The organism is Saccharothrix stipae (assembly GCF_054781895.1).
The window spans coordinates 57,672-114,944 of sequence record NZ_BAAGTN010000027.1 but is presented as its reverse complement, the minus strand read 5'-3'; the positions used below and the strand labels follow the sequence as shown (position 1 = coordinate 114,944).

Annotated in this window: 52 protein-coding genes (2 of these 52 running past the window's edge); 26 read left to right on the top strand and 26 right to left on the bottom strand. The window is 70.5% G+C overall.

The window, feature by feature from the left end; genetic code table 11:
• The 3 genes from ACYVLT_RS37985 to ACYVLT_RS37975 form a co-directional block, all read right to left on the bottom strand.
• On the bottom strand, window positions 1–297 hold the 5' end (the start) of the coding sequence (locus tag ACYVLT_RS37985) for a glycosyltransferase (protein ID WP_461124996.1). It extends 609 nt beyond the left edge of the window; only the first 297 of its 906 coding nucleotides appear in the window; its start codon is at window positions 295–297; its stop codon lies beyond the left edge, outside the window.
• Window positions 298–498: 201 nt separating this feature from the next.
• Complete coding sequence (locus ACYVLT_RS37980; RefSeq protein ID WP_461124995.1) at window positions 499–1,155, bottom strand: NADPH-dependent F420 reductase; 657 nt, start codon at window positions 1,153–1,155, stop codon at window positions 499–501.
• A 50-nt stretch (window positions 1,156–1,205) separates the two neighbouring features.
• Complete coding sequence (locus ACYVLT_RS37975; protein ID WP_461124994.1) at window positions 1,206–1,541, bottom strand: winged helix-turn-helix transcriptional regulator; 336 nt, start codon at window positions 1,539–1,541, stop codon at window positions 1,206–1,208.
• Window positions 1,542–1,747: 206 nt separating this feature from the next.
• On the opposite strand from ACYVLT_RS37975, the gene ACYVLT_RS37970 reads away from it, so the two are divergent.
• Both ACYVLT_RS37970 and ACYVLT_RS37965 read left to right on the top strand, forming a co-directional pair.
• Window positions 1,748–4,342, top strand: coding sequence for an MFS transporter (locus ACYVLT_RS37970; RefSeq protein WP_461124993.1), 2,595 nt, complete (start codon window positions 1,748–1,750; stop codon window positions 4,340–4,342).
• Window positions 4,343–4,349: 7 nt separating this feature from the next.
• On the top strand, window positions 4,350–4,709 hold the full coding sequence (locus tag ACYVLT_RS37965) for a GntR family transcriptional regulator (protein WP_360463118.1): 360 nt from the start codon (window positions 4,350–4,352) through the stop codon (window positions 4,707–4,709).
• A gap of 34 nt (window positions 4,710–4,743) precedes the next feature.
• On the opposite strand, the gene ACYVLT_RS37960 is transcribed toward ACYVLT_RS37965, so the two are convergent.
• On the bottom strand, window positions 4,744–5,433 hold the full coding sequence (locus ACYVLT_RS37960; protein ID WP_461124992.1) for a GNAT family N-acetyltransferase: 690 nt from the start codon (window positions 5,431–5,433) through the stop codon (window positions 4,744–4,746).
• A gap of 66 nt (window positions 5,434–5,499) precedes the next feature.
• Between ACYVLT_RS37960 and ACYVLT_RS37955 the strand changes: the two genes are divergently transcribed.
• The gene (locus ACYVLT_RS37955; RefSeq protein ID WP_461124991.1) at window positions 5,500–7,482 is read left to right on the top strand and encodes an amino acid transporter; all 1,983 of its coding nucleotides are present in this window, start codon (window positions 5,500–5,502) and stop codon (window positions 7,480–7,482) included.
• Between the two features lie 34 nt (window positions 7,483–7,516).
• On the opposite strand, the gene ACYVLT_RS37950 is transcribed toward ACYVLT_RS37955, so the two are convergent.
• The 3 genes from ACYVLT_RS37950 to ACYVLT_RS37940 are packed head-to-tail and all read right to left on the bottom strand — an operon-like array spanning window position 7,517 to window position 10,307.
• On the bottom strand, window positions 7,517–8,278 hold the full coding sequence (locus ACYVLT_RS37950; RefSeq protein ID WP_461124990.1) for an ABC transporter permease: 762 nt from the start codon (window positions 8,276–8,278) through the stop codon (window positions 7,517–7,519).
• Between the two features lie 11 nt (window positions 8,279–8,289).
• Entirely contained in the window at window positions 8,290–9,060 is a 771-nt protein-coding gene (locus tag ACYVLT_RS37945) for an ABC transporter ATP-binding protein (RefSeq protein WP_461124989.1), read from the bottom strand.
• Window positions 9,057–10,307: a serine hydrolase domain-containing protein gene (locus ACYVLT_RS37940; RefSeq protein WP_461124988.1), complete on the bottom strand. Its 1,251-nt coding sequence runs from the start codon at window positions 10,305–10,307 to the stop codon at window positions 9,057–9,059. Before ACYVLT_RS37940 ends, ACYVLT_RS37945 begins: the two co-directional genes overlap by 4 nt.
• Window positions 10,308–10,527: 220 nt before the next feature.
• Between ACYVLT_RS37940 and ACYVLT_RS37935 the strand changes: the two genes are divergently transcribed.
• Genes ACYVLT_RS37935 through ACYVLT_RS37925 form a run of 3 tightly spaced genes read left to right on the top strand, consistent with a single transcriptional unit; the run spans window position 10,528 to window position 11,535 of the window.
• Complete coding sequence (locus ACYVLT_RS37935) at window positions 10,528–10,854, top strand: PadR family transcriptional regulator (protein WP_461124987.1); 327 nt, start codon at window positions 10,528–10,530, stop codon at window positions 10,852–10,854.
• Complete coding sequence (locus ACYVLT_RS37930) at window positions 10,851–11,207, top strand: DUF1048 domain-containing protein (protein WP_461124986.1); 357 nt, start codon at window positions 10,851–10,853, stop codon at window positions 11,205–11,207. The genes ACYVLT_RS37935 and ACYVLT_RS37930 overlap by 4 nt, the downstream gene beginning before the upstream one ends.
• 1 nt (window position 11,208) lies before the next feature.
• On the top strand, window positions 11,209–11,535 hold the full coding sequence (locus tag ACYVLT_RS37925) for a DUF1048 domain-containing protein (RefSeq protein WP_461124985.1): 327 nt from the start codon (window positions 11,209–11,211) through the stop codon (window positions 11,533–11,535).
• Window positions 11,536–11,596: 61 nt separating this feature from the next.
• Here the strand turns inward: ACYVLT_RS37925 and ACYVLT_RS37920 are convergent, their stop codons facing one another.
• On the bottom strand, window positions 11,597–12,262 hold the full coding sequence (locus ACYVLT_RS37920) for a phosphotransferase family protein (RefSeq protein ID WP_461124984.1): 666 nt from the start codon (window positions 12,260–12,262) through the stop codon (window positions 11,597–11,599).
• 66 nt (window positions 12,263–12,328) lie between these two features.
• On the bottom strand, window positions 12,329–12,895 hold the full coding sequence (locus ACYVLT_RS37915; protein ID WP_461124983.1) for a hypothetical protein: 567 nt from the start codon (window positions 12,893–12,895) through the stop codon (window positions 12,329–12,331).
• 220 nt (window positions 12,896–13,115) lie between these two features.
• On the opposite strand from ACYVLT_RS37915, the gene ACYVLT_RS37910 reads away from it, so the two are divergent.
• Window positions 13,116–13,706 carry a VOC family protein gene (locus tag ACYVLT_RS37910; protein WP_461124982.1) on the top strand — a complete coding sequence of 197 codons (591 nt, stop codon included), beginning with the start codon at window positions 13,116–13,118 and terminating at the stop codon, window positions 13,704–13,706.
• An 82-nt stretch (window positions 13,707–13,788) separates the two neighbouring features.
• On the opposite strand, the gene ACYVLT_RS37905 is transcribed toward ACYVLT_RS37910, so the two are convergent.
• Window positions 13,789–14,658: an AraC family transcriptional regulator gene (locus ACYVLT_RS37905; protein WP_461124981.1), complete on the bottom strand. Its 870-nt coding sequence runs from the start codon at window positions 14,656–14,658 to the stop codon at window positions 13,789–13,791.
• 224 nt (window positions 14,659–14,882) lie between these two features.
• On the opposite strand from ACYVLT_RS37905, the gene ACYVLT_RS37900 reads away from it, so the two are divergent.
• The 3 genes from ACYVLT_RS37900 to ACYVLT_RS37890 all read left to right on the top strand — a co-directional run bounded on the left by ACYVLT_RS37900 (window position 14,883) and on the right by ACYVLT_RS37890 (window position 19,213).
• On the top strand, window positions 14,883–15,374 hold the full coding sequence (locus ACYVLT_RS37900; RefSeq protein ID WP_461124980.1) for a DUF5662 family protein: 492 nt from the start codon (window positions 14,883–14,885) through the stop codon (window positions 15,372–15,374).
• Between the two features lie 210 nt (window positions 15,375–15,584).
• Window positions 15,585–18,188: an ATP-binding protein gene (locus ACYVLT_RS37895; protein ID WP_461124979.1), complete on the top strand. Its 2,604-nt coding sequence runs from the start codon at window positions 15,585–15,587 to the stop codon at window positions 18,186–18,188.
• A gap of 140 nt (window positions 18,189–18,328) precedes the next feature.
• Window positions 18,329–19,213, top strand: coding sequence for a DUF4253 domain-containing protein (locus tag ACYVLT_RS37890; RefSeq protein WP_461124978.1), 885 nt, complete (start codon window positions 18,329–18,331; stop codon window positions 19,211–19,213).
• Window positions 19,214–19,253: 40 nt separating this feature from the next.
• On the opposite strand, the gene ACYVLT_RS37885 is transcribed toward ACYVLT_RS37890, so the two are convergent.
• Window positions 19,254–19,895 (bottom strand): response regulator, encoded by a 642-nt coding sequence (locus ACYVLT_RS37885; RefSeq protein WP_461124977.1) that lies wholly within the window; start codon window positions 19,893–19,895, stop codon window positions 19,254–19,256.
• A gap of 116 nt (window positions 19,896–20,011) precedes the next feature.
• Between ACYVLT_RS37885 and ACYVLT_RS37880 the strand changes: the two genes are divergently transcribed.
• On the top strand, window positions 20,012–22,939 hold the full coding sequence (locus tag ACYVLT_RS37880; protein WP_461124976.1) for an AfsR/SARP family transcriptional regulator: 2,928 nt from the start codon (window positions 20,012–20,014) through the stop codon (window positions 22,937–22,939).
• 46 nt (window positions 22,940–22,985) lie between these two features.
• On the opposite strand, the gene ACYVLT_RS37875 is transcribed toward ACYVLT_RS37880, so the two are convergent.
• The 3 genes from ACYVLT_RS37875 to ACYVLT_RS37865 form a co-directional block, all read right to left on the bottom strand.
• On the bottom strand, window positions 22,986–23,180 hold the full coding sequence (locus ACYVLT_RS37875; protein ID WP_461124975.1) for a hypothetical protein: 195 nt from the start codon (window positions 23,178–23,180) through the stop codon (window positions 22,986–22,988).
• A 161-nt stretch (window positions 23,181–23,341) separates the two neighbouring features.
• Window positions 23,342–24,490 (bottom strand): BMP family lipoprotein, encoded by a 1,149-nt coding sequence (locus ACYVLT_RS37870; protein WP_461125048.1) that lies wholly within the window; start codon window positions 24,488–24,490, stop codon window positions 23,342–23,344.
• Between the two features lie 142 nt (window positions 24,491–24,632).
• Window positions 24,633–25,781, bottom strand: coding sequence for an acyl-CoA dehydrogenase family protein (locus tag ACYVLT_RS37865; RefSeq protein WP_461124974.1), 1,149 nt, complete (start codon window positions 25,779–25,781; stop codon window positions 24,633–24,635).
• Between the two features lie 204 nt (window positions 25,782–25,985).
• On the opposite strand from ACYVLT_RS37865, the gene ACYVLT_RS37860 reads away from it, so the two are divergent.
• Genes ACYVLT_RS37860 through ACYVLT_RS37845 form a run of 4 tightly spaced genes read left to right on the top strand, consistent with a single transcriptional unit; the run spans window position 25,986 to window position 29,007 of the window.
• Entirely contained in the window at window positions 25,986–26,426 is a 441-nt protein-coding gene (locus ACYVLT_RS37860; protein WP_461124973.1) for an ArsR/SmtB family transcription factor, read from the top strand.
• Complete coding sequence (locus tag ACYVLT_RS37855; RefSeq protein WP_461124972.1) at window positions 26,426–26,641, top strand: hypothetical protein; 216 nt, start codon at window positions 26,426–26,428, stop codon at window positions 26,639–26,641. Before ACYVLT_RS37860 ends, ACYVLT_RS37855 begins: the two co-directional genes overlap by 1 nt.
• Before the next feature lie 41 nt (window positions 26,642–26,682).
• Window positions 26,683–28,878 carry a peptidase domain-containing ABC transporter gene (locus ACYVLT_RS37850; protein ID WP_461124971.1) on the top strand — a complete coding sequence of 732 codons (2,196 nt, stop codon included), beginning with the start codon at window positions 26,683–26,685 and terminating at the stop codon, window positions 28,876–28,878.
• Between the two features lie 6 nt (window positions 28,879–28,884).
• Window positions 28,885–29,007, top strand: coding sequence for a hypothetical protein (locus ACYVLT_RS37845; protein ID WP_461124970.1), 123 nt, complete (start codon window positions 28,885–28,887; stop codon window positions 29,005–29,007).
• A gap of 141 nt (window positions 29,008–29,148) precedes the next feature.
• Here ACYVLT_RS37845 and ACYVLT_RS37840 read toward each other — a convergent pair whose 3' ends face one another.
• Together ACYVLT_RS37840 and ACYVLT_RS37835 are read right to left on the bottom strand one after the other, a co-directional pair.
• Window positions 29,149–30,156, bottom strand: coding sequence for an alpha/beta hydrolase (locus ACYVLT_RS37840; RefSeq protein WP_461124969.1), 1,008 nt, complete (start codon window positions 30,154–30,156; stop codon window positions 29,149–29,151).
• A 17-nt stretch (window positions 30,157–30,173) separates the two neighbouring features.
• Window positions 30,174–31,496, bottom strand: coding sequence for a cytochrome P450 (locus tag ACYVLT_RS37835; RefSeq protein WP_461124968.1), 1,323 nt, complete (start codon window positions 31,494–31,496; stop codon window positions 30,174–30,176).
• A 129-nt stretch (window positions 31,497–31,625) separates the two neighbouring features.
• On the opposite strand from ACYVLT_RS37835, the gene ACYVLT_RS37830 reads away from it, so the two are divergent.
• Window positions 31,626–32,468 (top strand): SAM-dependent methyltransferase, encoded by an 843-nt coding sequence (locus ACYVLT_RS37830; RefSeq protein WP_461124967.1) that lies wholly within the window; start codon window positions 31,626–31,628, stop codon window positions 32,466–32,468.
• Between the two features lie 101 nt (window positions 32,469–32,569).
• Window positions 32,570–34,666, top strand: a complete 2,097-nt coding sequence (locus ACYVLT_RS37825; RefSeq protein WP_461124966.1) for a putative bifunctional diguanylate cyclase/phosphodiesterase — start codon at window positions 32,570–32,572, stop codon at window positions 34,664–34,666.
• 40 nt (window positions 34,667–34,706) lie between these two features.
• Here the strand turns inward: ACYVLT_RS37825 and ACYVLT_RS37820 are convergent, their stop codons facing one another.
• Window positions 34,707–35,075: an SCO4402 family protein gene (locus ACYVLT_RS37820; RefSeq protein WP_461124965.1), complete on the bottom strand. Its 369-nt coding sequence runs from the start codon at window positions 35,073–35,075 to the stop codon at window positions 34,707–34,709.
• Window positions 35,076–35,450: 375 nt separating this feature from the next.
• On the opposite strand from ACYVLT_RS37820, the gene ACYVLT_RS37815 reads away from it, so the two are divergent.
• Window positions 35,451–35,606: a hypothetical protein gene (locus ACYVLT_RS37815; RefSeq protein WP_461124964.1), complete on the top strand. Its 156-nt coding sequence runs from the start codon at window positions 35,451–35,453 to the stop codon at window positions 35,604–35,606.
• 148 nt (window positions 35,607–35,754) lie between these two features.
• On the opposite strand, the gene ACYVLT_RS37810 is transcribed toward ACYVLT_RS37815, so the two are convergent.
• Both ACYVLT_RS37810 and ACYVLT_RS37805 read right to left on the bottom strand, forming a co-directional pair.
• Entirely contained in the window at window positions 35,755–36,636 is an 882-nt protein-coding gene (locus ACYVLT_RS37810) for a hypothetical protein (protein ID WP_461124963.1), read from the bottom strand.
• A 119-nt stretch (window positions 36,637–36,755) separates the two neighbouring features.
• Window positions 36,756–37,703: a helix-turn-helix transcriptional regulator gene (locus ACYVLT_RS37805; RefSeq protein ID WP_461124962.1), complete on the bottom strand. Its 948-nt coding sequence runs from the start codon at window positions 37,701–37,703 to the stop codon at window positions 36,756–36,758.
• 131 nt (window positions 37,704–37,834) lie between these two features.
• Here ACYVLT_RS37805 and ACYVLT_RS37800 point away from each other — a divergent pair, with 131 nt between their 5' ends.
• Complete coding sequence (locus tag ACYVLT_RS37800) at window positions 37,835–38,740, top strand: oxidoreductase (protein ID WP_461124961.1); 906 nt, start codon at window positions 37,835–37,837, stop codon at window positions 38,738–38,740.
• A 96-nt stretch (window positions 38,741–38,836) separates the two neighbouring features.
• Here the strand turns inward: ACYVLT_RS37800 and ACYVLT_RS37795 are convergent, their stop codons facing one another.
• Window positions 38,837–40,303, bottom strand: coding sequence for a non-reducing end alpha-L-arabinofuranosidase family hydrolase (locus ACYVLT_RS37795; RefSeq protein ID WP_461124960.1), 1,467 nt, complete (start codon window positions 40,301–40,303; stop codon window positions 38,837–38,839).
• Between the two features lie 756 nt (window positions 40,304–41,059).
• On the opposite strand from ACYVLT_RS37795, the gene ACYVLT_RS37790 reads away from it, so the two are divergent.
• Window positions 41,060–41,392, top strand: a complete 333-nt coding sequence (locus ACYVLT_RS37790; protein WP_461124959.1) for a hypothetical protein — start codon at window positions 41,060–41,062, stop codon at window positions 41,390–41,392.
• 297 nt (window positions 41,393–41,689) lie between these two features.
• On the opposite strand, the gene ACYVLT_RS37785 is transcribed toward ACYVLT_RS37790, so the two are convergent.
• Complete coding sequence (locus ACYVLT_RS37785) at window positions 41,690–42,637, bottom strand: helix-turn-helix transcriptional regulator (RefSeq protein WP_461124958.1); 948 nt, start codon at window positions 42,635–42,637, stop codon at window positions 41,690–41,692.
• Between the two features lie 60 nt (window positions 42,638–42,697).
• Here ACYVLT_RS37785 and ACYVLT_RS37780 point away from each other — a divergent pair, with 60 nt between their 5' ends.
• Together ACYVLT_RS37780 and ACYVLT_RS37775 are read left to right on the top strand one after the other, a co-directional pair.
• Entirely contained in the window at window positions 42,698–43,831 is a 1,134-nt protein-coding gene (locus ACYVLT_RS37780; RefSeq protein ID WP_461124957.1) for an epoxide hydrolase family protein, read from the top strand.
• A gap of 166 nt (window positions 43,832–43,997) precedes the next feature.
• The gene (locus ACYVLT_RS37775) at window positions 43,998–44,837 is read left to right on the top strand and encodes a DUF5131 family protein (protein ID WP_461124956.1); all 840 of its coding nucleotides are present in this window, start codon (window positions 43,998–44,000) and stop codon (window positions 44,835–44,837) included.
• On the opposite strand, the gene tcmP is transcribed toward ACYVLT_RS37775, so the two are convergent.
• The 4 genes from tcmP to ACYVLT_RS37755 form a co-directional block, all read right to left on the bottom strand.
• Entirely contained in the window at window positions 44,797–46,023 is a 1,227-nt protein-coding gene (tcmP, locus tag ACYVLT_RS37770; RefSeq protein ID WP_461124955.1) for a three-Cys-motif partner protein TcmP, read from the bottom strand. The genes ACYVLT_RS37775 and tcmP overlap by 41 nt on opposite strands.
• A 176-nt stretch (window positions 46,024–46,199) precedes the next feature.
• A complete protein-coding gene (locus ACYVLT_RS37765; protein WP_461124954.1) occupies window positions 46,200–46,718 on the bottom strand; it encodes a hypothetical protein in 519 nt (172 codons plus the stop codon).
• Between the two features lie 98 nt (window positions 46,719–46,816).
• Window positions 46,817–47,089 carry an Lsr2 family DNA-binding protein gene (locus tag ACYVLT_RS37760; RefSeq protein WP_461124953.1) on the bottom strand — a complete coding sequence of 91 codons (273 nt, stop codon included), beginning with the start codon at window positions 47,087–47,089 and terminating at the stop codon, window positions 46,817–46,819.
• Entirely contained in the window at window positions 47,059–47,601 is a 543-nt protein-coding gene (locus ACYVLT_RS37755; RefSeq protein WP_461124952.1) for a metallophosphoesterase family protein, read from the bottom strand. The genes ACYVLT_RS37760 and ACYVLT_RS37755 overlap by 31 nt, the downstream gene beginning before the upstream one ends.
• A gap of 476 nt (window positions 47,602–48,077) precedes the next feature.
• Between ACYVLT_RS37755 and ACYVLT_RS37750 the strand changes: the two genes are divergently transcribed.
• The 4 genes from ACYVLT_RS37750 to ACYVLT_RS37735 are packed head-to-tail and all read left to right on the top strand — an operon-like array spanning window position 48,078 to window position 54,289.
• Window positions 48,078–49,433, top strand: a complete 1,356-nt coding sequence (locus ACYVLT_RS37750; RefSeq protein WP_461124951.1) for a TerB N-terminal domain-containing protein — start codon at window positions 48,078–48,080, stop codon at window positions 49,431–49,433.
• Window positions 49,352–50,167 (top strand): tellurite resistance TerB family protein, encoded by an 816-nt coding sequence (locus ACYVLT_RS37745; protein WP_461124950.1) that lies wholly within the window; start codon window positions 49,352–49,354, stop codon window positions 50,165–50,167. The genes ACYVLT_RS37750 and ACYVLT_RS37745 overlap by 82 nt, the downstream gene beginning before the upstream one ends.
• Window positions 50,164–51,486 carry an ATP-binding protein gene (locus ACYVLT_RS37740; RefSeq protein WP_461124949.1) on the top strand — a complete coding sequence of 441 codons (1,323 nt, stop codon included), beginning with the start codon at window positions 50,164–50,166 and terminating at the stop codon, window positions 51,484–51,486. The genes ACYVLT_RS37745 and ACYVLT_RS37740 overlap by 4 nt, the downstream gene beginning before the upstream one ends.
• Window positions 51,461–54,289, top strand: a complete 2,829-nt coding sequence (locus ACYVLT_RS37735) for a DEAD/DEAH box helicase (protein WP_461124948.1) — start codon at window positions 51,461–51,463, stop codon at window positions 54,287–54,289. Before ACYVLT_RS37740 ends, ACYVLT_RS37735 begins: the two co-directional genes overlap by 26 nt.
• Before the next feature lie 564 nt (window positions 54,290–54,853).
• Here the strand turns inward: ACYVLT_RS37735 and ACYVLT_RS37730 are convergent.
• Window positions 54,854–57,273: the 3' portion of a type I restriction-modification system subunit M gene (locus tag ACYVLT_RS37730; RefSeq protein WP_461124947.1), read on the bottom strand. The gene runs 850 nt beyond the window's last position; only the last 2,420 of its 3,270 coding nucleotides appear in the window; the start codon falls outside the window, past its right edge — the gene reads right to left on this strand; the stop codon is at window positions 54,854–54,856.

The window sequence follows — 57,273 nt, the reverse complement described above, 5'->3', positions numbered from 1 at the left end:
CAGCACGCCGGAGTCGACGAAGACGCAGACCTCGCCGCCGGCGTGCCGCAGACCCACGTTCCGCGCCCGGGCGACCTGGTAGCCCTCGTCGGGCTGGTAGAAGTACCGCAGGTCCAACCGGTCCTCGAACCCCCGCACCACGGCCGCCGTGTCGTCGCTGGAGCCGTCGTCGACGACCAGCACCTCGAACCGATCACGGGGGAGGTCCTGCTGGTCGAGCGAGTCGAGCGTGAGCTCCAGCAACCGTTCCCTGTTGTAGGTCGGGACGATGACCGTGCAACGCAATGAGCTACCCACGAGAGGCTCTCCTTCAGAGATCCCGCCAAGGCCGTCAGTGATTGGTCCGCGGTCGCACGCGGTCAGCGCGCCGCCCGCCTTCCGGAACCGGTGTGACGAGGTCGGAGAACCCGGTGGGGCCTCGACAAAGATCCACTCTTCCGGGTGATCCCCCGCCGACCACCGCGCAAGTCTGCCGAGCTTCGTGAGGGTTGGTCAACACTACGGGCGAAGTCCTCGCACGAGGTCGGTCGGGCCCGCGTCCACGAGGTTGAAGACCGTGTGCGGATCACGCCCGCCGAACAGCAGCGAGATCACGATCGCGGCCATCGCTTCGAGGTGATGGGCGTGCCGGAGATCGCCGACCGGCAGCGGTTCACCGCCGAGGTCGGCGATGAGCCGCCGCGTCAGGTCCAGCGCGGTGGCGTGGTCACCGCAGTAGGGGACCACCAGGGGACGGCCGTCGAACACCGGCGGCTCCATCCGCCACACCCGCGCCTCGCAGAGGTTGAACGCCTTCACGACGTGCCCGCCGGTCGCCGACGCGATGTCCCGCGCCATCGACCGACCGGGTGCGGTGACCAGGGTGAAGTGCTCGACCTCGACCGGGTTGTTGCAGTCGACGACCGGCTTGCCGCGCAGCGCGTCGCCGATCTCGGCCAGGGTGGCGGCCATGCCCTGGTAGAGGACCGCGATCAGGGCGATGTCGCCGAACTCGGCCACCTCCCGGAAACTCCCGGCGCGACCACCCCACTTCCGGGCCAACGCCTCGGCCTTGTCCGCGCTGCGACCCGCGACCATCAGCTCGTGGCCGGCGGCGGCCCACCGCGTGCCGAGCGCGTCGGCCATCACCCCGGCACCCAGAACACCGATTCTCATGGCGGCGACGGTAGGCCGACGTGGGGCACCACCCGGTGCCCTGTCACCTGTCACCTGTCGCCGAGGTCGTCCGCGTGCTCCTCCGCCCACCTGGCGAGCACCGACACCGGCCCGAGCAGGCTCTCCCCGAGCCGCGTCAACCGGTACTCGACGCCGGCGGGCGCGGTGGCCAGGACACGTCGCTCCACGAGGTTGTTGCGCTCCAGCTTGCGCAGCGTCTGGGTGAGCATCTTCTTGCTGATCCCGCCGATCCGGTCGCGCAGGTCGCTGTAGCGCCGCGGACCGCGCCCCAACCCGTACACCACGACGACCGACCACGTGTCCGCCACCAGGTCCAGCGTCGTGCGGGCCGGGCAGTCGGCGAGGAACACGTCGTGGTCACTCACCGGCCGCCACCCCCTGCGCGGTCGACAACTCCTGATCCACACCAACCAGCATCCACCAACTCACAAGCCGCACTCCCTGTCATCGCCCATCACCCCCGAGTGACCGATGGGACTTTCTTCGACTTCTTCCGTCCCGCGATGTCGATCTGAGCCGTCCCCGTTCGACGCAAGGGTGACAGGAGACGGTCGAGACCCGGGAGACGACGATGAGGGCAGGACGACGCGAGTGGTGGGGGCTGGCGGTGCTGGCGTTGCCGACGCTGCTGTTGTCGCTGGACATGAGCGTGCTGCACCTGGCGGTCCCGCACCTGGCCGCCGACCTGCGGCCGAGCAGCTCGCAACTGCTGTGGATCATCGACGTCTACGGCTTCATGATCGCGGGTTTCCTGGTCACGATGGGCACCCTGGGTGACCGGATCGGGCGGCGGAAGCTGCTGATGGTCGGCGGTGCCGCGTTCGGTGCGGCGTCGGTGGTGGCGGCGTTCACCACCAGTCCGGAGATGCTGATCGGGGCACGGGCCGTGCTCGGGGTCGCCGGGGCCACGCTGATGCCGTCCACGCTGGCGCTGATCAGCAACATGTTCCAGGACCCCGGGCAGCGCGGGACCGCGATCGCGGTGTGGATGAGCTGCTTCATGGGCGGCATGGTGATCGGGCCGGTGGTCGGCGGAGTGCTGCTGGAGCACTTCTGGTGGGGCTCGGTGTTCCTGATGGCCGTGCCGGTCATGGCGCTGTTGCTGGCCACCGCGCCGAAGCTGCTGCCGGAGTACCGCGACACCGCCGCCGGGCGGCTCGACCTGGCGAGCGTGGCACTGTCGCTGGGCGCGATCCTGCCGATCGTCTACGCGCTCAAGGAGACCGCCAAGGACGGTGTGTCCTCGGTCAAGGTCGTCGTGCTCGCGGTGGGCGTGGCGGTGGGCGTGGCGTTCGTCCGCCGGCAACGCGGCCTGGCCGACCCGATGCTGGACCTGAAGCTGTTCCGGGTGCGGGCGTTCAGCGCGGCGGTGAGCATCATGCTGGTCGGCGCGCTCACCATGGGTGGTGTGTTCCTGCTGGTCAGCCAGTACCTGCAAATGGTCGCCGGGTTGACCGCCGTGGAAGCCGGCCTCCTGCTGGTGCCCCAGGCCGGTGCGGTCGTGGTCGGATCGCTCATCGCGCCGCGGCTGGCGCGCCGGTTCCGGCCGGAGTTCGTGCTCGGTTTCGGCATGCTCGTCGCCGCGGCCGGGATCGTGCTGTTCACCCAGGCCACCGGTGCGGGCGGGGTGGCGTTCGTCGTGGTGGGCATGTCGATCGCCGGCTTCGGCATGGGCCCGCAAGGCGTGCTGTGCACCGAGATGGTGGTGAGCTCGGTGCCGCCGCAGAAGGCCGGCGCCGCCTCGGCGATGTCGGAGACCAGCGCCGAATTCGGCATCGCCATGGGAATCGCCGTGTTCGGCAGCATCGGCACCGCCGTCTACCGCGACCAGGTCACCGTCCCCACCCCGATGCCCGCCGACACCGCCACCCTGGCAACGGACAGCATGTCCGGCGCCCTCCAGGCCGCGAGCACGCTCCCCCACCACTGGCCGACGACCTCCTCACCACCGCCCGCGACGCCTTCTCCTCGGGCCTGCACACCGTCGCCACCATCGGCGCCACCATCGTCGTCGCCTTCGCCATCATCGGCATGCTCACCCTCCGCCGAACCAACCCCGCTACCACCCCCACCCCACTCCCCGTCCCGGAAACCCACTGAAGCTCGCGGACTCGGGCCCAGTGGTGGCACTTGTTACGCTACTTTAGTAACAAGGAGGTGGGTAGTGGCGGGCTTCCGGGACGAGGTGGGCGGCGGTTGGTCGAGGCGGTTGCTGTTGGCGGTGGTTCCGTTGACGGTGGCGGCCGGTGTGCCGTGGTTGTTGGTGGTGGTCTACGGCGACCGGCTGCCGGATCGCGCGTACGTCTACGGCTGGTCACGGGTGGGACCGGAGTACGCCCACCTCGCGCCCAGTTGGGCGTCGTGGAGCGCCGGTTGGTCGTACTGCCTGCTGTACGCGGTGTTGCTCGGGGTGGTGTGCCGGCGGGTTCGGCGGTGGCCTCGGCTGCAACGGATGGTGGTCGCCGGTGGCTGGGCGGTCGGCACGATGGCGGCCACCCAGGCGGTCTGCGGTGTGCTGGCCGTGCTCGACGTGCCCGGCTACCCGCCGCACCCCATGGCGAGGTGGTACGACGCGGTGCCGGCGGCGGTCGGGCTGGTCGGTGGCGCCGCGGGCCTGCTGCTGGCGGGGTCCGGACCGGCGTCGCCGGAAACCGCGGACGCTCCGCCGGCCGGACTGCCCGCCAGGCGGCTCGGTCGGACCGAACGGGCACTGCTGAGCGAAGTGGTGTGGTCCACCAAGGCCCGGGTGGTCGGCGTCCTGTGCCTGGTGTGCGCGCCGGTGGCATTGGTGGCCCTGCAATCGTTCACCGCCGTGGTGCTGCTGGCGGTGGGACTGTTCGCGGTGCTGCAGTCCACGGCGAGGATCCAGATCGACGGCGCCGGGGTGTCGCTGACGTTGCCCCTGCTCGGCCGCGCACGACGCCGGGTGCCCTACCGGCAGGTGCGGTACGCCGAGACCGCCGAGCGCGCCCCGACCGCCGGCTGGGGCCTCGCGGAGAACAAGCGGTACTGGGGTTATGCCTCCGGACGCGGGCCGGTCATGGTCCTCAGGCTGACCGACGACCGGCCTTTCGTCGCCGCCCTCCGGGACCCCGAGGCGGCCGTCGCACTGGTCAACGGACACCTGGCCCGCGCCCGGACCAGCGGCACGACCACGGGAGACTGACCCGCCGATGCTGATCTCCGTCGACCCGTCCTCCCCGGTGGGGCTCGCCGACCAGGTCGCCCGGTCGGTGCGCGCGGGCATCGCCGACGGCTCGGTCCGGCCGGGCGACCGCCTGCCCCCCGCTCGCGAAGCCGCCGCGGCCCTCTCCGTCGGCCTGCACACGATCCTGCGCGGTTACCAACAACTCCGTGACGAGGGGTTGGTCGAGCTGCGCCGAGGCCGCGGAGCCGTCGTCACGGACGCCGGCAACTCACTGCGGGCCCGCACGGACCAACTCGCCCGCGACTTCACCTCCGCCTGCCGCCACCTGGGCCTGACCGCCGACCAGACCCTCGCCCTGGTCCGCGACGCCCTGCAACACCCCTGAACAGGTCACGTCCGCACACCGCGCACGGCAACCGCTAGTCAAGACGCAGGACGGTCTCCTCGATCTCGGCGTCCCGGGCGGATGCGTAGGACACCTCGGTGCCGATGACCGTGAAACCCGCCTTCCGCAGGACTCTGAGCGATCCGACGTTGTCACTGGCGGCACGGGCGTGCAGAGGCCGGTCCCGGACCGTGTCGAGGAACAGCTCCAGGGCACGGCCGGCGACCCCCTGGCCCCAGACCGAACGGTCGATCCAGTAGGTGATCTCGGTGTCACCCTCCATGACGAAGCTGGAGATGCTGCCGACGAACCGCCCATCGAGGGTCACCGCACGCAGCGTGGTGCCGGGCGAGGCCCTGATCTTCGCCATGTGGACGTCGAACGCCTCGCGGTCGTCGGGATCCTTGGCGGTGAAGGCGGCCATCCGCACCGACTCCGGGTCACGCATCTGCTCGAACAGCGCGTCGAGATCGGCATCCTCGATCGCCCGCAACGCCACCTCTACCACCGGTGCCCCCTTCATCCTGCTCCGTCTGAACCTGCCGGGGAACGTATCAGCGGCCTCTGACAATTCCGGCGCCGTCGCCGACCGGGGGACCGCCCTGGCGGCCGACCACGCCTTGAAGAGGCCCGCCCGGGCACCCTCCACTGTGGGCGTCTTAGCGAAATCCTTACGCCTGACGGCCACGTTTTCGCCGCCGGAGGACCGGTTCGCGAGGTTCACTCCCCGGTGTGAGGGGGCGGACCCCTCGCCCGAACCGGACACCTGATCGTCAACGGGAGAACTGGCATGACCGACACGCCGCAGTCCGCGGTTCCGGCACGGGTGGACAGCCCGGTTCGCCCGGCTGCCCCGTCGTCGCGGTTGGGGCGGTGGTTGTTGGAGCACCGGGTGCAGCCGGTGGGGCCCGCGGGCGCCGAGCAGCACGCCAAGCCGACGGCGTGGTGGAAGGTCATGTGCCTGACCGGGGTGGACTACTTCTCCACACTGTCCTACTTGCCCGGTATCGCGGCGTTGGCGGCCGGTGCGATCTCGCCGTTGGCGACGTTGCTGATCGTGGCGCTGACGCTGTTCGGGATGCTGCCGATGTACCGCCGGGTGGCCGGGGAGAGCCCGCACGGCCAGGGTTCGGTGGCGATGTTGGAGGACCTGCTGCCGTTCTGGCGGGGCAAGTTGTTCGTGCTGGTGCTCCTGGGGTTCGTGGCCACGTCGTGGATCATCACGATCACGCTGTCGGCCGCCGACGCGTCGGTGCACGCGCTGGAGAACCCGCGGGCGCCCGACTTCCTGCACGGCCAGGAGGTCCTGGTCACGGTCGTGCTGCTGCTCGTGCTGGGCGGGGTGTTCCTGCTCGGGTTCAGCGAGGCGGTCGGCGTGGCCATCCCGCTGGTCGCGGTGTTCCTGCTGCTCAACGCGGTGGTCGTGGTGGCCGGGGTGCTGGAGGTGCTGTCCGGACCGGTGGTGCCGGACCGGTGGCTGGACGCGTTGACCTCCGGCGGGGGAGGACTGGCCGGTGTCGTCGGTCCGGCGGTCCTGGCGTTCCCCTTGCTGGTGCTGGGCCTGTCCGGGTTCGAGACGGGCGTGAGCATGATGCCTCTGGTGGCGGCCGACGGTCGCACGGAGGCCGAGCGGCTGGAAAGCCGGATCCGCAACACGCGCAAGTTGCTCACGGCCGCCGCGCTGATCATGTCGGTCTACCTGGTCGCGACCAGCTTCGTGACCACGGTCCTGGTGCCGGTGGAGCAGTTCCAGCCCGGCGGTGAGGCCAACGGCCGCGCCCTGGCCTACCTCGCCCACGAGCTGCTCGGCGAGTGGGTCGGCACCGCCTACGACATCAGCAGCATCCTGATCCTGTGGTTCGCGGGCGCGTCCGCGATGGCCGGTCTGATCAACATCGTGCCGCGCTACCTGCCGTCCTACGGCATGGCGCCGGAGTGGGCCCGCGCCGTGCGGCCGGTCGTGCTGGTCTACACCGCGGTCTGCATCCTGATCACGATCGTCTTCCGCGCCGACGTCAACGCCCAGGCGGGCGCCTACGCCACCGGCATCCTGGCCATGATGGTGTCGGCCTCGGTCGCGGTGACGATCTCCGCCGTGCGCCGGCGGCAGCGCGGCGCGGCGACCGCCTTCACCCTGCTGACGCTGATCATGCTGTACGCGCTGGTGGAGAACGTGATCGAGAAGCCCGACGGCATCACGATCTCGGCCTTCTTCATCATCGGCATCATCGCCGTCTCCCTGGTCTCCCGCGTCACCCGCACCACCGAGCTGCGCGCCGACCACATCGAGTTCGACGACGAGGCCCGTCGGTTCATCGCCGACTCCATCGCCCACGACGGCGCCCTCACCCTCATCGCCAACCGCCGCCAGGCGGGTGACGCGGCGGAGTACGCGGAGAAGGAGGCCGAGCAGCGGGGCGCGAACCCGGTGCCCGGCCGGGCCGACGTGCTGTTCCTGGAGATCGACGTGGTGGACCCGTCGGCCTTCAGCGACGTGCTCAAGGTCCGCGGCGTCGAGGTCGACGGCCACCGGATCCTGCGCGCCGAGAGCCCCGCGGCGCCCAACGCGATCGCCGCGATCCTGCTGACCTTGCGCGACACCACCGGCGTCCTGCCGCACTGCCACTTCGCGTGGAGCGAGGGCAACCCGCTGGGGCACCTGTTCCGCTACCTCCTCCTGGGCCGCGGCGACACGGCCCCGGTGGTCCGCGAGATCATCCGCACCAACGAGCCCGACCCGGGTCGACGTCCCGGCATCCACGTCGGAGGCTGACCCCGCCCGGTCGAGACCCGCGGCCGGGACGCGGCTAGGAGATCCTGCGGCGGTAGGTGATCGTGGCGAGGACGTAGGCGGCGACGAGGAGGCCGACGCACCAGGCGAGGGCGATCCAGATGTCCGTGCCGATCGGCTGCCGGGTGAACAGGGCGCGGATGGTGTTGACGATGGAGGTCACCGGCTGGTGCTCGGCGAAGGCGCGCACCGGACCGGGCATGGTGCGGGTGGGCACGAACGCCGAGCTGAGGAACGGCAGGAAGATCAGCGGGTAGGAGAACGCGCTCGCGCCGTCCACGGACTTCGCGGTGAGGCCGGGGATGACGGCGAGCCACGTCAACGCCAGGGTGAACAGGAACAGGATGCCCGCGACCGCGAGCCACCCGGCCACCCCCGCGCTCGTGCGGAACCCCATCAGCAGCGCGACGAGCAGCACGACCACGAGCGAGATCAGGTTGGCGACCAGTGAGGTCACCACGTGCGCCCACAGCACGGACGACCGCGCGATCGGCATGGACTGGAACCGCTCGAAGATGCCGCCCTTCAGGTCGAGGAAGAGCCGGAACGCGGTGTAGGAGATGCCCGAGGCGACCGTGATGAGCAGGATGCCGGGCAGCATGTACTGCACGTACGAGTCCGAGCCGGTGTCGATCGCACCGCCGAAGACGTAGACGAACATCAGCATCATGGCGATCGGCATGATCGCGGTGGTGATGATGGTGTCCGGGCTGCGGGTGATGTGGCGCAGGGAGCGTCCCAGCAGGACACCCGTGTCGCCGAGGAAGTGCTTGGCCATGGTGTCGTCCCCTACTTCCGGTCGCCGACGAGCGCGAGGAAGACGTCCTCCAGTGTCGGCTGCTTCTCGACGTACTCGACCTCGGCGGGCGGGAGCAGCTGCTTGAGCTCGGCGAGGGTGCCGTTCACGATGATCCGACCCTCGTGCAGGATCGCGATCCGGTCGGCGAGTTGTTCGGCTTCGTCCAGGTACTGCGTCGTCAGCAGCACCGTCGTGCCCTGGGCGGCGAGTTCCCTGACCGCCTGCCACACCTCGATGCGCCCCTGCGGGTCGAGGCCGGTCGTCGGTTCGTCCAGGAAGATGATCGGCGGGTTCCCGACCAGGCTCATCGCGATGTCGAGGCGGCGGCGCATGCCACCCGAGTACGTCGACACCCGGCGCGCGCCCGCGTCGGTCAGCGAGAACCGGGCGAGCAGGTCGTCCGCGATCCGGCCGGGGTTCTCGCGGTGCCGCAGCCGGGCGACCAGCACGAGGTTCTCGCGCCCGGTGAGGATCTCGTCCACGGCGGCGAACTGCCCGGTGAGGCTGATGGACTCCCGCACGTCCGCGGCCTGCGTGGCGACGTCGAAGCCGTTGACGCCGACCGTCCCGGCGTCGGCCTTGAGCAACGTGGACAGGATCTTCACGGCCGTGGTCTTGCCCGCGCCGTTCGAGCCGAGCAGGGCGAAGATGCTGCCGCGCGCCACCTCGAAGTCCACGCCGCGCAACACCTTCAGCGCCTTGTACGATTTTTCCAGACCCTGCACGCGAATCGCGGGTCCTGCGGTGGCTCGGGTCGTCATGATCGGGTCTCTCCGGTTTCTTCTTCTTGGGCGTGCTCGCCACAGAACACCACGTCGAGCAGTCGCCGCAGTGCCGTGGGGAACTCGTTCGCCGGGTTGGTCGCGGCGTCCCCGGTGGTCAGCGAGGCGGTCAGGGTCTTGCTGCCGTCGGGCGTGCTGTACATGAGCGCCCCGTAGCCGTTGACGCTGCCGTTGTGGTTGAGCAGGGTGCCGGCGCAGTCCGGGCCCGTGTCCTGCACGTACAGCCCGAGGCCGTAGCGGCCGAAGAGGCCCTCGCTCTGAGGGTGCGGCGTGCGCATCTCGGCCAGCAGCGGTGCGGGCAGGAGCTTGCCGCCTTGCAGCGCGGAGAAGAACGTGTGCAGGTCCTCGGTGGTCGAGATCATGTCGCCGGCGCTGGAGATCCAGGTCGGGTTCTGCCGGGTGACGTCGACCGTCTTCCACTGGCCGCCGTCCTCGTACCGGTGGTAGCCGTGGGCGTGCGGCCCGGGGATCTCCGTCGAGGCGCCCGGCACCACGGTGCCGCGCAGCCCGAGCGGCCGCAGGATCATCCGCCGCATCTCCTCGGCGTAGGAACGGCCGGTCACCTGCTCGACGAGCAACCTGGCCAGCACGTAGTTGGTGTTGGAGTAGTTCCAGCCCGTCCCCGGCTCGAACCGCGCCGGCTTGGCCAACGCCAGGCGCACCAGCTCGTCCGGCTGGTAGGTGTGGAACCGCAGGTCCACCCACTCCTTGCCCTGCCAGGGAATTCCCGGCACGACCGTCCCGTCGGGGAAGTACTCGCCGGTGAAGTTGAACACCCCGCTGGTGTGCTGCAACAACATCCGCGCGGTGATCCGCCGGTCCAACCCGAACCGCGGCAGGTGGTCGGCCACCGGGGCGTCCAACCCGATCCTGCCCTCGGCCACCAACCGCAACAGCAGGGTCGCGGTGAAGGTCTTCGTGGCGCTGCCGATCCGGAACCGGCCGTTCGTCGGCGGCTTCGCCGTCTTGCCCAGTTCGCGCACGCCGGCACTGCCGACCCAAGCGCCCCGCTGGTCGTGCACGCGCACCTGCACCCCGGCGAAACCGGCGTCGACGAACGCCTGGACGGCCTGCCGCAACTCCGGCCGGTCCGGCGTGGCAGCGGCCTCTCGCGCGGCGCCGGCCGTGGTCACCGCGGCCAACAGTGCGGCCGCCAGCGCCACGGCCCCCGTCAGCTGGACTATGCGCGGCAAGCGGAACCTGCCGCTCCTGCTGTCCCTGGTCATTCCCGAAACCCCCGGTGCTGTCGCGGAACGGTTCTCGTGGTCCCGCGATCGGTGAACTGATGACGGGGTCCACGTTCACCGACCGTCCTGACACCGGGCAGTCACGGCGCTGACACGACGTCACCGGCACCTCCGGAGCGCTGGCATCGTCCACTACTCGGTGATACGTTGTAATGGTACTCGGTGTCACGGAGTACCGGAGGACTGAAGAGGGCCGACGTTGGAAGACCTGACGGAGATGCTGAAGGGCACGCTTGAGGGCTGTGTGCTCGAAATCATCGGCAGCGAGGAGACCTACGGGTACGCCATCACGCGCCGGTTGAACGAACTCGGCTTCACCGAGGTCGTCGAGGGGACGGTGTACACGATCCTGCTGCGACTGGAGCGCAACGGGCTCGTCCAGGTGACGAAACGACCGTCCGGGCTGGGCCCGCCGCGGAAGTTCTACGCGCTCAACGAAGCCGGGCGTGCGCAACTCGCGACGTTCTGGGCGAAGTGGGAGTACGTCACATCGCGGATCGACAAGCTCAAGGAGGGTGGGAGATGAATTTCTGGGAGACGATCACGGGTAGCGATCTCACCAGGGAGTGGAAGGCGTTCGCAGCCCGGGCCGAGGCGCTGCCGGCCGACTACCGGGCGGCGTGGGGTGAGGTCGTGGGGCATCTCTTCCCTTACGGGAGTTTCACCGGTCGGAACCTGATGCCGATCCTCGACGGCGTCCTGGGGCTGCTCGAAGAGACGGCGGCCGATGGGCAGGGAATCCACGAGGTGCTGGGTGACGACATCAAGGGCTTCTGCGCGGCGCTGGCCGGCGGGGCGGGGGCCCGGACCTACCGCGACCGGTGGCGCGAGCAGTTGAACAGCAACGTCGCGCGAAAACTAGCCCGGCTGGGAGGCTGACGTGGGCATCCAGGACATCATCGAGGGCAAGAAGCAGTGGCGGGCGCACATGGCGCGGGTCAAGGCGCTCCGGCCGGACTACCGGATCGTCTACCAGGAGATCCAGCGGTACCTCATCAAGGTCGGACCGGTCGATCTGCACGACGGCACCCTGCTCTCCGGGATCCTCGACTTCTTCGAGCAGGGTGCCGCGGCCGGCAAGGGAGTGCTGGAACTGATCGGCGACGACGTCGCCGCCTTCTGCGACGACCTGGTCAAGGACTCGCGCACCTACGCGGACCTGTACCAGGAGTCCGTCAGAGGGGACGCCGGCCCGGCCGGGAAGTGACACCCGGAGATCACCCGAACCAGTCGTGCGGCTGATCGACGGACGGCTCGTCGACGGTGGTCTACTCCTCCCAGTCCGAGGTCGTGGCGATGCGTTGTCGCCATTGCCGAACACCGTCCCCGTCGGGAGCCCAACGTCGGGTGAAGTCCTCCAGCTCGCGGCACCTGGCGAGCATGACCGCCTTCCTCACCGGCCAGGGCGGGGCCGGACCGCCGTAGCCGGCGTAGAAGCGCTCCAGCCCCGCGACGTGGTGGGGGTGGTGCATCCGGATGATCCACTCGCACCACGCGAGGTCTTCGACGGCTTCGCCGAGGTGGGCGAACTCCCAGTCCAGGACCGCGGTGACCTGGAAGGTGGCCGGGTCGAGCAGCACGTTGTTCGGGCCGTAGTCGCCGTGGACGAGCACCTTTCCCCGCTCGGCCCGGGCGCCGGCGTTCAGGTCGAGGGTGTGGATCCGGCGGAGCGTGGCCCCGCACGCGCTCAACACGGCATCGGCGTGGCCCGCGTCGATGAGGTCTTGACCGTGTGCGCCGGCGACGAACCCCAGCCTCAGGCCGTGGTCCTCGGCGCCGTGGATCGGCGGCACCGGAACCCGTCCCCGAAGTCGGCCGAGGATCAGCCGCTCCCGCGCGCGCCGCTGCCGGGCGTCCGGGCCCGCATAGGTCTTGTGGACCACGGTTCCGTCACCGACGGTGTGATTGGTGTAGCCGTGCGACAGCGGTTGCATCGGTGCATCCTGGCCGTTCGGGGGCGGGGCACGCCACCGCATCGGGGTTCCGGCGGATCCCCCGCGTCAGGCCGCTTGCGTGATGACGATGCCTGCGGGCCCGCTGGAACTCGTGACGCCTTCCGGTGTGAAGCACCGCTGCGGTGTGGTGTTGAGCACGGCCGCGGTCATGACGACCGCGGCTCCGGTGAACCTGCCGGCGGTCACCCTGCCCTGGTAGACGACCACGGTCTCGTTGGCCGGCCGCAGCACCACCACCCCTGCCGCGGCCACGGTGGTGGTCTCTCCGGTGTTCCAGGTGATGGTCACCATGATGGAGACGCTCCCGGCCAGGCAGGAGATCAGCCCCGTCACGACGATCTCGTACCCGCCCGAGGTGATCGCCGGCGACCCGCTGGACACGCACGGGCCGTAGTCCGCGCGGGAGGTGATGGTGACGGGCCTGATCTGTGCGGTCACACCGGGCTGGAAGGTGTTGGCGCCGCTGCCCACGCACGACAGCAACTCGGTGTCCGCGGCCTGGGCCGTGGGCGCGGTGGCCACCAGTCCGGCCGCGGCCGTCGCCGCGACGAGGACGCTCGCGACGGATCGCCGCAGGCGCGATAACGAATCCCTGATTTCACCGGTAACCACTGAAGCGCCTCCGTGAACCCGGAACGGCAAATGAATCGCCACTGTAACCCCGTGCCCACGCGCCGAAAAGGTGAAGTGTCGTGACACTCTGCGTGGATGTTTCGGGCGGTGGAGCCGCAGTTTTCGCCGCTCATCCACCCGATCCGGTTAGATCGGGTGGATGAGCGAACGGATCTCACCGCGGCGGTTTCACGAGTCCGAGGGCGTTGAGGATTGGCGGGTGCTGTTCTCCGGGGCGTGCGCCCACTTCCGCACCGAGTCGTTCACCGCGGGCGTCGCCCTGGTGGAGGAGATCGGCAAGCTGGCCGGTGCTGCGGGCCGTCAGCCGGACGTCGACCTGCGGCCGTCAGGTGTGACGGTGTGCCTGCCACCGGTGGGTTTCGGCGCCCAGCACCGGGATGACGTCGACCTGGCCCGACGGATCTCGGCCGCGGCACGCGAGTCGGGCCTGCCTGCCGACCCGGGCGCCGTGCAGACCGTCCAGGTCTCCATCGACGCGCTCGTCCCCGGCGAGGTGATGCCGTTCTGGCGCGCCGTGCTCGGGTACGAGCAGGTCGGTGACGAGGACCTGCTCGATCCGCATCGCCGGGGGCCGTCGCTGTGGTTCCAGCGGATGGATGCGCCGCGCCCGCAGCGCAACCGGATCCACGTCGACATCTCCGTGCCGCACGACCAGGCCGAGGCGCGGGTGGCGGCGGCGATCGCCGCCGGCGGGCGTCTCGTGAACGACCGGCACGCTCCCGAGTGGTGGACACTGGCCGACGCCGAGGGCAACGAGGTCGACGTGGCCACCTGGGTGGGCCGCGACTAACCGACGGCGGTGCCCTCGCTCCTCGGGCGCATTCCGTCGTACCGGAGCACGCGTGCCGCGTTGACGATCTCGGAAGCATTTGTCACGCCGGTTCCACTGGTAGCCACAGCTCGCAGGTCGCGGTGCTGAAGTCGTCCGCGCGGTCGAGGACCGTGACGATCGACGGGCCCGGTCGCAGGCGCCAGGGGTTGGAGGGGAACCACTCGGTCGCGGTCGCGGCCCAGGTCGTCTGCAGCGCCTGCGGGTACGGACCGGCACTGCGGAAGACCGCCCACCTGCCGGCCGGCACCTCGATGGCGTCGAGGTCGTCGGGGACCGGCGTGTCGGGGGAGACCGCGACGCCGTGCAGGTAGGTCAGCTCACTGCCCTCGGTGGCGTCGGGGTCGAGGTCGTCGCAGACCTGGAGCAGACCCGCCGGCTCGGTGTCGCCGAGGGCCTTGAGCCGGAGGTGCTCCTCCTGCGGCAGGGCGGTGATGTGCTGCTGGATGTGCGGGTTGACGCCGCGGTGGATGAGGGGCACGCGGGTGGCGTGCCCGACGAGCCGGAACGCGGGGCGGTCGGTGATGCGGGTGTCCACGGGGTTCGTCCCTTCGACGGTCAGGCGGAACCTGAGCTGCGGTTGTGTGCGAAGGGGGCCTCCGTCGCGGCGGACGTCGCCGGGGTTGGCTCCGTGGACCGCCCGGAACGCGCGTCCGAACGCCTCGGTCGAGCCGTACCCGTGCCGGACGGCGATGCTCAGCAGGTCGTCCTCGCCCCGGACGACGTCCGCCGCGGCGACGGTCATGCGACGCCGGCGCACGTACTCCGACAGCGGCATGCCCGCCAACGACGAGAACATCCGGCGCAGGTGGTACCCGGTCGTGCCGACCTCCCTGGCCAACCCGTCGACGTCGGACTCCTCACCCAAGCGCTCCTCGACGAGATCGACGAGCCGGTTCAGTGCCGAGATCACGAGGCCTCCTCCCACCACCAACCCTGTCCGACGCCACCCCGACCGCGCCCGACCGCAGCGAACCGATCCGATCATCTCCCGGACCGAGCCGCAGCCGCGGCGCTCGTGCCGCGAAGACTGCCGCGGCGCTTCCGCTCCTGCCGATTGGTGCGCATCCGGCCGACTGGCACGGCTGCCGTGAGAAGTGCGGAAAACGCTATGTTGGTCGTGTCGAAGGGGAGCACATGGGCATGCCGTACGACTCCACGCCGGACACGCTGTGGCACAGCCTGCGGGTCGCCGAGCTGATGGGCCAGCCGATCAAGGAGTTGCTCGACCGGTCGGTCCGGCACGACCTGAGCAAGACCCGCGAGCCGGAGCGGGCCGTCTACGACGAGGTCGTGCCACGGCTGCGTGCGGCGGCCTACGGCAGTGACGAGTACCTGTCCGTGGTCGAAACGATGGGTGAGGGCCTACGACACCACTACGCGCACAACCGCCACCACCCCGAGCACTTCGCCGACGGGATCAACGGCATGACCCTGGTCGACGTGCTCGAGATGTTGGCGGACTGGAAGGCGGCCACCGAACGCGCCCCGCAGGGCGACCTCGCGGCCAGCCTGACGATCAACCGCGACCGGTTCGACATCTCGCCACAACTGATGGACATCCTGACCAACACCGCCCGCCACCTCGGATGGCTGACCGCCGAACCGGACCACGACACAGCACCCTGACACGACAGAGCCACCGATCGGCCACCGGACCAATCGTCCACAGTGGACCCGCGGGCCAACGCACGGCCCATCCTCCGCACCGGCGCTCGTGCCGATCCCGCCGGCCGACTTCGGCCGCGTTCCCGGCCTGACCGCTCCGTGACCGGCACGCGGCTGAACGGTGTCCTGGCGGAGGGCAACGCGGTGCCGGCTCGGGCCGATAGCGAGGGTGTGAAGCCTGCCGTCCACCGCACCGTGCTGGCTGTCGACGTCGCCGGCTTCAGCGATCAGGGCCGCTCCAACCGCGACCGGGTCGCGGTGCGTGACGGGCTGTACTCGACCCTGGTCTCCGCGTTCCGGGCCTGCGGCATCCCGTGGGAGGCGTGTCACCACGAGGACCGGGGTGACGGGGTGCTCGTGCTGGCCCCGCCGGACGTCGCGAAGGCCCTGTTCACCGAAGTGCTGCCGGACGCGCTGCTCGCCGGGGTGCACGGGCACAACGCCGGGCGCGGTGCGGCGGGGCGGATGCGGTTGCGGGTGGCGGTGCACGCGGGCGAGGTCCAGTTCGACGACCACGGGGTGGCCGGGGTCGCGGTGAACCACACGTTCCGGTTGCTCGACGCCCCGCCGGTGAGGGCCGCGCTGGCCGGGTCGGCCGCACCGCTCGTGCTGGTCGTCTCGGACTGGTTCCACGACGAGGTCGTGCGGCACAGCCCGGCCAGCGAGCCGGCCGCGTTCCGCCGGGTCCGGTTCACGGTCAAGGAGACCACCGGCACGGCGTGGGTCCGCGTGCCAGGAGTGCCAAGTGAACCGGGTGAACCGGGTGAGCCGGGTGAGCCGGTCGACGGTGCGGTGCCGCGCCAACTGCCCGCGCACACTCCGCGGTTCAGCGGGCGGCACCGGGAGCTGGACTCGCTCGACGTGCTGCTGGACGACACGCCGACGGCGGTGATCGACGGCATGGCGGGCGTGGGCAAGACCGCTCTGGCCCTGCACTGGGCGCACCGCAACGCCGGGCGCTTCCCCGACGGGCAGCTCTACGTGAACCTGCGCGGGGTCGACCCGATCTCGACGCCGCTGCTGCACGCCGAGGCGGTGCGCGGGTTCCTCGACGCCCTGGGCGTGCCGCCGGACTCGATCCCGGTCGACCTGCACGCCCAGGCGGCGCTGTACCGCAGCCGGGTGGCGACGCGGCGGATGCTGATCGTGCTGGACAACGCGGCGGACGCCGAGCAAGTGCGGCCGCTGTTACCCGGTGGGGGTTCGCCCAGTCGGGTGGTGGTCACCAGCCGGGACCGGCTCACCAGCCTGGTGACGGAGGAAGGCGCCCACGCGGTGCCGCTGGCGGTGCCCGACGAGCCGGAGGCGGCGGCGCTGCTCGCGCGGCGGCTGGGCGGGCAGCGCGTGGCGGCCGAGCCGGAGGCGGTCCGGGAGCTGGTCGACCGGTGCGCGCGGCTGCCGCTGGCGCTGGCCGTGACGGCGGCGCGGGCGGGCGCGGCACCGCACGTGCCGCTGCGCGACCTGGCGGACGAGCTGGGCGACGAGCAGGACCGGCTGGACGTGCTGGACGCCGGTGACCCGCGGACCAGTCTGCGCGCGGTGTTCTCCTGGTCCTACCGCACGCTCCCCGCACCGGCCGCGCGACTGTTCCGGCTGCTGGGCGTGTCGCCGGGGCCGGACACCAGCCTGCACGCCGCGGCGTCGCTGATCGGCGCCGACGTGTCCCCCACGCGGCGGGCGGCGGGCGAGCTGACCCGGGCGCACCTGCTGGAGGAGCACACGCCCGGCCGGTTCCGGTGCCACGACCTGCTGCGCGCGTACGCGGCGGAACTGGCCCAGGAGGATCCCGTCGACCGGGACGCCGCCGTCCGCCGGGTGCTGGACCACTACCTGCACACGGGGTTCGCCGCGTCCCTGGCGATCGAACCCTTCCGCCACCCCGTCGTGCTCGCCCCGCCGGCGCCGGGCGTGGTGGTGCGCCCGGTCGCGTCACGGCGGCAGGCGGCGGCGTGGTTCACCGCCGAGTACGCCTGCGTGCCGGCGGCGGTCGACCGGGCCGCGACCACCGGCCTGGACGTGCACGCCTGGCAGCTGCCGTGGACGTTCACGTCGTTCCTGTACTGGTACGGCCACTGGCACGACCTGGTCGCGTGCCTGGGCACCGCGATGGCCGCGACCCGGCGGCTCGACGACGTGGCCGCGCGGGCGGTGACGCACCGCCTGCTCGGCAACGCCTACTCGGGCCTGGGCCGGCGCGACGACTCGCCGGCCGAGCCGGCGCGGGCCGCGACCGCGTTCCACGAGATCGGCGACGTGGAGGGCGAGGCCTTCGCGCGCTACTCGACGGCCGTCGTGCTGGACCGCTTCGGGATGCCCGCCGAGGCGATCGACCGGGCACACGAGGCACTGGAGCTCTACCGGCGGACCGGCAACCGCACCGTGGAGGCGAGGACGCTCAGCGCCATCGGCTGGTTCGAGGCGCGCCTGGGCCACTACGACCACGCCCTGGAGCAGTGCGGTCGGGCGCTGGAACTGCTCCACGCCCTGGGCGACCGGCAGGGTGAGGCCGACACCCTGAACAGCATGGGCTTCGCCAAGGCCGGTCTGGGCCTGCACGACGAGGCCGTCGCCCACCACCGCCGGGCGCTGGAGCTGTGGCGGGAATCCGGCAACGACTCGCACCGGGCCAAGACGCTGACCCAGTTGGGTGACATCCACCGGACCGCCGGCGACGTGCGGGCGGCGCGCGAGGCGTGGCGGCAGGCGCTGGAGGTCTTCGAGGCGTTGGGTGATCCCGCCGCCGACGACCTGCGCGCCAAGCTGCGGGACGGCTGACGGTCATCGGGCACGCCCGCCGCCACGTGCATCGGCGGGGAACACCGACACCGCGTCCTGCTCGTGCACGGCAGAAGTGGGTTCGGGATCCCTCGTTCCGCTTGCCGCGTCGTTCCCGCTCCCGCACTACGATCCGCGTCGTGATCTCCGAACCGCCGCTGCCCGCCGAGCTCCGGGCGCTGTTCGCCGATGGCGCCGACGCCGGCCGGTCGCTGTCCGTCCCGCTGCCACCCGGTCGCCCGGTCACCCCGCAGAACGGTTCCGGACGCCCCGCGTTCTGGCTCGGCGACGGGCCGGCGCCCGAGGGTCTGTGGGCGCGGCTGCGCGCCGGGCACACCCGGTCCGGGCTGTGGCCGTTGCTGCTGGACGCGGCGGACGACGAGGACCCCGAGTACCGCCCGTGGGGCAACGGTGAGGTGCTGCCCGACGTGATGTCCGAACCCGACGGGCACGACCCGGCCGTGCTGCTCGCGAGGTGGTGGGCCGACTACACCGCCGAGGACCCCGACGACACCGCCGACGACTCCGACGACCCCGACGACACGCTGACCGCCGCCGAACGCCCCGCCGTCACCGCCCCGTTCGGCACCACCTGGCCAGGTCTGGCAACCACCCCGGCGCCGGTCGGGGACCCGGACCGGATCGCCGACGGCCTCGCCGGGCACCTCCTGGAGGGCCACCCGTCGCTCCGCCTCGGCCTGGTGGCGACCGACCGCGCCGCGGACGCGGTGACCAGGGCCGGCTGGACGGGCACGACGAACTACACCGGTGACACCGCCGAGATCTCGGCCGTGCTGCGCGGCTGGGAGGACAGGTTCGGCGCACGGGTCGTCGGCGTCGGGCCCGCCACGCTCGTGCTGAGCGTCGCCACCCCGCCCACCACGCGCGAGGCCGCACTGGCCGTCGCCGCCGAGCACTTCGCGTTCTGCCCGGACAACATCTGGCAGGGCCAAGCCCCCTGCACGCTGGCCGCCTACGCCGACCGCCTCGTCGACGACCACTCGTGGACGTTCTGGTGGGACTGACGGCCGCCGGCCCGACCGGCTCCACCGCCTTCGGTGCCCCTCAAGCGGTGAGTTCCTCGATGGACATGAAGCCGTCGTCGAGCACCCTGGTCACCAGGTCGCTCTTGGTGGGCGCGTGGCGGCCGGTGTTGGCGTACTTCGTCCGGACCCGCTGGATGTAGGTGTCCACGGTCTTCACGCTGAGGTAGAGCTCCTCGGCGACGAGCTGCTTGGACGGTGCGGCGAACCAGGCGCGAAGCACCTGCAACTCACGGGGTGTGAGCTTCGGTCGGGCGGCGGAGTCAGCCAGGACCGCACCGCTCATCGCGGGGCTCAGGTAGGTCCGGCCCGCGGCGGCCGCGCGGATCGCGGGCACGAGGCGGTCGGCGCCCTCGTACTTCGGCACGCACCCGTGCGCACCGAGGGCCAGGCACCGCACCGCGGCTCCCCGATCCGGGTGCTGGGCGTACACCACAACCCGCCTGCCGGCCTCGACCAGCCGCCGCAACGCGGTGGCGCCCTGGCTGCGGGGCAGCTCGACGTCGAGGATCACGACGTCGGCCGCCGCACCCGGGCCGGTCCACGCCCCGGCGAGGCGGCCACCGGTGTCGAGCAGCTCGATCGGTGGATCCGCCTGCGCGCACCACTGCCCGACGCCCGCGACGACCGCCGCGTGGTCGTCGACGATTACCGCCGTCGTCACAGGTCCCCCCCACCGTCACACGCCCTGGTGGTGAGCCTGTCCGGTCGACCTCTCCAACGGATATCGGTTGATCATGAACCGCCACTATCCTGTGCTCGGCGGCTGAAGGGGAGTTGATGGAGTTTCGTCTGCTCGGACCGCTCGAGGTCGTCGACGGCGGGACGACGGTGCGCGTGGGCGGCCTGCGGCAGCGCACGCTGCTGGGCGTCCTGCTGCTGCACCGCGGCCGGGTGGTTCCGCTGGAACGGCTGGTGGACGCGGTGTGGGACACCGAACCCCCGCCGTCGGCCCGGGACCAGGTGCGCAACAGCGTGTGGGCGCTGCGCAAGGCGCTCGGTGACGCACCGGGCCGGGTCGTGGTCACCGAGGACGCCGGCTACCGGCTCGACACCGACGGGCACGTGGTGGACGTGGACCGGTTCGAGGACGGCGTGCGCACGGCCCGGGCCAGGGCCGAACGGGGTGAGCTGGACCAGGCGAGCGCGGTGCTGCGCACGGCCCTGGGCCTGTGGCGCGGGCCCGTGCTGGCCGGCCTGCGCGGCAGGCTGGTGCGCGACACGGCGACCGGGCTGGACGAGCGGCGGCTCCTCGCGCTGGAGGAACGGCTGGAGCTCGACCTGGCCCTGGGCCGACACGGGGAGGTCGTCAGCGAGCTCACCGACATCGTCGGCGAACACCCCGGGCGGACGCGGATCGTCGGCCAGCTGATGCGCGCCCTGCACGGAGCAGGCCGCTCCGCCGACGCGTTGACCTGCTACCGACGAGCCAAGCGGCACCTCGCCGACGAACTCGGCCTCGACCCGCCCGCCGAGCTGCGTGACCTGGAGGCCGCCATCCTGCGGGACGACCCGGTGCCGGCCGCACCGCGCCCGGCACCAGGGCTCCCCGCCACCGAGGCGCCGCCCACGCGGACCGTGCCCAGGACGCTGCCGTACGACGTGCCGGACTTCACCGGCCGACCCGCCGAGCTCGAACGGCTGGTCGCCCTGGGCGCGGCGGCGCGGACGGTGGTGATCTCGACGGTCGAGGGCATGGCCGGCGTGGGCAAGACCGCGCTGGCGGTGCACGCCGCGCACGCGCTCGCCGACCGGTTCCCCGACGGCCAGCTCTTCGTCGACCTGCACGGCTTCACCCCCGACCGGGTCCCGACCAGCCCCGAGGACGCCCTGGCGGTGCTGCTGAGCACGCTGGGCGTGCCCCGCGACCGGATACCGTCCTCCGTGGACGAGCGGGTCGCGATGTGGCGGACCGAGGTCGCGGGCAGGCGGCTGCTGCTGGTCCTCGACAACGCCGCCGACGTCAAGCAGGTCGCGCCGCTGATCCCCGGCAGTCCCGGCTGCCTGGTGCTCGTCACCAGCCGCCGCAGGTTGACCAACCTCGACGGGACCATCCCGGTGGAGCTGGGCGTGCTGCCGGAGCAGGAAGCGGTGGCCCTGGTCGTGGCCATCGTCGGCGCGGCGCGGGTCGACGACGAACCCGAGGCCGCCGCGGACCTGGTCGGGCTGTGCGGGCACCTGCCGCTCGCGATCCGCATCGTCTCGGCCCACCTCCAACGTCGTCCCCAGTGGACCATCCGGTCCCTCACCGAGCGGATGACCAGGGAGAAGCGCAGGCTCGCCGCGCTCGCGGCGGCCGCCGACCACGGGGTGACGACCGCGTTCACGCTGTCGTACCGGGCGCTGACCCCGGACCAGCGACGCGTGTTCCGGCTGCTCGGGCTGCACCCGGGTGTCGAGATCGACGCGCACGCGGCCGCCGCGCTGGCGGGTCTCGACGTCGACGTCGCCGACGCCGTGCTGGAGCAGCTCGCCGACGAGTACCTGCTCCAGCAGTCCGGCCCCGGTCGCTACACGTTCCACGACCTGCTCCGCGCACACGCCCGCGCGTGCGCCGAGGACGAGGAACCCGCGGCCGCGCGGCACGAGGCGCTCACCGGCCTCTTCGACCACTTCCGCCACGCCGCCGCGGCGGCCGTGAACCTGCTCGACCCGCACGACCGGGACCGCAGACCACGCGTCGAGCGTCCCGGCACCGCTCACCCGCCGTTCGGGCACGACGTCGCGGCGGCCCGCGCCTGGCTCGACCGGGAGACCCCGAACCTGCTCTCGGCCGCGACCCAGGAAGGCTGGCCGACCCACACCTGCGACCTGTCCCTGATCCTCTGGCGGTACCTCGAACAACAGGGACGGCACCGGGAAGCCGAGGCGCTGCACACCCACGCCGTCGCCACCGCACGCGCGACGGCCGACCCGGTCGCCGAGGCGGGCGCCACCCGCAACCTCGGCCGCACCCAGTGGTACCTGGGCAACCTCCCTTACGCGGCGCAGCAGTTCGAACGCGCCCTCGGACTCTTCGACCACGCCGCGCACCCGCTGCTCACCGTGACCGTCCTCAACGACCTGGCCACCACCGTGTTCCAGCTGGGACGGCACGACGAGGCGATCGACCACTGCGAACGCGCGCTGACCATCTGCGCGGGTACCGACGACCCCACCGGCGAGATGCAGGTGCTCATGACCCTGGGCAACGGCCACTCGCTGCTCGGGGACGACGAGGCGTCGAGCCGGTACCTGCACCAGGCGCTGCGGCTCGCCCACGACGTCGGCAACCGGAACATCGAAGCCCGCGCCCGGCTGAACATCGGCGACATGTACGCCGGCACCGGCTTTCCCGACCTGGCGAAGACCTACCTCGAACGCGCGTTGGAGCTGTACCGGGAGATCGGCAACCGCGAGGGCGAAGCGGTCGCGCTGGCCAACCTCGGCAGCGTCCACACGCGACTCGGCGACGAGCGGCGGGCCGCGGGGTACCTCGACCAGGCACTGACCTTCTTCCAGCGCAACGGCGACCGGCGCTGGCAGAGCGAGGCACTGCGGGAGATCGGCACCCTGCACGCGCGAGCGGGGCGGCACGAGCAGGCCGACCAGTACTACCACGAGGCGCTGGACCTCGTCCGGCGGATCGGCAACCACTCCGCGGAGGCCGGCATCCTCGACCGCCTGGGCGAGAACGCCCGGGCACGCGCCGCCCAGGCGACCGAGTGAGACCTCACCGCCGGACGCCGTCCAGGGGTTCACGAGGTCGCGGCCGTCACCACCACGGGATGCCCCACTTCCGGCCCTGGATCCCGACTTCGGCGCCCGCGTCCGAGGCTGCGACGACGTCCGTGCCACCACCGGCCGACACCTCGCGGCCGTCGTCCAGCGCCAGTGCCGGTGCCGCGGCGCCGAACGCCATCGCCGCGGTCATGACCCCCACCACCACCGATCGGTTCCACACCCTCATCCGAACTCCCCTCCAGTCCGCGCCCGCCAGTGAAGGCGACACCTTGAACTCCGCCGTGGAGCCTAGGAGCGCCGACGCCGACCCGCTGTCAGGCGAACACCCGACACCGGCCCGCCGGGGACCGCATCCCGCGCAGGGCCGGGTGGCCGTGCACCGACGGCCTACGGCTTGTCCGCGACCTTGATGCTGCCGTCGATGATCCGGGCCTTGAACCCTTCGAGGATCCCTTGCAGCTCCGCGTCGATCCGGCCGCCCGACGTGGCGTAACCGACACCGTTCACCTTGAGGTCGAAGACCTCCGGCAGCGAGGCCAGGTCGTCCCTCGCGGCGGCCCTGACGAAGTCGTACACGGCCACGTCGACACGCTTGAGGCTCGACGCGACGATGACGTCCCGGCTGTCCGCGAGCGCCGGCTGGTGGTACTGGTCGGCGTCGCACCCGATCGCCAGCACACCCGCCTGCTTCACCGCGGCGAAGACGCCGATGCCGGACGCGCCGGCGGCGGGGTAGAGGACGTCCGCGCCCTTCTCGATGAGACCCTTCGCGGTCTCCATGCCCTTCGCCGGGTCCTGGAAACCCGTGAAGTCGGTGGCCGGCGTGATGTACTTCTTCTCGACCACGATCTTCGGCGCGGCGGCTTTCGCACCCTGCACGTAACCCGCCTCGAACTTCCGGATCAGCGGGATGTCGACGCCGCCGATGAAGCCGACGTGGCACTTCCTGCTCTGGTACGCGGCCACGACGCCGGCCAGGAACGCACCCTCCTGCTCGGCGAAGACCAGCGGGGTGACGTTGGGCGCGCCTTCGACGGCCGAGTCCACCAGACCGAACTCGACGTCCGGGAACTCCGGCGCGACGACCCTCAGCGACTCGGTGTACGCGAAGCCGACGCCGACGATCGGGTTGAAGCCCTCGCGCGCGAGTTGGCGCAGGCGGGACTGCTTCACCGACTCGTCCTCGTTGGGGGCGGCGGAGAGCTCGCGGGTGTTCTCCGCCTTGACGCCCAGGTCCTTGATCGCCCGGTCGAACCCGGCCGCGGCGAGGTCGTTGAACGACGCGTCACCACGACCACCGATGTCGTAGGCCAAACCGATCTTGAGCGCACTCCCGTCGATCTTCCGGTCTTCGGCCTCGTCGCCGACGGCGGCACTGGTGTTCGAGGTGGCGGGCGGACCGGGCGGCGTCGCGAACTCGCAAGCGGCACCGGCGACGTCGGTCGAACCGGTCGCCCCACCACCGGGATCCTTCGCGCAGGCACTCGACACCATGAGGCCGGTCAGCGCGATCGCGGCAACAGCGGTGCCGAACACAGGACGGCGCACGGCTCGTCTCCCTCCCTGCTCATCGAGCAGACAACCGTCCCCGAAGGCCGCATCAGGGCTTGCGCGACGGACCGTACCCGCTCGCCGTGATCATCCGGGTGGGCGCTCACCTGCTGGGAACGGCGTTCGGCTACCCGTCGGGCTGTTCGCGAGCCGCGAGCAAGGTGCCGCTTCCGATGTGGTTGAGGCAGAACTCCACGGAGTGGGCCATCAGCCAGCCGGTCTGCGCGTCGCGGAAGATCCGCTGGATCGGTGAGGTGGCGACGAAGCCGGATCCGCCACCGACTTGCAGGCACAGTTGCGCGATGTCGCGGGCGACTCGGTTGGCCGTCGGTTTCGCGCGCATCGCGGAGGGCAGGAAGTCGGGGGAGTTCCGGTCGGCGAGCCACGCGTTGTTGTGGGCGACCAGTGCGGCCGCTTCGAGTTGGAGCACGGCGTCGGCGACGTCGAACTGGAGGTGCTGCTCGGCCGCCAGGGGTTGGCCGGTGGAGGGCAGGGTTCGCGTGCGGGCGTAGCGGATGAGCGTGTCCAGGGCGGTGTCGGCGATGCCGAGTGAGAGCCACGCCAGGCCCGCGGCGATGTGGTTGGGCTCGGGCCGTGCGGACGGCGGGCAGCGTCGGTCGGAGCGGAGCACGGTGCCGTTGAGCCCGACCAGGTGGCTGCGGGTGGCGCGCAGGCCGAGGGTGTCCTGTGGTTCGAAGGTCACGGTGGGGTCCGGTTCGAGCCCGAACAGGGTCGGTCGGCCGTCCACGAGCGCGTTGACGAGGAAGTGGTCGGCGATCTCGCAGCCGGACACGAACCGCTTCGCGCCGGTGAGCCGGTATCCGCCGGCGACGGGTTCGGCGACCTGCTGGGGCGAGAGGAACTGGTTGCCGCCCGAGGGTTCGGACAGGGCGTTGGCGAAGCGGCGTCCCGCGATGAGCTCGTCGGCGTAGTACCGGGCCACGTCGGGGGTGGAGTGGCGCACGAGGCCTTCGGCGGCGCCGATGTGCATGAGCCACAGGCAGGCGGTGGACGGGTCCGCGGCGCTGAGGACCCGCAGGACCGCGCCGACGGTGCGGTAGCTCAGCGACTGCCCGCCCCACTCCCGCGGCAGCGTGGCCTGGTCCAGACCGCTGGCGTGCAGCGCCCGCAGGTTCGCGACCGGCAGTTGCGCGGTCCGGTCGAACTCGTCGGTGGTCGTGGCGAAACCGGTGGCCAGGTCTGCGGCCACGCGAACCCACGACCGCTCGTCCGGTGGTGGGCCGAGCGGGTGGTCGTCGGACATCGGCATGGTCATGGGTTCCAGGTCCTTCCGTGCGAGCTTGTACCTCGTCGGCCACTGTGCGCGACCTCTCGACGGTGATCAAGGTCCCCTGACGCCTGGCTCCTGACCGGGCGGCAGGGGATTGCGCGGTCCGCCACCTCGGTCCTACTCTCGAACACATCGAGGAAGTTCGATCCGTAGTGGATCGGCGATATTCGATGTGAGGGAGGGCGGCTCGTGGCAACCGCTGGGCGGGTCATCGGTGTGGAGATCGTCGAGACGCGGTCGTCGGGCGCGCCTCACTGCAGTGTTCCGCTGACCGCCCCACGCCTGTCGCACGAGCAGGCCAACGACCTGTCGGTCGTGTTCAAGGCCCTGGCGCACCCCACCCGGGTGCAGTTGATGAACCTGCTGGTGTCCAGCCCGTTCGCGGCCTGCGTCTACGACATCCAGGTCGCGATGGGCATGCCCCAGTCCACGATCAGCCACCACCTCAAGCAACTCGTCGGCGCCGGGCTCCTGCACCGGCAGCAGCGGGGCAGCTGGGCCTACTACTCGGTCGACCGCGAGGCCATGCGCCGGTTGGGCACCGTGATCGACCTCGGCGACGCGCCGGCGCAGCCGCTGTCGCCGCAGGCGCAGGCCGATCCGCCGGTCGAGCGGGCCGGGAACCTGTGATGCCGTCGACCACCCCACCCGCCGCGTTAGGGGACGCCGCCCGCGCCGATCGGCTCTTGTTCGGCGACGAAGCCGCGCGACGGCTCGACGGCGGGGTCGACGACCTGCTCCCCGCCCAGGCGCGTCCCGCGGCGGTGCGCCGGACCTGGCTCGTCCTCGCGGCGGTGCTCCTGGCCCTGGCCGGTGTCGCCGTGGCCATCGGAACGGCCCTGTGATGGCCGTCCTCGCCCGACCCGGGCGGCGCAGGGTGCCGGTGGTGTTGCAGGCGAGCCGGGCCGAGTGCGGGGTCGCGTGCCTGACGATGGTGCTCAACCACCACGGCAACCCGATCTCGCCGCAGGAGGTGCGGCACCTGTGTCCGGTCGGACGGGACGGGACGAGCGCGGCCGGCCTGGTCCGCGCGGCCAGGCAGGTGGGCATGCGGGCCGGCGGCTACCCGGCGGTGCCCGCGGTGTTCGACCAGGTGCCGCTGCCGCTGATCGCCCACTGGGAAGACGATCACTTCGTCGTCGTGGAACGGGTCTCCGACCGCGGCGTCGACCTGGTGGACCCCCGGCTCGGACGGCGGCGGCTGCCGCTGTCGGAGTTCTCCGCCGGGCTGGGCGAGGTCGTGCTCAGCGTCCGACCCGCGGACGGCGCGAGGCCCGGCCGTCGGCGCCCGGAGCCGTTCTGGCGCCGTTACCTCCGGTCGCTGCTCGCGCTGCCCGGCACGCGCGCGCTCCTGGCGCAGGTGCTGCTGGTCAGCCTGGTCGCGCAGACGCTCGTGGTCGCGATGCCGTTGGCGACCAAGATCGTGATCGACGGTACGGCCACCCTGAGGGAAACCTCCGTGTCGACCCTGCTGGTGCTGGGCGTGTTCGTCGCGGTCGTCGCGCAACTCGTCACCGGTCTGCTGCGGTCGGCGTTGCTGATCGGGCTGCAAGGCCGGCTGGACACGCGGGCGCTGCTCGGGTTCAGCGCGCACCTGCTGCGCCTGCCGATGCGGTTCTTCGAGCAACGCGGCACCGGTGACCTGGTGACGAGGTTCGGCAGCATCGCCATGCTGCGCGAGCTGATGACCGGGCAGACCCTCGGTTCGCTGCTGGACGCCGTGCTGGTGCTGACCTACCTGGGCCTGTTGTTCTTCGTCGACCTCACCGTCGCGTTCACGGTCCTCGCCGTCGCGGTCGCGGTGGTCGTGTTGCTGTGGGGCACCACCCGAGCGGTCCGCGAACGCATGGCGCTGGACCTGGCCACGCAGTCCGAAGCCCAGGGCTACCTGGTGGAAATGCTCGAAGGCATGTCCACCGTGAAGGCCGCCGCGGCGGAGGACCGGGCCATGGGCAGGCTGTCGGCGCTGCTGTTCACCTGGACCTCGGTCACCCTGCGGCGCGGCTACCTGGCGTCGGTGGTCGACGCCGTCACGTCCGCGTTGCGCTTCGGGACGCCCCTGCTGGTGCTCTGGCTGTGCCTGACCCGCGTCCTGGCCGGCACGCTCTCGCCCGGCACCATGGTCGCGGTCACCTGGCTGGCCGCCGCGATCCTCACCCCGCTGGCCTCGGTCGCGGTGAACGGCCAACGCCTGCAACTGGCCGGGGCCCAGCTGCAACGCCTCGCCGACGTGCTGGACACCACCCCCGAACCGCGGCCGCGACCACCCGCCGGCACGACGCCCCTCCGACTGCGCGGAGCGATCGAACTCGACGGGGTCGGCTTCGAGTACGACCCGTACACCCCCGCGGTGCTGCACGACGTCACCGCCGACATCCGGCCCGGTCAACGCGTCGCCGTCGTCGGCTCCACCGGTTCGGGCAAGACCACCCTCGGCATGCTCCTGCTCGGCCTCTACCAGCCCACGGCCGGCACGATCCGCTACGACGGCCACCACGCCGGCACGCTCGACCCGCGTGCACTGCGGGGCCAGATCGGCGTCGTGCTCCAGGAGCCGTTCGTGTTCAGCGGCACCATCCGCGACAACGTCACCCTGCACGACCCGTCGATCCCCGACGACGAGGTCGTCCGGGCCGCACGCCTCGCCGGACTGCACGACGAGATCAGCGCCATGTCACAGGGGTACGCCACCCGCCTGGCCCAACGCGGCACCGGGTTGTCCGGCGGCCAGCGCCAACGCCTCGCCCTGGCCCGCGCCCTCGTGCGCCGACCCGCCGTGCTGCTGCTCGACGAGGCCACCAGCCACCTCGACGCCGTCACCGAGGCGCAGGTCCACCGCAACCTGGCCGACGAGCACTGCACCCGGATCGTCATCGCCCACCGCCTGAGCACCGTCCGCGACGCCGACCAGATCCTCGTCCTGCACCACGGCCGCCTCGTCGAAACGGGCACCCACGACGACCTGCTCAGCCGCGACGGGCACTACGCCGCGCTGGTCACCGCACAGCTCGACCAGCCGGCGACGCCCGCACCAGCCGCCTCCGCGACCGCGGAGACCACCCACGGCAACGGAAGGAGGTGAACCACCATGGAGGAGATCCTGGAGCTGACCGAGGCCGAACTCGACACGGTCGTCGGCGGCCGGGGCAGCGACCCCGGCACGTGCGCCACGAGCCCGGACGGCGTCTGCGCCTGCGGTACGACCGTGTAACCCGACCAACCCTGCGGTAACCCGACCAACCCTGTGCAGGTGGTCGCGGTGAACCGGTGGTGAGCGGGCCGGCTTGACCCTGGCCCGCTCACCACCGGCACGCACGCCACCGGTCCTGGCGGCGCCGCTCGCCGCGCCTGGTCAACCGATCCCGTTGGTCCACTCGACGACCGCCCGGTGGTAACCCGGCGCGTTGGGCGAGAAGTTGAGCGAGTGCCCGTAACCCGGGACGACGTAGGCGTGCAACCGGGCCTCGGGCGCGTAGAACCGCCCCTCCGACACCCGCAGCGCCTCGCTGGACGAGCAGTCCGCGCCGAGCGGTGGTCCGCAGAAGTTGCTGTCACCGCCGCCCATGACGACCATGACCGGCACGGTGATGCGTCGTGACAGCGGGATGATCTGGCTGATCAGCACGGTGCCCACGGTTTCCGTCGGCGTGACGACGTCCTTGGTGGCCTCGTCGAAGGCCAGTGCGCCCGGGTCCGCCGGACCGGGGGTGTGGAACGACGAGTACCGGGTCCCGGCGATCGTGGTCAGGTAGCCGGGGTCCAGGCCGCGCACCGTCAGCCGGGGATCGAGCGCGGCCGGGATCAGGGTGGCGAAGACGGGCACCGCACCCGGGAGGTTGATCCGGTGGCTGAGCCCGGTGATCACCACGCCGTCCACGTCGCGGTACGTGACCGCCTCGGTCGTGGCCACGGCCGAGCCGATCGAGTGCCCGACCAGCACGACCCGGTCGAACCGCGGCCGCAGCGACCGGACCACCGCGTGCACCGCCTTGGCCTGGGTGGCGAGGTCGAGCAGGACGCTCAACGGCTTGCCGCTGCGCCCGCTGCCGAGGCGGTCGACCGCGATCGTCGCGATACCGGCCCGATTCACGGCCTGCCGGTAGGACAGGGTCTCGGGCGTGTGGCCGATGTCCCAGTACGCGTTGTTGTACGTGCCACCGGGCACCAGCACCTGCACCGTGGTCGCACCCGCCGGCACGCACAACCGGCCGTACATCGAGTGCGTCGCCAAGGCGACGTGCACCGGTACCCGCACGTCCTTGCACGTGGCCTGCGCCGCACCGGCCGAGCCGGGTGCGAGACAGATACCGGCGGCGAGCAGCAGCACGGCGACGATCCGGCGCGAACGGGACCTACCCACGGACAACAGCCTCCAACTCAGTTTCGGGGAACCGCCGTCATCAGCATCGCGCTGGGATAGGCGGCGGAGGTGAACTTGACGCGCACGGGCTTGCCCGGCACGGGGACCAGCCGCCACCGCGCCGCGACGGTGGCGGCGGCGATGACGATCTCGGTGCGGGCGAACAGGTTCCCCACGCACTGGCGCGTGCCCGCGCCGAAGGGGACGTACGCGCCTTTCGGGATGTGCGCGGCGCGCTCGGGGGACCACCGGTCGGGGTCGAAGCGGTAAGGGTCCTCGAAGGACGCCGGGTCGTGGTGCAGGGCGTGCGGACTGAAGATCACCTCGGCGCCCGCGGGCAACACCACGCCGCCCAGCTCGACCGGTGCCAGCGTGCGCCGCATCAGGAACCACACCGGGTACATCCGCAGCACCTCGTTGACGACCCGCCCCAGGTGGACCAGGTCGCCGACGTCGGCGAAGGTGGGCGTGCGGCCGCCCAGCACCTCGTCCACCTCGGCGTGGACGCGCCGTTCGACCTCCGGGTGCCGGGCGAGTTCGTGGAACGTCCAGGCCAGCGCCAGAGCGGTGGTCTCGATCCCGCCCACGAGCAGCGTCATGACCTCGTCGTGGACCTGTTCGTCGGACATGCCCGCGCCGGTGTCCGGGTCCTGGGCCAGCAGCAGCACCGACAGCAGGTCGCCCCGGTCGACGCCGTCCTCCCGCCGGCCGCGCACGACCTCCAGCACGATGGCCCGCATGCGCGCGATGGCCTCGTCGAACGCGCGGTTGCCCGGCAGGGGCAGCTTCTCGACGAACGACGGCGACAGCGCGCGGATCATGCCCTGCTTGAGCACGGTGAACAGCGACCGGCGCACCTCGTCGACCGCGCGCTTGCCCAGCTCGGTGGAGAACAGCGCCTCGCCCACGATGGTGACGGCCAGCGCTTGCGCGTCCTCTTCGACCACGCGCACCTGTCCCGGGCGCCAGCCGGCGGTCCAGTCGGCCGCGGCACGCGCCATGGTCTCGACGTAATGGGCGATGCGGTCCCGGTGGAAGGCGGGCTGCACCATCCGCCGCTGACGTCGGTGGAACTCACCGCCCGAGGTGGCCAGGCCGTTGCCGAAGATCGGTCGGAACCTGTCGAACAACGCGCCCTTCCTGACTGACGATCCTTGCGTGACCAACAGTTCGTGGACTAATCGAGGATTCGTCACAAAATAGGTGCGCATCGTACCGAGGTCAATCCGGACGATATCGCCGTGATTCCGCAATAATGCGGTGAACCGGTGTCGGTGGCGCAGCATCGACACGGTGTGGCCAAGCAGGGGAAGGCGACCCGGTGCCACCGGGACGGGCATGTCCGCTCCTCGCCTAGTTGACTGGACGGCCAACAGTAGAAGCCGTTCGGGTGAGGTTGACAGTGCCTGATCGGGTGACTGCGTACACTCGGGTGGCGCAACGGTGACGTTGGCCGGCTGGTTAGGATGATGCTCTTTCCGAAAGGGGCGTTCGCAGTGGTGCAAACGGAGTGGATTCCCCGGGGCGTCGACGTTTCGGTGCCGAGCATGGCGCGCACCTACGATTTCCTGCTCGGCGGCGGCCACAATTTCGAGGTGGACCGCCAACTCGCCGCGCAGGTCGAGCGGATCATGCCCGACGCCCGTTCCGCGGCCCGCGTCAACAGGGCTTTCCTCGGTCGGGCCGTCCGGCACATGATCGGGCAGGGCATCACCCAGTTCCTCGACATCGGCTCCGGCATCCCCACCGTGGCCAACGTGCACGAGGTCGCCCAGGCCGTGGACCCCGAGTGCCGGGTCGTCTACGTCGACAAGGACCCGATCGCGGTGGCGCACAGCGAGTTGATGCTGGCGGACAACGACCGCGCGGCCGTCGTGCACGCCGACATGCGCGACCCCGAGGCGATCCTCGGCCACCCGCAGACCCGGCAGCTGCTCGACTTCGACCGGCCGGTCGGCCTGCTGGTGCTGATGATGCTGCACTGGGTCCCGGACGAGGCCGACCCGTGGCGGCTGATGGCGGCCTACCGCGACGCGCTCGCCCCCGGCAGCCACCTGGCGATCACCCACGTCACCGCCGACGAGCAGGACGAGCGCCTCACCGACGTGACGGACCTGATCAAGGACAGCCGCAGCGCCGACCAGCTCAACGAGCGCTCGCACGACCAGGTGCTGGCGCTGTTCGGCGACTTCGAGCTGGTCGAGCCGGGCCTGGTCGGCTGCGCGGCGTGGCGTCCCGCCGGACCGGGCGACATGTCCGACAACCCGGGGATGAACATGGTGATCTACGGCGGGGTCGCCCGCAAGCGATGACCACACCGTCGGTGCGCACGGATTGACGCACTCACGGCCGAGCCCGCGGCGAACCCGTCGGCCGGCCGCCGCGCGACTGAGCGAACGCAGGACCGAACCCGATGCCGCAGCCAGGCCACGCGCCGAAGCACCCACCGACGTCCCCGGACGGCGCACGCGCCCGGGACCTCCTCGCCCGCAAGTGGACCTACCTCCTGAGCGGCGCCGCGGCGACCCCGCTGACCGCGGAGGAGCTGGAACGGGACCTGCGCGCCCAACTCGACGCGCTGTGCTCGGTGCTGGCGTCCGACCCGTTCGACGCCGCCGCGGTCGAGCGGATCGGGGAGAACGTCGTCGCGACCGGCTACGTCGGCGAGGAGGGACTGCGCCGCACCGTCGACGTCCTGGGCAAGGGCCTGCCGGCGCTGCCCGAGTTCCAGCCGGTCGACGCGCACGCGGACCGGATAGCGCTCGGGATCGGCGCGCTCGCCACCGGTTTCCTCGCGGCGAACCGGCGGGCCGTGTTCGAGCAGCAGGAACGGATGCAGCTGTCGCTGCTCAAGGCCGTGCGCGACGCCAAGTGGCACCTTAACGAGAGCGAAGCCCGGTTCGCCGAGGTCGTCACGTCGTCCACGAACGGCGTCGTCATCGCGGACTTGGACGGCCGCGTCGTGCGGACCAACGAGGCGATCGGTGAGATCCTCGGGCGCACCACCGCGGAGCTGACCGGCACGAGCCTGTTCGACCTCGTGCACCCCGACACGGTGGGGATGCTGCGCGAGGCGATGCGAGCCGTGGTCGCCGGGGAGCAGCACCGCGTCCGGCAGGCGCAGCGACTGCTGCGCCCGGACGGCGACGTCGCACGGATCTCGCTGACCGCGTCCCTGGTGGGCGACGACGGCGGCGCGTCCAGCCACTTCGTCGTGGTCGTCGAGGACGGCACCGAGCTGATGCTGCTGCAGAACGAGCTGAACCGGCAGGCGCTGCACGACGTGCTCACCGGGCTGCCCAACCGCCAGTTCTTCGGCACCCACCTGGAGAGCGCGGTGCGCCGGGCCGACCCGGCGCACGGCGTGACGCTGCTGCACCTCGACCTCGACGCGTTCGGCACGGTGTGCGACAGCCTCGGCCGCCGTGCCGGTGAACGGCTGCTCGTGCACGTCGCGCAGCGGCTGAAGTCCGTGCTGGCCGAGGAGAAGGCGATGGTCGCCCGGTTCGACGGCGACGAGTTCGGCATCCTCGTGGAGAACTCGGCGACCACGCCGGACATCGCCACGATCGCGGCCGCGATCAACCGGGAGCTGGCCGAACCGCTGTACGTCGACGGCCACGGGCTGGCGCCGTCCGCGTCGATCGGCGTCGTGCGGGGCACGCGTGACGAGGCGCCCGACGAGCTGCTGCGCGCGGCCGACCAGGCCTTGCGGCGGGCCAAGACGCGGCGGCGCGGGCAGTGGGAGGTGTTCGACCCGGAACGGGACCTCGCGGACCGGTCGACGGGACGACTGGCCGTCGGGATGCCGGGTGCGTGGGAGCGGGGCGAGATCACCGCCCGCTACCGGCCCGTGGTGCGGCTGGCGGACAACGGCGTGACGGGCGTGGAAGCGGTGCTGCACTGGGCCCGGCCGGACGATCCGATCCCGCACGAGCAGTGCGTGCGGCTCGCCGAGCAGACGGGCCTCATCCTGCCGCTGGGCGAGTGGCTGCTCGGCACCGCCGGCGGCCAGGTCCAGTGGCGGCGGCAACGCACCGGCGACTCGTCCTCGTTGACCGTGGCCCTGACCGCGCACCAGGCGTGCGACGCCGACCTCGTGCCGCGGGTGGTGCGCGCCCTCGACCTGGCCCGGCTGCCCGCGGACCACCTGGTGGTGGCCATCCCGGCGGGAGTGGCGGGGTCACCGGAAGCGGCGGACAACGCCGCCGTCCTGACCGAGTTGGGCGTGCGAACGGCGCTTGCGGACTTCACCCTCGGCCCAGACCACTTCGCGGCCGCACGGGACCTCGGTGTGCAGGTGATCCGGATCGCCGAACATCTGGTCGACCTGCGAACCACCATGTCCGCCGACCACGTGAACGCCCTGACCGCGGCCCTGCGCGCCACCGCCGCGGTCACCACCGTCTCCGCCATCACCACCGCGGACCAAGCGGCCTGGTGGCGCGAAGCCGGTGCGGACCTGGCCACCGGCCCGTTCTTCGGACCGGACGAGCCCAACCTCCGATAACCGACCTGTGCGACCTCGGCCGCCGGCCCTGCGCTCCGACCTACGCGTGTGCCCGCATGACCTCGTACGCCTTGACGGCCGCGCGCACCACGTCGTCCCACCTGGGGTCGGCGAGGTAGACGGCGTCCGGCTGGTCGCCCAGGTCGTCGATCAGCGGACCGAACACCGCGCCCAACTCGTGCAGAGGTCCGACCTCGTGCGCGTGGAGCACGGCCCCCACGGCCGACGCCGGGTCCGGCAGCACCGCGGCGTCGTCGAACAGCGTGTGGACGCTGAGGTCGAGCTCGTCGTAGTACCCGGGGTGCGGCAGCTCGCCGCGGATCCACACCCGCTCCTGGTACTCGCGGTCGGCGAGCGACTCCACGGCCGACAACACCTGCGTCCGCACGCCCGGGTACCGGATCGTCATGGTTGGTCCACGTCCTCCAGGTAGGCCATTCGCCGACCATCCTCCCAGTGTGCTGACGTCTTCCGCGCCGCCGACCCCGACCCCGCCGAACGACGCGGCCGCAGGCTGGGGCACCCCGACCGACGACACGCGCGGCGAAGTGCGACCGGACCACGTGCCCACCGCCGACCGGAACTCCCTGCTGGGCGACGACCTGGCCGACCCCGAACACGCCGTCGTCACCTACGCGCCGCGCACCTCCACCAACGAACCCCACCTGATGGCCCGCGGTGCGTTCGCCGCGACCGTCGCCTCGCCACGGGTGCGGTCACCAAGCTCCCCCGCACCGCGTCGCCGGCCTACTTCCCGCCCGGCTGCGGCACCGACGGCACGGCGGTGCTGTCGCAGTTCTCCGACGAGACGACGTCGAAGAAGAACGAGACACGCCTGATCTCCGTTGACGGCGAGGGCGGTGTCACCTTCCTCGACCGCGCTCCCATCACCGGCGGCGCGGCCCTCTTCGCGCGGGCACTGGAGCGCGAACTCTCGTGATCGGCTCTCTCGACCGCGTGGTCGTGGTGATCGTCGTCGCGGCGACGCACCGGCCCGCGAGCCGACCGACGCCGAGCTGGGACGGCTGCGGACGTCCCGGGCATCCGGGTCGTCTCCGCGTTCGGCCCGGTGTCCCGGTGCTCCGCGTTCAGCGGATCTCCGGTCGACCTCTTGTCGACAACAGGACGCCGACGACGACCACGGCGGTCATCGGGCCCGCCCGCAACAACACCGCCAGGAGGTACGAACCTCCCGCCCAGGGCACCCGGACCTCGTCGAGGAGGATGTCGATCGCGAACGCGACGCCGGCGCCGAGCACCCAGCCGATGAGGACCCACGCGGCGGATCGGCCGGGGCCGATCACGGTGACGAGCACCGGGAAGACGACTTCGGCGAGGAACACCGCCACGACGAGGATCCACAACAGCACGCCGGAGGTCGGCACGGCCTCGACGATCGAGGGCGAGCCGACGGCGAACCACACCGCCGCCGCGACCCCGGCCACCGCGGCGGACCACTGACGTCGCCGGAAGCCGCCGCGGAGCACCCGTGTCGCGGCGAGCAGTGCCGCGATCGTCACCGGACCGCACAGCGCGAGTGCCGCGACGGGGTGCACGCCGTGGGCGAGGTGGCCGATCCCGATCGAGACCCACAGCGGCAGGCTGCCCGCGAGGACGCTGCCCCAGACGGCCTGTCGCCGCGCGCCGAGCAGGCGGTGTCTGATCGCCACCTGGACGATCGCGGGCACCCCGAGTCGGGCGAAGTCCCGGACCGTGACCGTGTCGAGGAGACCCCCGACGGCGAGCACGATCGCGAGGAACGCCTCGAGGACCGGAACCAGGACGCAGAGAAGCCCGCACAAGACCAGCCACGGATCGCGCCGGGGTGGGGACACCGCATCGGCGGACCGGTGGAAGTGGATGCCGCCGGTCACGCGACCGGCTTGCACCAGGTCCCCGCCCACCGGACCGTTGACCTCGTTGCGGGTCGACGACGCGGGCTCGTCCTGCTCCGGTCCTCGTTCGTCCATGGCCACCGTCCGCGACTCGCAGGGGGCCACCAAGGTAGGGCTGTGGCCGGACGGACGGTCGGGGTTCGGCGGTCGGGTCATCCGGTCGGACGATCAGCGCCGAACGTCGTGCAGGTTGCTCAGCAGGGGTTGCCCGGCACGTTGCGGTTCCCGCACGGCAGTTTCGCCGCGAGCTGTCTCCTGGCCAAGGAGACGTGCTCGTCGGCGAGCGCCGAGCGGGTCGCGTGCAACGACGCCAGGAGTTGCAGCCGGTCCGCGTCGGTGCTGCCCGGCTCGGCGGTGAAGACCAGCATGATCGGGCCGGGACTGCCCGGTAGCGGGTAGGTGTCCCAGTCCAGGACGATGTCGCCGACCTCGGGAACCCGGAAGGTCTTGGTGCCGCTGACCGACTCGCGCACGTCGTGCCGGGCCCACAGCCGCCGGAACTCGGCGCTGCGGATGCTCAGCTCACCGACGATCGCGGTGGCGCGGGGATGGGTGGGGTCGGTGGCGACGGCGGCACGCATCATGCCGATGTAGTCCAGGGCCTGCCGCTCCCAGTCCGGGCAGCTCCGCTCGCCGGTCAGCGTGTCGTCGAACATCAGCAGGAGCATGTTGAGCCGGTCGGACGGGTAAGCGGCCGGGTCGCCGAGCAGCGCCTCCGCCATCGGGTTCCAGTCGAGCAGGTCGAGGTGCCGGCCGAGTACGACCGCCGGGGTGTCCATCACCCGCAGCAGGCGCCGTGTGCTGTCCGGCACCCGTTCCGGATCGTGGTCGGCCCGGGCGGGCACCGGCCGGCGGGCGGCGCGGGCCAGGGCGAACAGGTGCCGGCGTTCCTCGTCGTCGAGGCCGAGCGCGCCGGCGATCGCGTCCAGGACGTCGTCGGACGGGCGTACCTCCCGACCCTGCTCCATCCGCTGGTAGTAGTCGGTGCTCAGCCCGGCCAGCAGGGCCAGCTCCTCGCGTCGCAGCCCGGTGACCTTGCGCCGGCCGCCCGGCTCCAGGCCGACGTCGTGCGGACGCAGCCGGCCGCGCCGGGCGCGCAGGAAGTCTCCGAGCTCACGGGCGTACGGATGAGGGCTGCTCACGCCGCAAGTGTGCCTGGGCCCCGACCGCCGAAGGTAGGTCCCGCAGACCCGGGCAACCGGGAACCAGCGAGCCGTCCCGGATCGCTCCTAGCGTCGTCGGTCCAGCGCACCGACACCTCCGGGAGCAGCAGATGACCGAATGGACCGCCGACCGCATCCCCGACCAGCGCGGCCGGGTCGCCGTCGTGACCGGCGCGAACTCGGGCCTCGGCCTGGTCACCGCCACCGAGTTGGCCCGCCACGGCGCCCACGTCGTGCTGGCCGTCCGCGACACCGCCGCCGGCGAGGAGGCCGCCCGCCGGATCGGGGGCGACGTCGAGGTGCGCGAGCTGGACCTGGCGTCCCTCGCCTCCGTGCGGGTCTTCGCGGCGAAGCTGGCCGCCGACCACCCGGCGATCGACCTGCTGGTCAACAACGCCGGCGTGGTGCTGCTCGGCCCGCGCCGCACCTCCGCCGACGGCTTCGAGCTGCAGCTCGGCACCAACATGCTGGGCCACTTCGCGCTGACCGGCCTGCTGCTCGACAACCTGGCCGCGGCGCCGCAAGCCCGGGTGGTCAGCCTCAGTTCGATCACCCACAAGACCGCGCACCTGGACTTCGACGACCTGATGTTCGAGCGTGCCTACCGGGCCACCGCCGCGTACGGCCGGTCCAAGCTCGCCACCACCGTCTTCGGCGTGGAGCTGGATCGTCGCCTGCGCGCCGCCGGATCCCCGATCGTCAGCGCGCTGGCCCACCCCGGCATCACCCGCACCAACCTGACCCCGCGTGCCTGGGAACACCGCGGCCGGTTCGGGCGGATGATCGCCTGGCTCGGTCTGCTGGCCACCCAGCCGGTGGAGCAGGGCGCGCTGCCGCAGTTGTCGGCCGCGACCGGACCCGGGGTGCGGGGCGGCCAGTTCTTCGGCCCGTCCGGGCTCTGGGAGACGCGGGGCCGGGTCACCGAGGCCCGGCTCAGCCGGGAGGCCGCCGACCCGGCCGTCGGCAACCGACTCTGGGCGGCGGCCGAGGAACTGACCGGCGTCGGCTACCTCTGAGTCGAACCGTGGTGGAGTTCCGACACGCCGCAGGCCCACCCCTCACTCCGGTGGGGATGGGCCTGCGGGCTTGGGCGGTGGGCTTGCGTCAGCTGGTCAGCGCTGCAGCGTCAGCAGGCCCGGTCGGTAGGGCAGCAGGCCGTAGTCGCCGCCGGAGTTGGGGCTGCGACCTTGGTAGAGCAGCTGCAGGTTGCAGGGGTCGATGGTCTTGGTCTGGTCGGGGTTGCTGCGGATCAGGTCGCCGTGGCTGATGTCGTTGGTCCAGGTGGCACCGCTGTTGGCCTTGCCCGCGAACGGGTTGCTCTCGGTGGCGGCCTGCGGCGTCCAGGAACCGCCCAGGCTGCTGGACGTGAACGACCGGAAGTAGCGCCCGTTCGCCCCCATCGCCTCGACGAGCATGAGGTACTGGTTCTGACCCTGGACCTTGTAGACCTCGACACCCTCGAACAGGTTGGCCTGCGTGTCGCTCATGATGGTGGTGTAGGACGAGCCGAAGCTGCTCGGGAAGTTGCCGAGCGGCATGACCTGGCGGTAGATCTTGCCGTTGTCGCCGGCGAAGAACAGGTACATGTTCGAACCGTCACCGATCAGCGTCTGGTCGATGGGGCCCGTGCCCGAGCCGGTGATGCTGGCCGTGGAGAGCACCTGCTGCGCCGACCACCCGTTCGGGTTGGTGGGGTCGGACGACGTCCGGTAGCTGAACGCGGTCCCGCCCCACTGGTAGGCGAGCACCCAGATGTTCCTCGGGGCGAAGTAGAACAACGTGGACGCGACGGCGCCGGAACTCATCCCGTTCTGACCGGCCGAGGCCATGTCGGACCAGTTGGTGAACGGGGTGAAGTTCATCGAGCCCCAGCTCGTGCCCGTGTCGTGCGTCGTGGCGTAGACCAGGTGCTTGCCGTTGTGCATGACGTGGGTGAAGTCCTTGAGCGAGACCCAGCCCTGCTTCGGGGTCGCCAACGCGCCCGTCGACGTCCAGCGGTACCTCGACGGGAGGGTGCACCCGCCGGGCGTCGTGGTCGTGGTCGTGGTGGTCGTCGTGGTGGACGTGGATGTCGTGGTCGTCGTGGTGCTGGTCGGTGTGGTCGTCGTCGTGTCACCGGTGCAGGCCACGCCGTTCAGGGCGAAGCTCGTCGGACTCGGGTTGCTGCCCGTCCACGACCCGTTGAAGCCGAACGACGCCGTGCCGCCGGTGGGCACCGATCCGTTGTAGCTCACGTTCTTCGCGGTCACCGCGGAACCGTTCTGCGTCAACGACGTGCTCCACGACTGCGTCACCGCCTGCCCGGCGCCGAACGACCACGTCAACGTCCACCCGTTCAGCGGGTCACCCAGGTTGGTGATCGAGACGTTGGCGCTGAACCCGCCCTGCCACTGCGACGCCACGGTGTAGTTCACCGAACAGCCCGCGGCCGCGGCACTGGCGGGTGTCGTCGCCAGCAAGGCCGCCGCGACCAGCACTGAGGCGCTCGCCGACGCGGTGACGGCGGCGGCGACACCGGCCAGACGACGCCGGTGCGGGCGGGGGAGGGCTGTGGGCGGTTGATGGCCTGTTCTGGCCATGGGCGTGCTCCTCTTCGTTGAGGTGTCGGGGGAACGCGGTAGGGGCCTGCGCGTCCAGGCACCGCCCGCTGCGAGTTGCTGGTGTTGCGCCGGAGTGCCGGTGGACGACCCGTTGCCGGTCATTCGTGCCGTCACCCGTGTTCGGGGTGCGGCCGTCGTGCGGAACCGGCGGTTCAGTCGGGGGGAGCGGGGAACGCGAGGTCGCGTGGACGTCGTCGCATGGTTGTCCCGTCGTCGTCGACGTGAGTCGCATCGGCTCGGGACCGCAAGGGTCACCTTGAAACTTTCGCCTCTGCGCCCTGAACTTTCGGCCAATATAGCTGTGCGCGTACCGGTTGACAACGGGTCGTGAGCGTTCGGTTGTGTGCGCTCACCCTGACCTTCTTGGCGGCACTTTCTCCCGATCAAGCGCTTAGGTGCAGGTAGAGACCATATGTGTACGCGCCACTCCACCGCCCGGCCACGGTAGGCCGATCGCGGAGTGTTAGCGCTAACTCATCGCACCCGGCCGGGTCGAGCGGGGAGCATCCCGAAAACCCGTTGACCGGCGGTCGGCGGGATGAACATCATGGCCGACATGCAGCAGTGACCAGTGACGACCGGGGAGTCCGACGGCGGGTCCGAGCAACTCCCCGCCGCCCTCCGCCGTGCCGCTCGAAGCCCGCACCGCGTGATCGGTGCCGGCCGCACACCACTGGTCCCGAGGCGATGCGCCGCACCACGCCTCCTGCCCGAGCACTGGAGTCCACGGAAACCATGAGCGAACTCCGCCGTACCGCCCTGCCCGCCGAACGTCCCGGATCCGGCATCGACCGCGAAGCGCTCTGGGTGGTCGACGACCTCCGCCCGCCCGCCGTCCGCACACCGAGGGGGCCCATCCGCGAACGCATCCACGTCCCACTGCTCGAACGCGATCGACGGCGGATGTTCGAGGGCGACGAGCACGTCCACGGCCCGTCATCCGGCCGCAGCCGCCACGCCACCCGGCAAGGCCGCGTTCGAGCCCGACGGGAGCGGCACCAGGTCACCGGGGCCCGCTACACCGTGCTCCGCTCTCGACTGCGGGGTCGAGGTCGCCGTCAGCTGTGAACGGCTGTCACCGGCGCGCCGCAACACGACGCGCCCTTCCGACGACGACACTGCCCTATCGCCGCACGGCATTCGTCCACTGTGGATCGAGACGGTCCTGTGAGCCCGCCAAGTCGTGGAGTGTGTCGTGCCGCGATCAGGCCATGTCGGCCCGCCCCGCTGCCGCCTTGCCGGCTACGACGTCTTCGGTGGCACGGGTTCTGATCGTTGACGGGTGAACCATCCCCTGATTCCGTGGGCTGGGCTCCTCGCACCCCCGCGGAGCCCGCCCACAACCTCCCAGGGTGGTTCCGGTGGTCAGGCGCGGGCGTAGCGCTCCGCGAGGGTGTGCAGCAGTGGCCTGAGCTCGCTGGGCGACTCGACGGTGAAGTCCATGCCCAGCATGCCGATGTAGGCGGCGATCGTGTCCAGCGAGTCGGCGCCGGTGACGAGGACCGAGGTGGTGTCGGTGACCGTCTCGACCACACCGACGGCCGGGTGGATCCGGTCGAGGACGGCCTGGGCGGGCGCGTCGACCCGCAGGCGTGCGTGCACCTGCCAGCCGCTGAACGCGACCCTGCGCATGGTGAAGCTGGTGTAGTCCTCGTCGGGGAGGGTGGTGGGGGCGAACCGGCGGTGGGTGCGCATGCGTGGCGTGATCCAGTCCGCCCGGTAGACGTCCCACTCGCCACTGGACGGGTCGCGGGCCACGAGGTACCAGCGTCGCTTCCAGGCGAGCAGGCGGTAGGGCTCGACGAGCAGCGAGGTGTCGCGGTAGTCGAAGCGGAACCACTCGACGTCGTGGATCGCGGTCGCGATGGTGCGCAGCACGGTGGGGTCGACCTCGGGGTCCGGGGCGTCGGTGTCGGTGTTCTCCGGCGCGTGGTCGACGACCGAGGCCAGCGCCTCCACCGTCGGCCGCAGGCGTGGCGGCAGGACCTGTTCGAGCTTGGCCAGCGCGCGGGCGCTGGAGGCCTCCAGCCCGGCGATGCCGCGGCCGGCGCGCAACCCGATCGCCACGGCCACCGCCTCCTCGTCGTCCAGGAGCAGCGGAGGGAGCTTGCCGCCCGCTCCGAGCCGGTAGCCGCCCGTCGCGCCGCGGGTGGCCTCGACGGGGTAGTCGAGCGTGCGGAGGCGCTCCACGTCGTTGCGGATGGTGCGGGTCGTGACGCCCAGCCGGTCGGCGAGTTCGGTGCCGCTCCACGACGGCCGCGACTGGAACAGCGCCAGGAGCGCGAGGAGCCGCGCCGATGTGTCCGCGGTCACTGCGAATACCTCCGCCTTATAGGAACAATCCTTTCCTATAGGCACTCTAACGTCTGTGTCATGACGAACACGGAGATCCGCCCCTTCCGCATCGAGGTCACGCAGGCCGAGCTGGACGACCTGACCGGTCGTCTCGACCGCACCCGGCTGCCGCAGCCGGCGCCGGGCGACACCTGGGAGCACGGCACCCCCAACCACTACCTGCGTGAGGCCGTGGCGGCGTGGCGCGCGTTCGACTGGCGCGCCGCCGAGGAGCGCATCAACGCCCACGCGCACTTCGTCACCGAGATCGAGAACCAGCCGATCCACTTCATCCACGTCGAGTCGCCGCACGAGGGCGCGACGCCGCTGCTGCTCGCGCACACCTACCCCGGCTCGTCGGTCGACTACCTCGACATGATCGGCAGGCTCACCGACCCCGTCGCCCACGGCGGGCGCGCGGAGGACGCGTTCCACGTCGTCGTGCCGGACGCACCCGGCTTCGGCTTCTCCAACCCGGTCACCGAACCGGGCTGGACCACCGCCCGCGTGGCCCGCGCCTACGACACCCTCATGCGCAGGCTCGGCTACCAGCGCTACGGCGTCCACGGCTCCGACCACGGCGCGATGGTCGCCCGTGAGCTCGGCATCCTCGCCCCGGAGGGTTTCCTGGGGTTGCACGTGCTGCAGCTGTTCTCCTTCCCGTCGGGCGACCCCGCGGAGTTCGAACGACTCGAACCGCAGGACTACGCCGGCCTGGAGCACATGCAGTGGTTCCAGAAGGTCGGCGGCTACAACACCATGAACGCCAGCAGGCCGCAGACGGTCGCGGCCGGGCTCAGCGACTCGCCGATCGGGATGCTCGCCTACAGCGAGCTGTTCAACTCCTTCGGCAACGGCACCTCCCTGGTGCCGCTGGAGACCATCCTCACCGAGGTGTCCGTCAACTGGTTCGCGAACGCCGCCGCTGGCATGGCCCGGTCCTACTTCGACAACGCGGCCGCCGCCACCGACGAACCCGCCCCGGTCAACGCCGCCCCGACCGGCGTGGCCGTGTTCGCCGACGACTTCCAGACCATCAAGGTGTTCGCGGAACGGGACAACTCCAACATCGTGCACTGGAGCCGTTTCGAGAAGGGCGGCCACTTCGCCGCACTGGAGGTCCCGGAGATCGTGGTCGACGACATCCGGACCTTCTTCACCGCCCTGCGGTGACCTCCCAGCCACGGCCTCCCGACCCCCGATCCGCGACCGTCGGAACGGGGGCCGGGATCTGCCGCGCTCACCTCACCGCCCGCCACCCAAGCCTCGCGTGAATCTTTGAGCTGACCGCCCCGACGCACACCGACCATGACCGTTGACTCGAACCCGTGTTCGAGGCATGTTGCCTGATAGCCCTCATTCGGGGAGCGACGTGGTGGCCTACGGTGTCGGCTTGGTCAAGGGGAGGGTCATGAGCGCCAGATCCAGCATCGAGTGGACCGAGACGACGTGGAACCCCAGCACCGGGTGCGACAAGGTCTCCGCTGGTTGCGACCACTGCTACGCACTCACCCTCGCGAAGAGGTTGAAGGCGATGGGGTCGGCGAAGTACCAGTCGGACGGCGATCCGCGCACCAGCGGGCCTGGGTTCGGGGTGGCCACCCACCTCGCGTCGCTCGCCGAACCGTTCCGCTGGCGCGAACCGCGACTCGTGTTCGTCAACTCGATGAGCGACCTCTTCCACGCCAAGATTCCACTCGACTTCATCCGTCAGGTCTTCGACGTGATGGCCGCGACCCCGCGCCACACCTACCAGGTGCTCACCAAGCGGGCACTGCGGTTGCGCCGCATTGCCGACGACCTTCCTTGGCCGGAGAACGTCTGGATCGGCACGTCCGTGGAAGACCAGGCCGCCACGTCACGCATCGCCGAACTCAGCCGGGTGCCGGCCGCGATCAGGTTCTTGTCGTGCGAGCCGCTCCTGGGCCCTCTTCCGGACATGGACCTCGACCACATCGACTGGGTCATCGTCGGCGGTGAGTCCGGAGCCAACTGCCGTCCGATGGACGAGGAGTGGGTGGTCGACGTCCGTGATCAGTGCGAACGAGCTGGGGTTCCGTTCTTCTTCAAGCAGTGGGGAGGGCGTACGCCCAAAGCCGGTGGCCGGTTGCTGGACGGGCGCACCTGGGACGAGATGCCTACCCGGCCAACGTCGACGAGCCGTACCGCGCGGGCCTGAACATCTCGGCGCGTTCCATGTTCCTCCCCTTGCCGTCGTGATCGACCAGGCCGTCTTCGTACAGCCGCTTCACCGCTTTGCGGACGTGGGTTTCCCTCGCTCCGGTGCCCAGCGTGGCCCCGTACACGTCCACCACGTGCTGTTGGAGGATCAACGGCTGGAAGCGGTCGAGCAAGCCGTGGATGTTGTCACGGATGATCCCGATCCACTTCTCGCTGTGGTTGCGCTCGTAGTCCTCACGATCGAAGATCGACGCGTCACCGGGCGCGAACAAGCCGAGCTGCCCGTTCGCACCCTCTTTGGAAGCCTCGGCGTCCCGCCAGGCCTCCTCCCAGTCGAGCCCCGCATGACCGACGCAGTCGGCGAACAACCAGGCACCGTCGGGGTGGCGGGTGAACAGGGTCAGCACGAAGATCGGCGCGTGGTGCGGGCGTCGCCGCACCGGCATGCTGATGGCCAGGTAACCGGTCTGGTGCGCGACCTCTTCGGCGTACTGCTCGGCCAACCGCAGCGCGATAGCGGCGGGTTTCCCCTCCTCCGGCTTGGCCTCGGCGGCCTCTTCGAAGCTGCTCCGCCACCACCCCGCGCCCAGGAAGTCGTCCAAGTGACCGGCGAACGCCTCGTCCTGTCTGCTGAGTGGTCGCCGCTCGCGCTTGGCCTTGGTCAATCGCGAGCCGAAATTCCACACGCTGCGCACCGAGACGTGCAGCAGGACGTCTGTCGGCAGGTTCTCGTGAGCCCTCCGCCGCAAGAGATCTTGAAGACGATGTCGGCTCAGTGCGGGACCGAACGGATCCAGGAAGGCGAACAACGCTCGGTCGTGGCACATCCGCAGCACGAAGTCGAGGTGCTCGTCCACGTCGCCCGCCAAAGGGAGGTACTTCTGCCCTCGGCAGCGAGTGTCGAGCACCTCCTGCAATCGGCTGAACGTCGCAGGGTCCTCTTCGATGAAGACCGCCTCGACGTCCCGACTCGGCGATACCCGTTTCGCCGCTTCAAGAAGGACCAGAGGTGATCCAGGGGTGTCGTCCTCGTAGCAACCTGCCCCGGCGTAGCCGTCGAGGAAGGTGACCCGGCCGCCGGTCCGAGAGCCCGCTTTGTACGCGAAAGGCTGGCAGTACCTCCGCAACAACCCGTGCTTGACCACCGCAGGTGCTCTGCGTGCATCGAAGAAGCTCACGGACACCCCCTCCACACCCCAGTCAGGTTGACCTGCGGCGGCCGCAGCGTCCATGGTCAGGCGGCCGGAACACCCCGGATGGACGGCTCAGGCCGCCGAACATTCACTGGAATGGCAGAACACGAGCACGAACTCCGCACCACCTCCTAAGCCACGTGACGTCCGCATCAGGAGGACGTAGCTCATGGGGATCCGCTTCGACCGAGCTGGTAGAGAGCGAGGTCGACATCCCGGGCCGTCCACTCGGAGTCGTGCTCCAGACCGAGCGCCCTCAGCTCCTCGACGATGCCCATGTAGCGGCCGTAGCGCCCTGGCTCGGAGGAAAGGTCGTAGCCGAGCGAGGTCAGACCCGACTGCGCATGCCGGTCGTAGACGGCCATGCGGTGGGGTGCGGCGGCGACCAAGACCGCTGAAGCCAAGGCGTCGCCGATCCGGAACCCGGGCAGTGGGCTGAGCAGTCCTCGCCCGGCGCGTGCCGCGTCGACGACCGGGACGTTGACGTCGCGGACGACAGCGACCGCAGGACCGGTGACTGCTCGCACGTCGGCGTCGCGCATGTCGGAAAGCTCGCGTGCCCACCGTGTGTCCGCTCGCAGCCGTTTCCACATCAGCAGCGCACCGATGTCGGCCTTGCCGATGCTGCCGACGACAGCGATTCGTCCCGCGACCTCGTCGAGAACTTCGTCGTAGGCGCGGGACACGTGTTGGCGGTAGGTCGCCAGACTTCCGACCAACTGCGGCCACACCGCCTCGCTCCCCAGTGGGAGCGGGGCGTCGTCCACACGCTCGTCCGACCCGTTCACGCGTTCGCCGCTTCGTACGCCTTGATCACGTCGTAGGGCACGCGGCCCCGTTCTTTGACCTGGAACCCGTTCTGCCGTGCCCACACCCGCACAGCCGTCAAGTCCTGCGCCGGGGTGGGGCGGCTGGTGTGAACCGGTGCGACCTCTTCCAGGGCCGTGCCCTCGCGGATCGCGGCACGGACTTCCTCGGCGGGGCGTGTCGGCTCCAGCACCGCCGGTGCCACCAGTTCCGACACGGTCACGTTGGCCAGGCCCAGGTCCTCCGCCACCTGGCGGATGTGACGGTGTGGAGGATGCCGACGTTCACCAGGCCATCGACCCGGTCGGGGTAGGCCAGCGCGAGGTTCTCGTCGACGGCCTTCGACGCGAAGCCCTGACCGTGGACGACCAGGCCGAGGTCGTCGACGGTGAGGGTCTCCGCCTTGTCGGTGCTCATCACCGCGACGTTGCCCGGCAGGGGAACGGCTTTCGTGACGACGCTGGCGGCGTCGTGGTTGCCGGCGACCATGAACACGCGCACCCCGTGCTGGTGCAGGACGTCCATCTGCCGGGCGAAGAACTGACCGGTCGCGTAATCGCGCCAGTCACCGTCGTAGATGTCCCCGGCCAGCACGAGCGCATGAGCGCCCTTGTCGACGACCAACCTCACCAGGTTTTCCATCGCGCGTCGTGAGGCCAACCGCAACTGCTGGGCGAGGTCGTCGTCGGCAAACCTGCTGAGTCCTCGCAGCGGACTGTCGAGGTGGATGTCCGCCGCGTGCACGATCCGAACCCCGGTCACCGTTGCACGCTCCAGAGGTTCATGTGGATCGCGGGACGCGGGGCCGGGCGGCGATCATGCGAAGGGATCATGGCCCGCACATCGCGGCCGTTCGCGGGAGCGCTACATCGACCATTCACACGATTGAGTGAGCAGCCCTCGCGTATTGGCTTGTTGCTGCGACAAGGCGAAAGTGCCACTGAAGTAATTCACCCATTTAGGCGCTAACGCGGTATGGGGCTAACGCGACGTAGCCGCTGTCACCGTTTTGGAGAGACCGTCCGTGTGCACACGGCGCGAGTTGAGGGGGCCGAGTGGGGCTGTTGGACCGACTGCGGCAGCTGTTCGAGAGCAAGCCCGCCGTCATGGCGCCACCACGACCTTCGCCGCCGATCCCAGCGTTCGTGCCGCCGCCGGTGCCCGTGCCGCATTCGCCGCGGCCAGGTCCGCCTCCTTCGCACCCTCGGCCGCAGCCGGTATCGCGACGTCAGCCCCCGGTGTCCGCCCCGGCCTGGGTGCCGGCCGGGGCCACGTCGTCGGTGGCGGGCCGGTCGCTGCCCGGCGGGATGCTCTACGTCGGGAAGTTGTCCCGGGGTGAAGCGGTGTCCTACCAGAACGTCGAGGTGATCGACCCCACGCTGCCGATCGACTGGCGCAAGCCCGACTTCGCGGGCCGGGACATGGACTACTGGCCCGCCTACCACTCGATCACGCCTCGCAGCCGGGCCGCGTACCTGCTGTGGCTGGAGGGTGGCAGGTGGGCGCCGGACGCCTACATCGGCTACGTGTTCCTGTACTTCTACGGCCTGGAGCGGCGGGCGCTGGTCGACGCGCAGCAGGACCCGGCCGCGCGGGCCGACCTGCCGCGCATCCTCGGCGAGGTGGTCCGCCTGCTGACCGTCTACGGCGGCAACTCGTCGTTCCGCCAGTACGCCACCGCCTTCCAACAGGTTCTCCGCGCGCTCATCGCCAGGGGAGAGGGCCCCGCCCCCGATCCGGGCGAGCACGACAAGTGGCCCCCGCCGCTCACGCTGCGCGTCGGTATCGGCCGCTTCGCCGCCGAGGGGCGCCCCCTCCCGGTCGACTGGGCTTGGTCGTGGGCCATGCTCCACCCCGAGATCTACCCGCGAACACCCGCGACGCGGTGCCCCGACGAGTTCCGCGCGCTGTTCACCACCCGCTACCAGGCCCGCTGCGGCGACGGCCTCCGCGTCCGCCCGCTGAAGAGCCGGGTGGACCTCGACTACCGCCCTGCCAGCGGTGGACTTCGCACGACGACGTGGCGCCTGGACGTGCCCGATGTGCTCACCGCCGCCGCACCGACGAAGGTGCTGAAGGCGCTGGTGGAGTCGTGCACCGACGACCTCGACGCCTACAGCCGGCTGATCGGTCGCCAACCCGAGGCAGCGGGGACGTTGCCCGCGCTGGCGCTGCTGCCGGACGAGTTGTTCACAGGCGACCTCACCGGTCTGCGCCCGCTGCGCGAACTGGTCGACCGGACCGTCCCGGACGACGTGCGGCAGGCTCGGTTCGAGGCGGCGGACCTGACCTCCCTGTGGCCCGCCCGCACTCCCGGCAAGTTCGCCAAGGCCGACGCGGTCGGACTGGCGCAACTGCTGGACAAGTTCGGCATCGGCATCGAACCCGACGTGCGCTTGGGCGGCCCGGTGCAGAGCGAGGGCCGGCCGTGCTGTTCCGCATCACCGCCGCGCAGTCCGCGACCGCGACGCCCGAGTACACCGCCGCAACGACGCTGCTGCACCTCGCCGCCGTGGTCTCCGCGGCAGACGACGACGTGTCCAGCGCCGAACGGGACCACCTGGTCTCCCACCTGGAGTCGAGCCTGCACCTGACACCGGGGGAGCGGATCAGGCTGACCGCCCACCTGGACTGGCTGCTGGCCTCGAAGCTGAAGCTGACCGGGCTCACCAAGCGCCTGGGTGGCCTCACCGACGCGCAACGCGCCCACGTCGCCGAGTTCGCCACCGCGATCGCGGCCGTGGACGGCGTCGTCTCGCCCGGCGAGGTCGACACGCTGCGCAAGATCTACAAGCTGCTGGGGCAGGAGCCGGACTCGGTGTACACCGAACTGCACGCCCTCACCGCCGCGTCCACCCGCCCCGCACCGGCCACCGAACCCGTGGTCGTCGTGCCGGCGGACACCGGCCCGACCGGCTACCTCATCCCGCCACCACCAAGGCCCGAGCCGCCGGTCGGCGCCGTGCGCCTCGACCCGGCCCTGGTGGAGGCCAAGATGCGGGAGAGCGCCGCCGTGGCCGCCCTGCTCGCCGATGTCTTCGACGAGCCGGAAGATGCCACACCACCGCCACCCGCACCGGTTGACGCCGTGGACCTCGTCGGGTCCCTCGACGCCGTTCACACGGACTTGCTGCGGGAGCTGGCCACACGACCGGCCTGGAGCCGTGCCGACTTCGACACCCTCTGCGCCGAGGCCGGCCTGCTGCCCGAGGGCGCGCTGGACGTGCTCAACGAAGCGGCGGTCGAGGCAGCCGACGAACCGGTCGTCGAGGACGACGGCGACCGGCTCGTGATCAACGACTACGCAATGGGAGAACTGCTCGCATGAACGACACGCGCATCCGACCCCGCGATCGCGACGCGATCATCCAGTCGCTACGGGCCGGCGTCGTGCCCCGCTCGGGCCAGCAGCACGTCCAGGTCGGGCGTGCGCGCGAGGTCGAGTCGCTGCTGCGCGACCTCGACAGCGTCGCCGACGGCGGCTCCACGGCCCGCTTCGTCATCGGCGAGTACGGCTCGGGCAAGACGTTCTTCCTGAACCTCATCCGCGCCGCCGCGCTGAAGAAGCGCCTGGTCACGATGCACGCCGACCTTGCGCCCGACCGCCGTCTGCACGCCACTGGCGGCCAGGCCCGCAGTCTGTACGCCGAGCTTGCCCGCAACACCTCGACCTCGGCCAAGCCGGACGGCGGCGCGCTCGCCGGCATCGTCGAGCGCTTCGTCTCCCAGGCGCTCGCCACCGCACGCGAGCAGGGCACGTCACCGGAGAACGTGATCCGGCAGCGCATGGCAGAGCTGTCCGAGCTGGTCGGCGGCTACGACTTCGGCACCGTCGTGGAGGCCTACTGGCGCGGCCACGACACCGGCAACGAGCAGCTCAAGATCGACGCGGTGCGCTGGCTGCGCGGCGAGTTCACCACCAAGACCGAGGCCCGCGCCGCCCTCGGCGTGCGCACGATCGTGGATGACGCGAGCTTCTACGACCAGCTCAAGCTGCTGTCCCGCTTCGTGCGCATGGCCGGCTACAGCGGCCTGCTGGTGTGCCTGGACGAGATGGTCAACCTCTACAAGCTGACCTCCTCGCAGGCCCGTTCCGCCAACTACGAGCAGATCCTGCGCATCGTGAACGACAGCCTCCAGGGCATCAGCACCCACGTGGGCTTCCTGTTCGGCGGCACGCCGGAGTTCCTCATGGACACCCGCCGCGGCCTGTACTCCTATGAGGCGTTGCAGTCCCGCCTGGCGGAGAACGCCTTCGCCGCCAACGGCCTGGTGGACCACTCCGGGCCGGTGCTGAGGCTGACCAACCTGACGCAAGAGGACTTCTACATCCTGCTCACCAAGCTGCGCCACGTGCACGCCTCGGGTGACCCGCAGCGGTACCTCGTGCCCGATGAGGCCCTGCACGCGTTCATGCACCACTGCTCGCAGAACATCGGCGACGCCTACTTCCGCACCCCGCGCACCACGATCCGGGAGTTCCTCAACCTGCTGTCGGTGCTGGAGCACAATCCCGGCCAACCGTGGGAAGCGCTCGTCGGCGGCGTGCGGTTCGCGGCGGAGCTGAACCCCGACCTCGAACCACTGGAGCCGGCCGCGCAGGACGAGTCGAGAGTGGACGATGAGCTGGCCACCTTCCGCCTCTGACACCCCGCCGGGATCCTCGCAGTTCTTCCGCCTCCACCAGAAGGTCCAGCGCTGGATCCACCGGCAGGGGTGGCCGAAGCTCAACGACGCGCAGGAGCAAGCCATCCCCTTGGTGCTCAAGGGGACCGAGGACGTGATCGTCTCGGCGGCCACCGCGTCGGGCAAGACGGAGGCGGCGTTCCTGCCGATCTGCTCCGCCCTGCTCGACGAGGTGGACGACGGCGGCATCCGAGTGCTCTACGTGTCGCCGCTCAAGGCGCTGATCAACGACCAGCACCGCCGCCTCGACGAGCTGTGCGACGAACTCGACCTGCCGGTGCACCGCTGGCACGGCGACGTGCCCGGTTCGGCAAAGGCCAAGGTGCTCGACAAGCCCGACGGCATCCTGCTCATCACACCTGAGTCGCTGGAGGCGATGTTCGTCCTGCGCGGCATGGAGATCGGCTGGCTGCTGCGAGCCCTGCGGTGGGTCGTGATCGACGAGATGCACTCGTTCATGGGCACCGAGCGCGGCGCGCAGCTCCAGTCCCTGCTGCACCGCGTCGAGCTGGCGACCCGCCGTCGCATCCCTCGCATCGGATTGTCGGCCACGTTGGGCAACATGGAGTCGGCGCGCGACTACCTTCGCCCCGGCAGCGGCGAGGGCGTACACCTCCTGACGGCCTCGCACCAGAGCGGGAACATCAGCGCCATAGTCCGCGGGTACGTCAACGAGGCGCCGACCACCCAGGCCGGGGAATCCGACGAGCCGACCTCCGTCGAGCGGATCAGCGAACACGTGTTCACCACCCTGCGCGGCGGCAACAACCTCGTGTTCTTCGACCGGCGCGGAGACGTCGAGCTGTACGCGGACCGGCTGCGCCGCCACAGCGAGGAACGCGCCGTGCCCAACGAGTTCTTCCCGCACCACGGAAGCCTCGCCAAAGACGTGCGCGAGCACGTCGAAGGCCTGCTCAAGAGCAACCGGCCCGTCACCGTGCTGTGCACCTCCACGCTGGAGATGGGCATCGACATCGGCACCCTCACCTCGGTCGCCCAGGTCGGGGCGCCGCCCTCGGTGGCGAGCCTGCGCCAGCGCATCGGCCGCTCCGGACGTCGTGGCGAGCCCGCCGTGCTGCGCATGTACGTGACCGCCCAGGAGATCACCGCCGACATCGCACCGCAGGACGAGTTGCGCGCCGAGCTGTGCCAAGCCGTGGCCATGATGAGCCTGCTGTCCGAGCGCTGGTACGAGCCCGCGGACACGTCCTCGCTGCACCTGTCCACGTTCATCCAGCAGATCATGTCCGTCATCGCCCAGCACCAGGGTGCCCGCCCGGTCGAGCTCTTCCAGGCGCTGTGCGTCTCCGGACCGTTCGCCCACATCGACAAGACGACCTTCGCCACTCTGCTGCGCGACCTCGGCCAAGCCGAACTCGTCCAGCAGGAGCCCGACGGCCTGCTGCTGCTCGGCAGGGTGGGGGAGCGGATCGTCAACCACTACTCGTTCTACGCGGTCTTCGCGGAGAAGCAGGAGTACCGGCTGGTGCACGGTTCCCGCACCCTCGGCATGCTGCACGTGACCACGCCCACCGAGGTCGGTTCGCTGGTCATCTTCGCGGGCCGGCGTTGGAAGATCGTCTCCGTGGACGACCACGCGGCCCTGATCCAGGTGGAGCCCTCGCACGGCGGCCGGGCGCCCAAGTTCGCCGGCGGTCGTGCCGAGATCCACGACGAAGTCCGCCGTCGGATGCGCGTCTGGTACGAGTCCGACGACGTTCCCGCCTACCTCGACGCCACCGCCCAACGCCTCCTCGACGAAGGACGCGCGGCCTATCGCCGCTTCGACCTGACCCGGAACCCCGCGCTGGCCAAGGGTGACGACACCATCGTCTTCCCCTGGCGCGGCGATCGCATCCTCAACACCCTGACGGCGTGGCTGACCCGTGCGGGCGTGCCGGCGGTCCGGGACGGCGTCGCCTTCACCGTGCCCAAGTGCACACCGGCCCAACTGCGCGCGGTCCTCCAGCAACTGCTCTTGGAAGACGACACCACCGCCGAGGACATCGCCGCCGCACTGCCCGACTCCGTCGTGGAGAAGCACGACGTCCACCTCGGCAAGCCATTGCGCACTCGCGGCTACGCGGCCGCGTGCCTGGACATGGCAGGGGCCCGCTCCGCGCTGGCCGACATGGTCGACCGGCTGCCCGAGCACGACGTCGACGTCATCACCGGAATCCCCTTCGTCCCGGCACCTCTCGTCACCACCCCGACGGCCTATGCGGTCCTGGATGTCGAAACCACCGGCTTCGCCGCCTGGGGCAAGGATCGGATCGTCGAGGTAGCGGTCATCCGCGTCGCCCCCGACGGCACCGTTCTCGGCGAGTGGAGCGCGCTGGTAGACCCACAACGCCCACTCGCGGCGACCGAAGTGCACGGCATCACCGAGGACGACCTGGCTGGCGCCCCCTTGTTCGTCGACATAGCGCCCACCCTCGCCGCTCACCTTGACGACGCCGTCGTCGTGGCCCACAACGCCTCGTTCGACTTGAACTTCCTGAACGCCGAGTTCGCCCGCACCAGCACCCCGCTCACCCTGAGCGCGACGCTGTGCACGATGAAGCTCGACAACCAGGTCCACCGGGCCGGACGCCGCAAACTGCACGACTGCCTCGCCGCGATCGACATGCCCGCCACTCACGGCACGGCTCACCGAGCCCTCGCCGACGCCAAGGCCACCGCTGATCTGCTGCGCCACTACCTGGCCCGCACACCCCACGAAGTGCGGTACCTCGTCACCGGGCCCGAGCGCAGCGCCGTGTAGTCCATGAGCTGTCGAACCGGCCACGCTCGATGAGCTGTTGTTCTCGGCGTGGACGGTGTGGACACCGACGGACACCTACCACGGAGGTGGTATCTCAGGAACATCCGGACACCGGCCCTGGCCGCCACTGGGATCAAGCGCCGGGTGCGGATGTACGACCTACGGCACGCCCATGCCTCCTGGCTGCTCGCCGGTGGCACCGACATCCAGACCGCCCGCGAGCGGCGAGGTGCACGGTCAGATGACGTTCAAATGCCGGAGGGCCTGTCGACGATCACCGCCGACAGGCCCTCTGAGCTGCACTTCTCTGGTGGACGATACTGGGATTGAACCAGTGACCCCTACCGTGTCAACGTACATCGCCATCTGCTCTGACCTGCAGAAATACGCCTTCAGCAGGCTGTGTGGGTGCAGTTGGCCGCGGCTGAGAGCCGTTGGGTGCGGTTGGGCGCGTCCTGCGGCTCCCAATCTGCTCCCACAGCGCTGCTCCCAGGCGGCTGCACAAGCGCGAGCGGTCGACGTCCGCTCATACCGATGATCGCATGGTCTGCTTGGTCGCGAGCCCTATAGGTCTTCGGAAGTGCCATACGGGAGTTCCAGGGAGTGTTCCTCCAGGCTACGGAGGATCACGCGTCCGTCTCGTACTTGGTTGAGCAGGAACAGTTCCCGCGTCCGGCAGTCCGGACAGATGCTGGCCATTGCCAGCGGCCAGAGATCTACTGGGCTTGATGGATCGTTATCGACGTAGATGCGGTCCGGGCGAAGGGGGTGGGTGGTTGATCGTTCGAATGGTTCCCAGCTTGGATGGCTGCCGCGTAGCCGAAGACCGACGATGCGGTAGGAGGAGTCGTCGAGGTATTCGCAGCGCTCTACCCAAAACCACTCGATACCCGACAGCCAGTTGACCGAGCTGATGGTCGAGACCACGCGTGGTTCGAGTTTCTCGACGTCTTCGTCGATCTCATGGCTCGCCCGGACGCCGTGGGAGTGGTGCGAGCTGTTACGGAAGTCCTTGATCTCCTCCAGGAGCGCTCGTGTCGAGCCACGCGCCTGTATCGCCTCCAGTTCCGACAGGACCGGGGTCTTAACCTCTTCCAGGAAGCGTTCGATCAACCAGAGCCAGGTGCCGAAGCTTGCCCCGTTGCGGAACTGCTGGCGAAGGGAGCGGGTGAAGCCACTGTGGTGTGTGATGAGTTCGCTGAGAGCAAGGATGCCCAGCGTGCGTGCGGTACCTTCTCCGAGCTTGAGCAGTCCGTCCTTGCGCTCTGCTGGGTGCGTGCTGACGCGGTAGCGGCGGGCGAGGGCGGCCATGTGGAAGGGATAGCTTGATTCCGCGCGCCAGATAGGATCGTCGAAGGGTCGGACCAGTTGGCCTGCGAGCCGGGCCTCATGGGAGGCGAATCTGATGGTGGTTCGAATCTCCTCGCTGAGGGTCTCGCTGCCGGAGAAGATATTCGGCAGGATGCCCTCAGTCGCGGTCCGCAGGGCGCGCCGCGCTTCCTGTACATCCTCAAGTAGATCGTCAATCGTGGCGTCGGTGACCAGCTCCACAGGTACGGGCGTATCTAGCAGGTCGCGGACGCGCGGGAATGCTCCGTGGTCCTTACGGGAGTTGAGCCACTCGCATAGCACTCTGCCACGGCCCTGCAGCGGATGCAGCACGAACAACGGGGTCACGGCTTCGCCGAATCCTGCGGGGAGAAGCCTCCAGTTGCCGTATCGTCCCACGAGGTCGCCGCCCGAGCATGGCGTCAGCTCGGAATCGTCCATTTCCGCGTCGGGAAGTTCAACAGCTGAGTCCACCGCGTGCAGATGCGGTGAAGTGAGGTGCTTCGGCGGGGCCAGCGCATCCTCTTCCGGTGCTGGGCGGCGCATTTTGACCTTGTCCGTTTCCAGTCGGACAAACTGTCGAAGCGGTTCGAAAGGTCCGTCGATATCCGCCACGTAGAAGAGCGTGGATGAAATCTCACATCCCACTCGTGTCCGATCGGGGTCGATCCAGGCCTCAGGGGTGCGCGGCTGGACCTTGGTCCGGAGGTACTTCTCAGGCTCTTCATGCAACGGAAGAGAAACAATGTTGCGCAACTCCACGTCGGGCTCCGGCGACCCTTGGCGCTGCTGGAGTTCACCGTCGGGGTCGCGTACGCCAAGCGCGTTGCGGACGGATTTGTCGAACGCTGTTCCGCTGGGCCAGGTTTGGCCAGCTGCCTTGGCGGCCTGGCGCAGCGCTGTACGGGCCTCGGAAATCGTGTTCCAAGTAGTACCGACGAGTTTCCGGAGTGCCGTCAGAAGCACCTTAGGGTCGCCCGTCCGCTGGATAGCCCGCAAAGCAGCGAGCCTGTCGAGCGCCTCCTCCGAAAGTTCGAAGTGCAGTCGCAGCGGATGCTCGATGACGATCTGGCGATAGAGCAGGTCCTGGTTCTGGACCACGCGCACGCGGTCGCGCGCGGACCTGGTTGGAAACTGGGCGGAAGACGTGGCATCGCTGTAGAGTTGGACGATCTCGGTCAACTGGTCGGGGCCGAGGTACTTGCGCTTACTGCCAATCGACTGGCGCATCTTCTGCCAGTGATCCTGGGCCTTGACGAGGATCACACGCCCCTGGCGATTGGCGGGCTTACGGTTGCTGAGCACCCATACGTATGTACTGATTCCGGTGTTCGAAAAGAGCTGGTCAGGCAGGGCGACGATGCCTTCGAGCCAGTCGTTCTCAATAATCCACCGTCGGATATCAGACTCCCCAGACCCAGCATAACCAGCGAACATGGGAGAGCCGTTGAAGGCGATCGCGATACGGCTGCCCCCTCTGCCGGAGTCGTCCACGGGTTTCATCTTTGTCAGCATGTGCTGGAGGAACAGCAGGGATCCGTCGTTGATACGAGGAAGCCCGGCACCGAAACGGCCTTGGTAGCCGTGGTATTCATGCTCGGAACGGACGTACTGCTCGACGTTCCTCCAATCGATGCCGAACGGAGGGTGGGCCA

Coding starts and splice junctions, on each gene's coding strand:
- ACYVLT_RS37855 (WP_461124972.1), top strand. CDS start 26,426: ATGCCGTCGACCACCCCACCCGCCGCGTTAGGGGACGCCGCCCGCGCC.
- ACYVLT_RS37900 (WP_461124980.1), top strand. CDS start 14,883: ATGGGCATGCCGTACGACTCCACGCCGGACACGCTGTGGCACAGCCTG.
- ACYVLT_RS37875 (WP_461124975.1), bottom strand. CDS start 23,180: ATGAGGGTGTGGAACCGATCGGTGGTGGTGGGGGTCATGACCGCGGCG.
- ACYVLT_RS37945 (WP_461124989.1), bottom strand. CDS start 9,060: ATGACGACCCGAGCCACCGCAGGACCCGCGATTCGCGTGCAGGGTCTG.
- ACYVLT_RS37780 (WP_461124957.1), top strand. CDS start 42,698: ATGACGAACACGGAGATCCGCCCCTTCCGCATCGAGGTCACGCAGGCC.
- ACYVLT_RS37950 (WP_461124990.1), bottom strand. CDS start 8,278: ATGGCCAAGCACTTCCTCGGCGACACGGGTGTCCTGCTGGGACGCTCC.
- ACYVLT_RS37830 (WP_461124967.1), top strand. CDS start 31,626: ATGCTCTTTCCGAAAGGGGCGTTCGCAGTGGTGCAAACGGAGTGGATT.
- ACYVLT_RS37880 (WP_461124976.1), top strand. CDS start 20,012: ATGGAGTTTCGTCTGCTCGGACCGCTCGAGGTCGTCGACGGCGGGACG.
- ACYVLT_RS37970 (WP_461124993.1), top strand. CDS start 1,748: ATGAGGGCAGGACGACGCGAGTGGTGGGGGCTGGCGGTGCTGGCGTTG.
- ACYVLT_RS37820 (WP_461124965.1), bottom strand. CDS start 35,075: ATGACGATCCGGTACCCGGGCGTGCGGACGCAGGTGTTGTCGGCCGTG.
- ACYVLT_RS37940 (WP_461124988.1), bottom strand. CDS start 10,307: ATGACCAGGGACAGCAGGAGCGGCAGGTTCCGCTTGCCGCGCATAGTC.
- ACYVLT_RS37920 (WP_461124984.1), bottom strand. CDS start 12,262: ATGCAACCGCTGTCGCACGGCTACACCAATCACACCGTCGGTGACGGA.
- ACYVLT_RS37965 (WP_360463118.1), top strand. CDS start 4,350: ATGCTGATCTCCGTCGACCCGTCCTCCCCGGTGGGGCTCGCCGACCAG.
- ACYVLT_RS37980 (WP_461124995.1), bottom strand. CDS start 1,155: ATGAGAATCGGTGTTCTGGGTGCCGGGGTGATGGCCGACGCGCTCGGC.
- ACYVLT_RS37835 (WP_461124968.1), bottom strand. CDS start 31,496: ATGCCCGTCCCGGTGGCACCGGGTCGCCTTCCCCTGCTTGGCCACACC.
- ACYVLT_RS37865 (WP_461124974.1), bottom strand. CDS start 25,781: ATGACCATGCCGATGTCCGACGACCACCCGCTCGGCCCACCACCGGAC.
- ACYVLT_RS37845 (WP_461124970.1), top strand. CDS start 28,885: ATGGAGGAGATCCTGGAGCTGACCGAGGCCGAACTCGACACGGTCGTC.
- ACYVLT_RS37825 (WP_461124966.1), top strand. CDS start 32,570: ATGCCGCAGCCAGGCCACGCGCCGAAGCACCCACCGACGTCCCCGGAC.
- ACYVLT_RS37810 (WP_461124963.1), bottom strand. CDS start 36,636: ATGGACGAACGAGGACCGGAGCAGGACGAGCCCGCGTCGTCGACCCGC.
- ACYVLT_RS37800 (WP_461124961.1), top strand. CDS start 37,835: ATGACCGAATGGACCGCCGACCGCATCCCCGACCAGCGCGGCCGGGTC.
- ACYVLT_RS37775 (WP_461124956.1), top strand. CDS start 43,998: ATGTTGCCTGATAGCCCTCATTCGGGGAGCGACGTGGTGGCCTACGGT.
- ACYVLT_RS37795 (WP_461124960.1), bottom strand. CDS start 40,303: ATGGCCAGAACAGGCCATCAACCGCCCACAGCCCTCCCCCGCCCGCAC.
- ACYVLT_RS37740 (WP_461124949.1), top strand. CDS start 50,164: ATGAACGACACGCGCATCCGACCCCGCGATCGCGACGCGATCATCCAG.
- ACYVLT_RS37790 (WP_461124959.1), top strand. CDS start 41,060: ATGAGCGAACTCCGCCGTACCGCCCTGCCCGCCGAACGTCCCGGATCC.
- ACYVLT_RS37955 (WP_461124991.1), top strand. CDS start 5,500: ATGACCGACACGCCGCAGTCCGCGGTTCCGGCACGGGTGGACAGCCCG.
- ACYVLT_RS37930 (WP_461124986.1), top strand. CDS start 10,851: ATGAATTTCTGGGAGACGATCACGGGTAGCGATCTCACCAGGGAGTGG.
- ACYVLT_RS37735 (WP_461124948.1), top strand. CDS start 51,461: ATGAGCTGGCCACCTTCCGCCTCTGACACCCCGCCGGGATCCTCGCAG.